General features: G+C 39.3%; 35 protein-coding genes (1 of these 35 running past the window's edge). 16 read left to right on the top strand and 19 right to left on the bottom strand.

The annotated features are described in order from the left end of the window. From LXL81_RS21225 to aspS, 14 genes are all read right to left on the bottom strand, one after another. Window positions 1–471 carry the 5' end (the start) of a glycosyltransferase gene (locus tag LXL81_RS21225; protein ID WP_234648772.1) on the bottom strand. 663 nt of this gene lie to the left of the window's left edge, so only the first 471 of its 1,134 coding nucleotides appear in the window; the start codon lies at window positions 469–471; its stop codon lies off the left edge, out of view. Between the two features lie 54 nt (window positions 472–525). Further along, on the bottom strand, window positions 526–1,701 hold the full coding sequence (locus tag LXL81_RS21220; protein WP_234648771.1) for a glycosyltransferase: 1,176 nt from the start codon (window positions 1,699–1,701) through the stop codon (window positions 526–528). Window positions 1,702–1,743: 42 nt separating this feature from the next. Continuing rightward, window positions 1,744–4,233 (bottom strand): FN3 associated domain-containing protein, encoded by a 2,490-nt coding sequence (locus LXL81_RS21215; protein ID WP_234648770.1) that lies wholly within the window; start codon window positions 4,231–4,233, stop codon window positions 1,744–1,746. A 65-nt stretch (window positions 4,234–4,298) separates the two neighbouring features. Continuing rightward, complete coding sequence (locus LXL81_RS21210; protein WP_234648769.1) at window positions 4,299–5,612, bottom strand: hypothetical protein; 1,314 nt, start codon at window positions 5,610–5,612, stop codon at window positions 4,299–4,301. Then, window positions 5,609–6,343: a glycosyltransferase family 2 protein gene (locus LXL81_RS21205; RefSeq protein ID WP_234648768.1), complete on the bottom strand. Its 735-nt coding sequence runs from the start codon at window positions 6,341–6,343 to the stop codon at window positions 5,609–5,611. The genes LXL81_RS21210 and LXL81_RS21205 overlap by 4 nt, the downstream gene beginning before the upstream one ends. A 1-nt stretch (window position 6,344) precedes the next feature. Next, on the bottom strand, window positions 6,345–7,304 hold the full coding sequence (locus tag LXL81_RS21200) for a GDP-mannose 4,6-dehydratase (RefSeq protein ID WP_234648767.1): 960 nt from the start codon (window positions 7,302–7,304) through the stop codon (window positions 6,345–6,347). Beyond that, window positions 7,301–8,410 (bottom strand): glycosyltransferase family 1 protein, encoded by a 1,110-nt coding sequence (locus LXL81_RS21195; protein WP_234648766.1) that lies wholly within the window; start codon window positions 8,408–8,410, stop codon window positions 7,301–7,303. Before LXL81_RS21195 ends, LXL81_RS21200 begins: the two co-directional genes overlap by 4 nt. After that, complete coding sequence (locus LXL81_RS21190) at window positions 8,407–9,219, bottom strand: class I SAM-dependent methyltransferase (RefSeq protein ID WP_234648765.1); 813 nt, start codon at window positions 9,217–9,219, stop codon at window positions 8,407–8,409. The genes LXL81_RS21195 and LXL81_RS21190 overlap by 4 nt, the downstream gene beginning before the upstream one ends. A gap of 30 nt (window positions 9,220–9,249) precedes the next feature. Next, on the bottom strand, window positions 9,250–10,158 hold the full coding sequence (locus tag LXL81_RS21185) for a nucleotide-diphospho-sugar transferase (RefSeq protein WP_234648764.1): 909 nt from the start codon (window positions 10,156–10,158) through the stop codon (window positions 9,250–9,252). Between the two features lie 77 nt (window positions 10,159–10,235). Further along, window positions 10,236–11,180 carry a hypothetical protein gene (locus LXL81_RS21180; protein WP_234648763.1) on the bottom strand — a complete coding sequence of 315 codons (945 nt, stop codon included), beginning with the start codon at window positions 11,178–11,180 and terminating at the stop codon, window positions 10,236–10,238. 268 nt (window positions 11,181–11,448) lie between these two features. Beyond that, window positions 11,449–12,750 carry a flippase gene (locus tag LXL81_RS21175; RefSeq protein ID WP_234648762.1) on the bottom strand — a complete coding sequence of 434 codons (1,302 nt, stop codon included), beginning with the start codon at window positions 12,748–12,750 and terminating at the stop codon, window positions 11,449–11,451. A gap of 203 nt (window positions 12,751–12,953) precedes the next feature. Next, the gene (locus tag LXL81_RS21170) at window positions 12,954–14,060 is read right to left on the bottom strand and encodes a lipopolysaccharide biosynthesis protein (RefSeq protein WP_234648761.1); all 1,107 of its coding nucleotides are present in this window, start codon (window positions 14,058–14,060) and stop codon (window positions 12,954–12,956) included. A gap of 3 nt (window positions 14,061–14,063) precedes the next feature. After that, window positions 14,064–16,502: an SLBB domain-containing protein gene (locus LXL81_RS21165; RefSeq protein ID WP_234648760.1), complete on the bottom strand. Its 2,439-nt coding sequence runs from the start codon at window positions 16,500–16,502 to the stop codon at window positions 14,064–14,066. Between the two features lie 153 nt (window positions 16,503–16,655). Continuing rightward, window positions 16,656–18,413, bottom strand: coding sequence for an aspartate--tRNA ligase (gene aspS, locus LXL81_RS21160; protein WP_234648759.1), 1,758 nt, complete (start codon window positions 18,411–18,413; stop codon window positions 16,656–16,658). 92 nt (window positions 18,414–18,505) lie between these two features. On the opposite strand from aspS, the gene LXL81_RS21155 reads away from it, so the two are divergent. Beyond that, entirely contained in the window at window positions 18,506–19,426 is a 921-nt protein-coding gene (locus LXL81_RS21155; protein WP_234648758.1) for a PE-PGRS family protein, read from the top strand. A gap of 15 nt (window positions 19,427–19,441) precedes the next feature. Then, entirely contained in the window at window positions 19,442–21,331 is a 1,890-nt protein-coding gene (locus LXL81_RS21150; protein WP_234648757.1) for a CocE/NonD family hydrolase, read from the top strand. A 4-nt stretch (window positions 21,332–21,335) separates the two neighbouring features. Here the strand turns inward: LXL81_RS21150 and LXL81_RS21145 are convergent, their stop codons facing one another. Next, window positions 21,336–23,747 carry an ATP-binding protein gene (locus tag LXL81_RS21145; RefSeq protein ID WP_234648756.1) on the bottom strand — a complete coding sequence of 804 codons (2,412 nt, stop codon included), beginning with the start codon at window positions 23,745–23,747 and terminating at the stop codon, window positions 21,336–21,338. Window positions 23,748–23,985: 238 nt separating this feature from the next. Between LXL81_RS21145 and LXL81_RS21140 the strand changes: the two genes are divergently transcribed. From LXL81_RS21140 to LXL81_RS21125, 4 genes are all read left to right on the top strand, one after another. Then, window positions 23,986–26,097 carry a prolyl oligopeptidase family serine peptidase gene (locus LXL81_RS21140; protein WP_409013938.1) on the top strand — a complete coding sequence of 704 codons (2,112 nt, stop codon included), beginning with the start codon at window positions 23,986–23,988 and terminating at the stop codon, window positions 26,095–26,097. A gap of 225 nt (window positions 26,098–26,322) precedes the next feature. Continuing rightward, window positions 26,323–27,936, top strand: coding sequence for a T9SS type A sorting domain-containing protein (locus tag LXL81_RS21135; RefSeq protein WP_234648755.1), 1,614 nt, complete (start codon window positions 26,323–26,325; stop codon window positions 27,934–27,936). Between the two features lie 234 nt (window positions 27,937–28,170). After that, on the top strand, window positions 28,171–30,294 hold the full coding sequence (locus LXL81_RS21130; protein ID WP_234648754.1) for a bifunctional aldolase/short-chain dehydrogenase: 2,124 nt from the start codon (window positions 28,171–28,173) through the stop codon (window positions 30,292–30,294). 126 nt (window positions 30,295–30,420) lie between these two features. Further along, window positions 30,421–31,704, top strand: coding sequence for a TIM barrel protein (locus LXL81_RS21125; RefSeq protein WP_234648753.1), 1,284 nt, complete (start codon window positions 30,421–30,423; stop codon window positions 31,702–31,704). Between the two features lie 62 nt (window positions 31,705–31,766). Here LXL81_RS21125 and LXL81_RS21120 read toward each other — a convergent pair whose 3' ends face one another. Together LXL81_RS21120 and LXL81_RS29120 are read right to left on the bottom strand one after the other, a co-directional pair. Further along, window positions 31,767–32,786, bottom strand: coding sequence for a GntR family transcriptional regulator (locus tag LXL81_RS21120; protein ID WP_234648752.1), 1,020 nt, complete (start codon window positions 32,784–32,786; stop codon window positions 31,767–31,769). Window positions 32,787–32,957: 171 nt separating this feature from the next. After that, window positions 32,958–34,295 (bottom strand): DUF6600 domain-containing protein, encoded by a 1,338-nt coding sequence (locus tag LXL81_RS29120; protein WP_304488680.1) that lies wholly within the window; start codon window positions 34,293–34,295, stop codon window positions 32,958–32,960. A gap of 303 nt (window positions 34,296–34,598) precedes the next feature. On the opposite strand from LXL81_RS29120, the gene arfB reads away from it, so the two are divergent. Beyond that, entirely contained in the window at window positions 34,599–35,006 is a 408-nt protein-coding gene (gene arfB / locus LXL81_RS21110; RefSeq protein ID WP_234648987.1) for an alternative ribosome rescue aminoacyl-tRNA hydrolase ArfB, read from the top strand. A gap of 63 nt (window positions 35,007–35,069) precedes the next feature. Next, window positions 35,070–36,314, top strand: a complete 1,245-nt coding sequence (locus tag LXL81_RS21105; RefSeq protein ID WP_234648751.1) for an MFS transporter — start codon at window positions 35,070–35,072, stop codon at window positions 36,312–36,314. 2 nt (window positions 36,315–36,316) lie between these two features. On the opposite strand, the gene LXL81_RS21100 is transcribed toward LXL81_RS21105, so the two are convergent. Next, window positions 36,317–39,301, bottom strand: a complete 2,985-nt coding sequence (locus tag LXL81_RS21100) for an FAD-binding and (Fe-S)-binding domain-containing protein (RefSeq protein ID WP_234648750.1) — start codon at window positions 39,299–39,301, stop codon at window positions 36,317–36,319. A gap of 539 nt (window positions 39,302–39,840) precedes the next feature. Between LXL81_RS21100 and LXL81_RS21095 the strand changes: the two genes are divergently transcribed. From LXL81_RS21095 to LXL81_RS21060, 8 genes are all read left to right on the top strand, one after another. Beyond that, entirely contained in the window at window positions 39,841–42,810 is a 2,970-nt protein-coding gene (locus tag LXL81_RS21095; RefSeq protein WP_234648749.1) for a SusC/RagA family TonB-linked outer membrane protein, read from the top strand. Window positions 42,811–42,891: 81 nt separating this feature from the next. Next, on the top strand, window positions 42,892–44,361 hold the full coding sequence (locus LXL81_RS21090; protein ID WP_234648748.1) for a RagB/SusD family nutrient uptake outer membrane protein: 1,470 nt from the start codon (window positions 42,892–42,894) through the stop codon (window positions 44,359–44,361). Window positions 44,362–44,490: 129 nt separating this feature from the next. Continuing rightward, window positions 44,491–47,826, top strand: a complete 3,336-nt coding sequence (locus tag LXL81_RS21085; protein ID WP_234648747.1) for a VCBS repeat-containing protein — start codon at window positions 44,491–44,493, stop codon at window positions 47,824–47,826. A gap of 70 nt (window positions 47,827–47,896) precedes the next feature. After that, on the top strand, window positions 47,897–51,247 hold the full coding sequence (locus LXL81_RS21080) for a VCBS repeat-containing protein (protein WP_234648746.1): 3,351 nt from the start codon (window positions 47,897–47,899) through the stop codon (window positions 51,245–51,247). An 88-nt stretch (window positions 51,248–51,335) separates the two neighbouring features. Continuing rightward, window positions 51,336–52,670, top strand: a complete 1,335-nt coding sequence (locus tag LXL81_RS21075) for a hypothetical protein (protein WP_234648745.1) — start codon at window positions 51,336–51,338, stop codon at window positions 52,668–52,670. 4 nt (window positions 52,671–52,674) lie between these two features. After that, window positions 52,675–53,700, top strand: a complete 1,026-nt coding sequence (locus LXL81_RS21070; protein WP_234648744.1) for a DUF4249 domain-containing protein — start codon at window positions 52,675–52,677, stop codon at window positions 53,698–53,700. 29 nt (window positions 53,701–53,729) lie between these two features. After that, window positions 53,730–56,087: a carboxypeptidase-like regulatory domain-containing protein gene (locus tag LXL81_RS21065; RefSeq protein ID WP_234648743.1), complete on the top strand. Its 2,358-nt coding sequence runs from the start codon at window positions 53,730–53,732 to the stop codon at window positions 56,085–56,087. A 93-nt stretch (window positions 56,088–56,180) separates the two neighbouring features. Continuing rightward, window positions 56,181–56,657, top strand: coding sequence for a hypothetical protein (locus LXL81_RS21060; RefSeq protein WP_234648742.1), 477 nt, complete (start codon window positions 56,181–56,183; stop codon window positions 56,655–56,657). 51 nt (window positions 56,658–56,708) lie between these two features. Here the strand turns inward: LXL81_RS21060 and LXL81_RS21055 are convergent, their stop codons facing one another. Beyond that, window positions 56,709–57,497 carry an SDR family oxidoreductase gene (locus tag LXL81_RS21055; protein WP_234648741.1) on the bottom strand — a complete coding sequence of 263 codons (789 nt, stop codon included), beginning with the start codon at window positions 57,495–57,497 and terminating at the stop codon, window positions 56,709–56,711. Window positions 57,498–57,671 lie beyond the last annotated feature (174 nt).

The following is a 57,671-nucleotide window of genomic DNA, read 5'->3' as shown; positions in this document are numbered from 1 at the left end:
GACATCACTTGTTTCTGATACGTAGTTCTTCCCATTTCTTTCCAGAAAAAACAGATGTATGATTTTCAAAACACTTATTTTTATTTTTTGTGAAGTTGAAAGAATGTTGAACAATGGGGAGTCGGGGTATACATAGTGGGGGTAGGCATACCCCTGCAAGTGAGGGACACCGGGTGTCCACCATGACGGGCCAAAGATACTAAACACTTTATCGGGTTTAATTTCTTTTTCAAGTCGTCTTAATTTTGCTCTTGTTTGTAATCCTGATAATCCATATAATGGATGATTGGAAAATGAATAAAATTTAAAATTTTCAGGGAATAATTTTAGATCTAACTGGCTCTTGATAGTTTTGCTCAAAAATATGTGATATTCATGTTCCGGGAAATGAATACATTCATTGATGAACGATACTGAGACCTGTGTTACACCTGAAGCACTTAATGCTGACGTGTTAATTAATAATTTCATTCTAATGATTTTCCAATTTTGGACATTTAAATTTCTGGGTTTGATCAATTAGAATCATTGTAATAGATTTTCTAATCCATGAATGGAACGAAGAGGATCAAAAATTTTCTTTTGATTCTGTAGGTGGCTAAGTACTTGTTCTTGTAAACGTTTGTCGTTTAGTAAATTATAAATGGCCTCGGCCATAGCCTCTTTGTCACCTACGGGGACCAGCAGTTTTTCATGATTTAATATTTCTGCGGGACCTGTGTAACAGTCTGATGAAATAACCAGCTTATCAAGCAATAACGCTTCCAGCAAAACAATTCCAAAGCCTTCAAACCTGGTGCTCAATACAAACAAAGAGCTGTTGGCAATGTAGGGATATGGGTTTTGTTTAATACCCAGGAAAAATACAGATTGCTGCAATCCAAGATCCAGAACAAGCTTTTCAAGGCTTTCGCGATCACGACCATCACCCAGAATTACCAGATTGTAAGCAACTGCATATTTTTTCTTAATCAGTGCCAAGGCATTTATCAGGCTGGTAAAATCTTTTTGATTTTCATCAAGACGAGCAACTGAAATAATGTAGTCATTTTCCTTAATTCCGGGAGGTAGCGTATAGGCTTGATCTGCCTGAAGTTTTATCTGCTTCTCAAAAAAAGGATTATAGAATAAATGCAAATTTTTCGTGAGTCCCAGTTCAGCCATTTGTTCGTAAACTCCTCTGGAAACCGCGATTACCTGATCGTAGTTTTGCAGTTTTTTTAACCAGTTTTTTATCCGGTAAGCTTTGAAAAAATGACTAAAAATATGGTCAATAGAAAAGTGTATGAAAATAATCTTCGTTATATTGCTGTACTTCTGAAAATAATCAGGCATTACGCTATCCCCCTGAATAATTGTTGTAGGACGATACCTGTCCATTACTTCATCAAATTTTTTACTAAAGAGTATATTATATTTAAGACGATAAGCTGCATATTTTATTTTCCCCCAATAGCCATTTGAGAAACCAGATAACATTTCGATTAAACGATTACCGATGATATCATTTGAAAAATAAATAATGTTCACCGTCTTCTCAATACTGTATTCCAAAGTATTCTTACTTGTTATGTAAAACATAACGCATAAAATAATTTCATATTTACCCGTTGCAGCAAGTTCATTAACATAAGCTACTGTGGCTTTCTCTGTTCCCCCAGTAGAAAGTGAGGTAAGGAAAAATAGTACCTTTTTTTTCATAATCAATTTTATCAATCTGATTGATGTTTAGGAATAATACTGCTATCGAAACACTTTAAATTCCGATACGCCCATTCCTCCTCCTTTTTGCCCTGGACCGTCAGGTTTAAGAGCACGCAGTTTGAAATAGCGGGCAGATATAGGACTAAACTTTAAATCTACTTGAAGGTCGGCGTTATTCTCTTTGTGCGTCAGTATTTTCCAGGTAATGTTGTCGGTTGAAGAAAATAATTGAAAGTCGGTAGCGAAAGCAGCCGGAGCAAAGTCGACGCTGGCCTGCTTCAGGCCTTCAACGGTTTCTCCCATATCCAATTTAAGTGTCCATGCATATTTTCCTCCCGCTTGTGCTTTGGTTGCGATTTTGCCGTCTACTGCGTTTTCAGGGTCGTAAATCCCCATAAATGGAGTTACGGTGTACTGGTCGTCGTTGTCAAGCAATTCTGCGAATGCTCCAAGCGCGTAATTTTTTGGGGTAGCGTTTTTTCCTAAATGAAACTTTAAACTTAAAACAGAGCCAATTGAATCGCGAACTATGGGGTCACGATCTCCGGAAGGAGTAAGCATTGCATCCCCGACAATTCTGACGGCCGGAGATGTTTCTATTTTCGTTTTAAAACGATTTGAAACAAACTTGTCGGAGTTATCTTCCTTGGAAAGAATGATATAGGATTGTCCCGGTTCCAGTACAACGTTAGTTATGTTGAGGTATTGAAATCCATCGGACTGTACTTTCGAAGTATCAGAATGCAGGTCAGCGAAAAAAACAGGATAATCGTCAACAAAACGCTTGATTACGATATTGTGTATATTTTTATTTCCTTGCACAAATTGGCGACCTATCTGATCAATGATTACCGGGTCTGGTCCAATAATGACCTTCATTCCACGATAATAGTTTTTTACATCAATTATTTCTTTTGCACCTGAAATATTTTTCAATGGCAATCGAATTTCTGTCCTGGCCAATTTGAGTAATTTGGGACGAAAGTTATAATTTTCATCAAAAATTTTGCTGATCACTTTTCCGTTTTCTATAGATATTGCCTTGATCCGGGTTTTACCATAGATCAAAAATGGTTGGGAATAAGCTTTGCTCTTCGTTGTAGGATTGCTACCGTCCGTAGTGTAAAATATTCTGGCGTTATTATTGGCACTGAGCTGAATTCGCTGGGGACCGTCGTACAAGATATTGGAGTTCAGTGATGATATGGGAGCCGTACTTATGTTTTGATTCTCTTTAACAAACTGACCAATTTTTGCCAAAACTGGTGCATAATCAGGGTTCGACACCTGGCCGTCAGGCGATATTGGAATATCCAGCATGTAGGTGGCACCCATAGCCCAGTTTGCTTTTATATTCTTAATGATCATTTCTGCGGACTTTGGCTTCCTGAATTGTCTATCTGGTATCCATGCCCAGGTTGTATCTAACAAATTATCGACTTCAATGGCCATCTTTTTTTTTGCGATAACCGGCTTAGCCACCAGGAGAGCATTTTCTTTTGTGCCTGGTAAACCTTCGTACACAAGGATATCGGTATCTGGCCACCTCAGGGCAATTCCTCCATTTCCCCAACCAGGGTTATTGGCAAAAATTACATGGGGATTTTCCGTGCGTACCGCAGGTAAAATCTCATCCCATGGAAACCATTTTGGGTCAACATATTTGTATATTTCGGGAGTTCCACCCATATCTACCCAAAAGCCGTCAATACCCATCTTAACCAATTCGAGAATCAATCCTTTGTTTAAGGTTCCCAGCGTGCCGTCTGGTGCGGTGTCAATAACCTTTTTGTTCCAGCTATGATCGGGAGCAAAATAACCTACAAACTTAATTCCCCTTTTATGGCAAGCCGTGATCAATTCCTGAACAATATTTCGGGATGTTTTTAACTCATAACGACTTGGTGTAGTTGATGGCCACATCCTTATTCCATCACCACCTTTTACCGAGCAGTTTAATATTTTTCCACCCAGGGCAATGACCGAACTTACTGCCTTATCGGCGTCAAAGTTTTTTATTCTGTTTTCATATGTTATAATATCTTCTTTAGAAGATAGGGCAGGTTCCAGAGAGGGACCAAACGGATACCAGACTCCAAATCTGGCATCAGCGAACCATTTGGCGCGATAAGATTCAGCAATAAAGTCTAATTGTTTTTGAGCCGTTCTGCCTTGTGAATCAATTACTTTAACTGTAAATATAAAAGTACCTTCTTTAATCGGCGTCCCTTGAAGTTTTCCATCCTTTGTCAATAGTATTCCATCAGGCAAAGAACCTTTATCGAGGGTCCAGTTGTAAGGATTTTGTCCACCAGAGGCAACCAACTGATAAAACGGTTTTTTGCCTGTCTGGGTCCAGGATTCATAGGGCATATTATCAACAAATGCCGGATATATGGAGGTCTGTGGTGATTGAGAATAAATGCTCGAAGAGGTAGTAGTTATTTTAGGTGTGCTATCTTGTGCTTGTGATATAGTAGTCAACAAGATAAATATAATCAGTAAAATAGAAATGCTATTCTTGGTCATTGCGTCTATTTGTAATGTATGGTGTGTGTAATTGATTAACTGAAAAGATTTATATCATCGTATGGTTAAGTGGATGACACGGTTGCAACTCTATATCTTATAATTAAAAAGACAGTTTTCGTAAGTATATAGCAAATAACCAGAAAGAAGAGGCGCCAGAAAATATAATTTGCAAATACAATACTGTCATCAATTAACAAGTTGGATAAGTAAGCAATGAGGGTTAGGAAGAGATAGCCGAAGTAATTAATTCGGGAAACATCCAGATTTCGGAAAGTATTTCTCACTACACCAATGGCAGTTCCAATAAAACCAGAATAAATAATGGCTCCCCAAAAACCTAGGAAATGAAGTGCCACATAATTATATCGGCTATTAGGCCCGCCGTCTGTTTTACCATAGTGGAAATTTTGGATATCAGTTCCAATCACATCAGGCGGGGAAATATTAAAGCCAAGATTTTTGAGGATCGTTCCCCATCCGGGGTAGAACAAGTACTTCAAAAATGACTTTTCCTTAATTGAGTTCATGACGGCGTCATTGTAGCCGAGGAGAAAAACGTCGCCACTGGCAAGGAGCCGGATGAAAACACCTGTTACCGCATCCACAGCATCTCCTCCACGGGTGATGGAAACAACTAGAACCGGAAATGACGCCAGGCCCAGAATTAATGGCCAGGAAATTTTTATAGGTTTTGCCTTCCCCTGGTAAATCAGCGGCAATTGAATCATGAAATATTGGAATACAAAGACAAGTATGGCACCTTTGGATCCTGTGGTCAATATTCCAATGGCGACAAAAAACCAGCAGACTATGTCGAAATAATTGTATTTTTGCTTCCTGACTAGTATTTTGTAGAAAAGCACCAATGGGCATAACAACCTAAATGATGTAATGAATGCCATGAGAATGCCGTGATTTTCAAAGGCGGACAAATGGGTTACATCCTCCTCGAATAACACAATCCCGATTGTCATGATGCTGACGATTTCGCATAGAATATAGGCTATGCCGATAATCCAGGTGAAAATATCAAATTCTGTAATTTCATTTTCATGATATTCTAACGGCTCCGATTGGAATATCGCTCCAAATTTAATAACAGGGATATATCTGGAAAGGTATAAACCAAGGAATAGTGCTATTTCCGTTGTCAAAAAGGACCATTTGTAAAGAGGCGCCAATTGATCCTGGAAATATAAAAAGCAAACACAGAATGCCCCACCCGCCATACTGGTAACCGTCCAGATCATTGGATCGAAAATGCCCCAGTAAATTTTTCGATAGAGAACCAGGTAACCCAAAAGTAAAGCAAGATACAGGATCAGATAAAAATTTAAATTATCCAATACAGTAACAGCCAGTTGTGCGTGATTCATTTTTTATAGTCCCTCTGTAAACTGTAAATTTTTCTTCTGATCCAGACATAAAGGCCCACAAGCACTCCGAAGTGCTGTGTAATTATTTTTACAAGATTTTCATCGTACTTCTCATCTTTTGCATAAGAACTTACGCCGTGACCATCAAAGATCGAGATCAGCTTGGGAATATACACAAATTTTGAGGTATGGCTTTTAAAAAGCTCTATATTGTAAATATGGTCGGCGAAAATTTTGAAAGACTGGTCATAATCTTTGTTCTTATATACCGATTTTGGATAAAAGATAGCCTGATGCGAAACACTCCCCAGGGTCATAGACCATTTGTTTAGCTTTCCGTTGTATAGGCGGTTCGATGTTTTTATGTAAGCGTTTCCATAGTAAATTTCGTCCCGGTTTTTAAAATACGGGACTACTTCTTCAATAATGGTAGGGCTTAAAAGCAGATCATCTGCACCTAAAAATATGAGCCAATCACCTTGGGCAAATTTTTGTCCCTTGTTCATGGCATCAAAAATGCCATTATCTGATTCGCTGACAACGCGGGCAATGAATTCTTTGTATTTATCCAGCAAATCCAGGGTTCCGTCCGTAGAGCCGCCATCAATAATAATATACTCAATATTGGGGTATGACTGATTTATTACGCTTTTTAAGGTATTATCCAAAGTGGCTATGGCGTTGTAAACGACTGTCACAATGGATACTAGTGGTGTTGATGTATCAGACATTTTAATTTTTATAATTTCCTAACTCTTCTTCTATGAGCATATCCAGAACCTGGTAAAACGTCAGATCATAATCCCATCCCAAATCCTGAATGGCACGTGTGTTGTCACCATAAATATCTTCGATATCCGTGGGTCTCAACAGTGTTTTATCAATGATAACTCTCCCCATGTCCAGATTTAACTTGTCGAAAATGTAAACGACAATTTCCTCCAGCGTAATACTTTTCCCAGAGCATATGATATAATCGTCTGCCTTATCTTTCTGCAACATAAGCCACATGGCTTCCACATACTTAGGAGAATACCCGAAATCTCTCTTGACTTTTAAATTTCCAAGTTTCAATATTGCGGTGTCATCTGACGTCATTTTTATTGCTTCCCCGATCACCTTCTTAACAAAAAAGTTGCCGGATCGCAGATATGATTCATGGTTAAATAATACACCACTGCAACAATGAAGTCCATATGCCTCCCGGTAATTTATTACAGTCCAGAACGCTGAGGCCTTGCTTATTGCATACGGACTTAATGGGTGCATGGGAGAATTTACCTGTATAGGTAATTTATGTACAATTCCGTACATTTCACTGCTTGAAGCCTGGTAAAACTTGGTTTTTGAATTATGAAGTCTGATCGCCTCAAGAAAATTTAAAACCGATACAAAGTTGAATTTTATGGTTTCGATAGGATATTCAAACGAAAGACCAACGGAGCTTTGAGCCGCCAGGTTATAAATTTCGTCAGGATTATATTTGCCAAGTAATCTTAAAATGGACGCTTGTTCCCATAGATCGCATAATTCCAGCGTTACATCCTGAAAAATTCCCAAATATTCCAGCCCGTGAAATTTTTGATTAAGATTCCTTACAATGCCTACTACTTTATACCCTTTCGACAACAGAAGCTTAGCTAAATAAGCACCATCCTGACCAGATATTCCCGTGATTACCGCAACTTTCATAATATAGATTTATAGATATCAAGTGTTTGGGCAGACATCAGATCCCAGGAAAATTTCTTGGCCTGTTCTAAACCTTTGATTTTGTATTCTTCCCGCAATCCGGGGCTGTAAATAAACTTTTCTACTTGTTCCAATATATTTTCCTTATTTTCCGGATCAAAATAAAGAGCAGCATCTTCACCTATTTCAGGCAACGAACTTACTTTACTTAAGATTGTCGGACAACCATTACTAAATGCTTCCAGAACAGGAATGCCAAATCCTTCATATAAACTGGGAAATGCAAACAGTAGAGCATTTGTATATAAAGATGCGAGGCTGTTATCATTAATTGGCACCTGGGATACCTGATTTTGGATATTCAATGAAGATAACAAACTGATTTCATTTTGTTGAAAGGCACCTCCGCCGGCACAAATGACTTTGATATTTCTTTCTTTTATCAATAATGGTTGAATGGCTTCGATAAAGGTATTGAAATTTTTATATGCGCCCCTGTTTCCTACAAACAGGATATAATCCCCCAATTTATTAGCAGACGCAACTTCAGAGTCTGCGGCATTAACAGAGTTAGCTAGATAAGTAACATGTATTCTATTCTCATCGATTCCGTAGTACTCAATAATATCTCTTTTTGTGCTGTTTGAAATAGCAATTATTGCAGATGCTTCTTTCAGCAGTTTTTTTCTGTTGGCCAGTACCTGATCAAAGCCCGTCAGGATATCTGGATATCTATGTGAGAATTTTTCGTGGATGAGGTCATAAAATGTTACAACAAACGGACGCTTTCCGAGTATTCCATCCAGAAAATAGGTATCATAATATGTAGGGTGAAAAATGTCGTATTTTCCTTTTTTAATAATATTTTCCGAAACTTTTTGGTTTAAATATTTTTTAATAGATCCCTTTCCTCTAAACTCAAATGGAATGAACTTTCTTGAATTGTACAAAGACTTTTCTGTTGTGAATTCGTTTTCTGACAAAAAGATAGTGTTTTGACAATCATTATCCAGTCGAAGAAGGCCTTTGGAAAGTTCATAAAAATAACGTGAGATTCCCCCGTAATTTTGATAGTGGTAAATTTGGTGATCAAATAGAATTCTCATAATGTCGTTCCTTGTGTGTGGTTAGCTATTCCGCGAATAAATTTAAAGTCATCATCCAACAAAGATTTATTGGTAAACATCTTTGAGACAATATTGGCTATTTTTCCTCTTATACATAGGCTAAACAGCAATGGGTTAATATTACGGCGGGTTATCAGGTGTAAAGTTTTACCGTTTGTGTAAAAATTGCAATTAAGTTGATTTGCAAGGTTCTGAAGTGATTTTTCGGAGTATAACGCAATATGCTGTCCGGTTTCCGGTGTAAAATACCACCAATCGTCCGACGTGCTGATTTTATAATGAGGTACAAGTTCTGTGGAGAAAAATATTGAATCACTTAATTCAAGCATTTTTCTTGTCTCGGCCACAGGGTCCAATAAATGTTCAAATACTTCAAAAGCAGTTACAAGTTCAAATTTTTTTGTTGTTGCATCTTCAATGTCAAAGTGAACGGAAAATAAATTCTCACAATGCTTGTCAAATCTGTAAAAGTCATATCCCCGGTCACGCATAATTCTGACCAACATGCCATAACCGCCGCCATAGTCCAAAAATGAACCTTTCGTATTGAAACAAGTGACAATTAGAGAGGACAAAAGCGTTGAAATACGAATATTTCTACTGACAAGACCTATATCCAAGGAAGTTATAGCAGAGTCATATGCTTCATTCAACCAAAATGGCTCATCCGTTTGTATAAAATTACATTGAGTACAGCGATGATAGTCAATGGAATACTTATTAAGAATGTTAGTTTTGGTATTGAATAATATTTCTGTACTACTATTACAGATTTTGCAGTTCATCATGCTAGATTTTTTTTAGATTCCGTTTAATATTTACAGAAATTTGGCAACCACGCGTTTGAGCTTTTTTCTGACCCTCATGGCAAGGTTGATTTCTTCCATTTCAAAAATTGAATAATCTGCATCTATTATTGGCACAAAAAACTTAGGATGAGTTATTTCATCAAATGATTCTAATGGTAAATTAGCAAGCTTATGATCCACCTCATTCGTGTGTGTTCCCCTTTCATTAAACCCGATGTTAGTTATCATATTGTAGTTTGGACAAACTGACAACCCATTGTTCCAAAAATTCAGAAACGCGTATTGGTAATCCCAGGTATTGATATAATTGTTCCTTGTCTGTATGAAGGCATTTGTCAGATACTTTCTGACAGTATCTTTTTGGTACACATATTTCAGAAGATCCAGTTTTATAAATTCATCCAGTTTGTCCAGATTTTCGTCATAATTCACCCATACTCTTCTCCATGAGGCCCAACCCCACACATTAGTAAACTTGGAAAAGTAGTAAGTGTCGGTACCGAATTTTTTACTAAGCAGATTGGTTCCCCCTATATGCATGATTCTGGTGTCAAAGCGGTACTTTTCCAATAACGAATCGCAAAATCGAAAAAAGTCTTCATTGGGTAAACAATCGTCCTCCAATACAATACCTTCTTCTTCATTCTCAAAGAACCATTTGATTCCACCACTAACTGCTAATTTGCATCCGAGATTATTTTCACGGAATAAAGTTTTAACCTCGCAGTCCCAATCAATATTTAGAAGTTCCCGGGTTTGCTGGCACAATTCCTTCTCTCCATCTTTATTATCCCGCGCACCGTCAGCAGCAATATATAATTTATCAGGCTTTCCTTTTCTTATTTGCTCAAATACCAATTGTGTAGTATCAGGCCTGTTGAAAACCAAAAGGAGAACAGGTGACTTAATTTGATACATTGGAGGGTTAAATTTAATATTGTTAATGAAGTATGAATAAAAGTTCTTTGTATCCTTTATGGTGAAAAAGAACAAAGCTAGTGTGTTAATGATCTAAGTTCATATAATAGCCTTCTCCAGATTTTGGTTGCCAGACTCCTGTTTGCAGGATCGACATCTCTGTATAATTTTTGTAATGCTAACGTCAGCTGTTTATTTTCCTGGATTATAGTCGGATAAGAGTTTATAGAATAATCTAATTTAAAGTTAAAGGTTTCAAATGGATTTCTCCCCTTGGTATGGGTGGCGTCTTTTCCAAATCCTATATTTCTGACCAAACTCAGATCAGGAAACAAGGAGATACCTTCGTTCTTGAAAACGGTCCACCTCCACCGAATTGCCCAGGAATTTATTGTCTGTTCTTCCATCTGTTGTATAAGCATATCAGAATAGGGATAAGTACCTCCAAGATCAAACTTATAAGTAAGATCCTTATTCTGCTTTAGCTGTTCATACCCAACCGAGGATGGATCGAAAAGTTTCCACGCTCGTTTCCAGGTTCCCCATCCCCAAGAAGCTATGATTGGAATAAAAGAGGCTTTACCTAATGCTGGTACGTCAATAGGGAATTGATAACCTGACACATGCATTACTTTATCTTCTGCGGCATATTTATTAAGCGCTTCATTCATAAATTGCAAAAAACTTCTTGAGGTAATAAGGTCATCTTCCAGAACGATTACTCTTTCATGTTCATTTACAATTTTTGTTACTCCGTCAATTATTGAATTAGCAAGGCCCTTATTTTTATCACTTTCAATAATATGTACTTTTTTACACCATTGGCGTGCTTTAATTAACTCTCTGACACGTTTTATATTATTGACGTCCTCTTTATTCATATTCACCTTGGGTCCATCGGCAAAAATATAAAGTACTGATTCATTTGCGAGGTGATTATCTGCCAAGGCTTCTAATGTTTTTTTTGTGTGTAAAGGACGATTAAAAACAAAAAGAAGGACTGGAGCTAATTTGTTATTCATAGTATGTGGATAAAATTATTTAATAGAATTTAACTTTTCAGTTTATTTATCTCAAAGAGTTAATCTTATATTAAATAAGTTCTTGTCCTTATTCATCTTATAATAATTAATCGTTGAGTTTTTTAGCTATAAATAAAACTACTTTACCTTTCGGATTTGTAGATGAAAAAGAATTTATAACTTTTTAATTGATTATAAAGTGCTCTTCTCACTCCGTAATAAATTTTGCAGAAAGCGACAATTTATATGTGACGGTCTATGATATTGTTTAGCGAAAGTTAAATAGCATGGTAATGCTTTTTAACTGCATATTAAATAATATTCTGGTTTGATTGAATAAAGCCATGCTAAAAACTGACGCTATAAGTTGAGAAATAGTTGTCGCAAGTGCAGCGCCAAAAGCTGCATATCTCGGGATAAGGTATAAATTTAATAAAACATTAAATATCAAACCTATAAGTGTCCGGTATAAACTAAACTTTTGTAAATTTTCGATTACTAAATAATGACTTGTTGCAACACCTAAAAATATGGGTATCAACGACCAGATATGAATTACCAGAATGCCGGAGGCAGGCATATATTCGGTTCCAAACAATTGCTGAATGATTAAATCCGAAAAGATAGTCACCAATATTGCAAACACCACAGAAATTCGCATCATCCAATTAATAAAGAACTGATTCTTTCTGATGAATAATTCCCAACCTGTTTTCTTTGCTTCTATTAATGTAGGCAGGTAACTGCTTGAAACAGCCATGGGTAGGAAAAGAAAAACGTCTGAAATTTTTATAGCAGAACTGAAATATCCTAATTGTGTCTCATCAACCATTGAGCCAAGCATAACCTGATCAAGCCGCATGTAAAGTATGACTGCAAGGCTTGCCAAAGTAAAAGGCCAGCCTGTTTTTAAAATTTTCCTGGCCAATTCGGAATTAAATGTCCATTGAAATATATTATTATTTCTTTGATAGAGAATGGTTAGGAGAATGTACGATAGGGCTGCTTCAAAGCCCATTGCGGCTGCAAACCACAAAAGGGATTTGTTGCTAATAAGCAAATAGACTCTGAACAAAGCTCCTAAAACGTAAGCTATATTTTTGGCTACAACAGTAAGCTTGGATTGCAGTCGTGACTGGAAATCCAGATCAATAAGATCAAAAGGAGTAATAAATAAATTGAATGACAAAAATGCCAGTAACCAGTAATAATCAGAATTAAGATCAAGTATTTTAAAGTAGATTAATACCGATCCAAACAAAACCGGAATGATGACCAGTCTCATCAAGAATGAGGTACCCAAGATTTCATTCTTTTGCAATGGATCTTCTAAAATTTCTTTTACTAGAAAGCCATCCATACCAAGCTTGGCTACGGTTGCTGTAATGGTTACAAAAGCGAGGACGTAGTTAAGCTCTCCCCATTGATTTGGCCCAAGATATCGAGCTACCCAGATACCTACTATGAGTCCGACCGCAAGTTTGAATACTTTGTCTAAGGATAACCATAGTATATTCATAACTACCGGAGTAGCTAATCTGGATTTTATGATTTTTATTTTAGCAATCACTCTCCTGGTAACAAATTAATTGAACGTGTTTAGCTATTCCCTATGCACAAAAGAATTTCGATTAACTTATATTAAAAGCGTAGTGGATAAGTATGTATAATATTGCTGAATATACCCACCTGTTAATATGGCCATCTGTTAATACGGCCATGAATAATTTCGATAATACTTATTCGCAGATAAGTACTATCCTTTAAATCTATCTACGAATTTACTATCAATCCTGACTTGAAGGGAGAACGAATAATTGGCTTTGAAATGTTCTTCTTAAATAAAAGGATGTAAGCCAAACACAACACACCTCCCAAAAATGCTGAGATAAAAAAGAAGCGTAACCGTTTAGGGTTACTTTTGGCTAATGGAACTGTTACCGGTTCAAGAACCTTAAAAACAGGCTTTTCTTCTTTCACTTTATTCAATGCTTGTTCGTAACGACGAACTAAATCCTCATGCAAGGACTGTGCAAGTAGGTAATCGGATTGTAATCTTTGCTCTTCAATCTGGGCTACATTTAGGAATGCATTCCGATTTCGATCTCTATAACTCTGAAGTGTATATTCTGCCTTTCTGAATCTAACATTAGAAGATGCCATTTGATCTTTAAGCAGGTTTACCTGCTGTAAAGCCTTAGCTGTTCTATATTCTTCAACATAATTTATAAGATAATTTTTTGAAGCTTCAACCAGGATGGCGGAAACTACCGGATCCTCAGTTTCTGCTGATATCGTTATAACACCTGCTTTTGAGTCTATGGAAGAAGATATCAGACCCATTGCCATCCTGATATTTCCAGCTTCAGGTGCCGAAAGAAGAAGGATATTGGGATCTGAAAGTTTAACGGACTTCTCAGTTTTTGTTGGTGAACTTGGGAGTAAACTGGTAAGAGAACTCTGCGTAGAATCCCGTTTTAGAAACAATTCAAACGATTTGTACGTATGACCATATTGATCTGTAACCGGTTGCTTTAAAAGATATATTCCAAAAGGAGAGCTGGCTAATATAACCGGATAAAGATCAGGAAGTAACTTTTCTGCTCCCTCTGAATTATTTCCACCAGCAAGCATGGCAAGAGAACTTTTCTTGGCACCACCATATTCTGGCAGCATCGTAATATTAGACTGATAGGTTTTAGGGAAAGAATAGCTAAACCCAAATCCCGCAACCCCGGCGATAAATGCAAAAACAATCAATGAAAACAAATGTTTCCCGAAGAAAGCTATTATATCTTCAAACCTTATATCCAAGTTTGAACCTGATTTTTTAATTGTTTCAACTTGGGCATCAGGCATATTAATCTTAGGATGATCCATTGGTTATTTATTATTCAGACTAATAAAGAGGAGTGTTAATGTGCTTACGGATGAGAGAAGGAAAGAATATAAGGCAACCCGCTCACCAGGTGTTTTTTCATGTTGATTTATTGCCTTTTGAGGTATTATAATCGTAGATCCCGGCTCTACGGTTGGATACGATTTAAAGAAAAGAAATCTTTTCATTCTGTGTGTCCGTCCATTCGGATAAGATACGTATATACGGTTTTTCCAGGCCTGTTCAGCATAACCACCAGCTTGAGAAATGTATTCTTCAAATGAAAATTCAGAGTCAAAGTTAACCAGAGATGGGTTTTGTACCGCTCCCTGGATGCGGACTGTTTCAGATTGCCGGGGTATCATCAGCGTGTCTCCATTAAGCAATAGAAGATTAGCTGGAAGCGTAGGCTTGCGGGTAATTGCGTCTAAATCGACTGCAACCAGTTCTTGATTTCTGTAAAACTTGGCCCCTCTCAAATAAGCCTCTGGTTTTAATCCACCTGCTTTCGGAAATAAGTCAGTGATCCGTTCAAAGTTTGAAACTATCGTATACTTCCCTGGATATTTAACTTCTCCCAGAATTGTCACAAGTTTTTGGCTTTCATACCTGGGAGACTTACGGACTGTGATAATGTCATATGGAAACAGTTTGAACTTCTGATCCTCAGAATTCAGCGCCAGCTTATCGGTTACTTCCATTGTGAAAATACGAACATTCTGGGTCGAAGGTAGATCCAATGTATCATTTTTTATACGGCGGGAAACCTCGATACGATACGGTACCCCTCCTTCGGTATATCCCCCTGCCTGAAAAATCAAATCAGCAATGGTTATATCTTTATAATAGTAATAATTACCGGGATTTATAACAGAACCTGATATGGATAAATAAGTAAATTCTTTTAAATCTTCAATTGACTTTATGGTTAATATATCTCCTGGTTGTAAAGGAATATCGTTAATTTCTTTATTAATAAGTTTTCTCAGATCAATGGCAATAATACCCGTTTGTGTATCTCCGCTTACCCTTTCAAGGATGGCCCTGTTTAAAAAAGCTCTCTGGCTTAATCCTTGCGCCAGGCTTATAAGTTTTAACACAGTGTTACAACGTTCTTCAAGTGCATAATTACCAGGAATAGTAACAGCACCGCGTACTTCAACCTGATTGCTAACTGCATCTAAAATCTTTCTCACAGTAAAAATGTCACCATTACGAGGAGTAAAGGTTAGCATCTGAGTTGAATCAATACTGCCAATAATGTAATTTGTTCCTGTATTTCTTTGATATGTAAAAAGCGAGGTATACGCTTCCGGCGTAAAACCACCGGCATATCTGACCAGGTCCATAAATTTTTCACCGGATTTGGCTTCGAATATACCCTGCCGCTTAAATTCACCTTTTAATTCTATACGTGAGTCGTAAGGACGTATCAGGATAATGTCCTGATCTTGTAACGCAATATTGTCCTTCAGATCTGCATCCACAAGAAAATGGTACAAATCAATTTTTTTCAGAATTTTATTATTCCTTATAATCTCAATGTTTCTATATGATCCGTTTTCATTAGGTCCTCCTGAAACTGAAAGCGCATTGAAAGCAGTCGCCAGTGAAGAAACAGTATAGGTACCAGGGCGTGCTGCTTCACCAGTGATCAGCACACTGATACTTCGTACGTTTCCTAATGTAAGTGACAAATATGTTCCTGAACCCGGCCGATTTAAGGAGGAGTAGGCTTGTCTTAGTCTGCTTACAATCCGTTCTGTTGCCTGTTCAATTGTCATTCCGTTTACATAGACAGGTGCAAGGTTTAACATTTTAACAGTTCCCTCCGGACTGATTTTCATTTTAAAATTATCAACATAGTTCCCGTAAATGTCGACAACCAGTTCATCCTCAGGTCCTAGAATGTAATTTCTTGGCGTAGCAATTCTTAAATTGGGTTCGAAACTATTCGCAGACGTTGAAAAAAAAGATGCGCCAAAAGTCCTGTTTTCTTTTCTAACAGTGGCTTTTTGAGAATTGGTAGAATCCTTTTCATTATTAGATTCTGTATCTCTTTCATTTTGCTCGCGGGTTTCATCAAGTGCTTCTCTGTTAGGATTTTTTACTTCCTTAGCATTTTTGTCCGGGTTTAGCAAACGCTTCCGCATGGCAGAAATTTGGTCAAGGGTATATCCCTTTTGCAATGCAGCCCTTTCAATATCCATATCGGACATGCCTGAGGTTTTTGCCTGTTTGTAAAAGTCAACGGCCTGTTGATTTGAAATCTGCGCTGGATCTACTTTTTGAGCAGGTGCTGTTTGTGCTGGCTGTGTAGTAGCTGCTGGCTGTGTTTGTGTAGATTGTGGTGCCGTATTTTGAGCAAACGAATTAAAGCTGAGTAAAATAATGAAAGTTGACAAAATACTTCTTCGCAACTTCGCTGATAATAAATAATGCATGTAGTGTATTTTATGACAATTTAATATATATCAATTATTCACAACTATTGAACCATCTTCTCTTCGGTGCCTGACAAAACTACAAAATCTAATTATATTATAAGCTGTAATTTTTTGAAGGAAGATTAAGCTGTCAGGGTTATCGCTTTCAAACTATTTTACCTGAATAGACAACTCTTTTAATTGCTTATCGTCAATAGTAGACGGTGAATCAATCATTACGTCACGTCCTGAATTATTTTTTGGGAAAGCTATGAAGTCTCTGATAGAATCTACACCTCCGAAAAGCGAGCAAAGACGGTCAAATCCAAAGGCTATCCCCGCATGTGGTGGTGCACCAAATTCAAAGGCATTCATCAGGAAGCCAAATTGATTTTGCGCTTCTTCCGGGCTGAAACCCAGTACTTCAAACATTTGCTGCTGCAAATCACGTTCAAAGATACGGACTGAGCCACCACCAACTTCAACGCCGTTGATAACCATATCATAAGCATTAGCGCGCACAGCTCCAAGATCGGTTGCCAGCAAAGAAATATCTTCAGGTTTCGGACTTGTGAAAGGATGGTGCATTGCAAACCAGCGGTTCTCTGCTTCTCCATATTCTAAAAGTGGGAAGTCAAGAACCCATAACACGCGGTAATCATCAGGATTACGGAAACCAAGACGTGATCCCATTTCCAGTCTCACTTCATTAAGCTGCTTGCGGGCTTTGTCAGCTTGTCCGGATATTAACAGGATCAAATCACCAGGTTTAGCGTCAAATGCAGCAACCCATTTTCTTAGATCTTCTTCGGAATAAAATTTATCAACAGAAGATTTAACCGTTCCGTCTTCATTATAACGAACATATATCAATCCTTTCGCACCGATCTGAGGACGTTTCACCCAGTCGGTCAGCTCATCCATTTGTTTACGTGTATATACAGCGCAACCCGGAGCACAAACGCCAACTACCAGTTCTGCGTCATCAAAAACGCCAAAACTTTTTCCGGAAGTAAGATCCTGATCAGCCCCTTTTAGTTCCACAAACTTCATATCAAAACGGATATCAGGTTTGTCCGATCCGTACAAACGCATCGCATCGGCATAGGTCATACGCGGAACTTCAGGAAGCTCAATACCCTTCACTTTACTGAACAAATTACGGATCAAACCTTCAAAAGTATTCAGGATATCTTCTTGTGTCACAAATGACATTTCGCAGTCAATTTGTGTGAATTCAGGCTGACGGTCAGCACGCAGATCTTCATCGCGAAAACATTTTACAATCTGATAGTAACGGTCAAAACCGGCAACCATCAAAAGTTGTTTGAACGTTTGCGGTGATTGTGGCAACGCATAAAATTCACCCGGATTCATACGGCTTGGTACGACAAAATCACGCGCACCTTCCGGAGTGGATTTTATCAGAACCGGCGTTTCAACCTCGATAAAATTAAGATTGTCCAGATATGAACGGGTATGACGTGCAACCTGGTGGCGTAATTCAAGATTTTTACGAACAGCATTACGACGCAAATCCAGATAGCGGTATTTCATACGGATATCATCACCGCCATCAGTTTCATCTTCAATCAAAAACGGAGGTAATTTTGCAGGATTTAATACCGTAAGTTCCGAAACACGGATTTCAATAGAACCTGTTGCGATTTTATCATTTTTGGAAAGACGCTCGATTACTTCGCCTTTTGTAGAGATCACAAATTCACGACCCAATGAGCGGGCGGTTTCCAATACCTCAGGTGGTGTTTTACCTTCTTCAAAAAGAAGTTGTGTCAAACCATAACGGTCACGTAAATCCAGCCATACCATTCCCCCCTTATCACGGATTCTCTGAACCCACCCACACAATATAACATCTTGATTTACATGCTCTAAGCTTAACTCACCACAGGTATGTGTACGTAACATATAATTATTTTAATACTGATATAAAGATACTGCCTGATAATAAATGGCGCAAAAGTACGTATTTTTAGCAAATCTAACATGAAGTGTTTTTTATGAAATTATATAAAGTGAAAATTAAACTCGTAAATATTTTATTTTTAATCACTATTGCCGGTTTTTCAATTAGCTGTGGTGATTCTGAGGTTGATCCGGTGACAGGGCGTTCTTCTGATTTCGAAACGGTTCCCCAGAAGTTTCCAATCACGCCGGGAATTATTAATGAAGCATCAGGATTGGCGGGCAGTGCTACCATGAACGGTTATATCTGGACATTACTGGACTCAGGAAATCCCAATTCGTTGTATCTTTTAAGTACAGATGGGAAAACGATAAAAGAGTTTAATGTGCCGGGTTCAGTCAACCATGATTGGGAAGCGATGGCGAGTGGGCCGGGACCAGCTGATGGTACAAACTATCTTTATATTGGTGAAATAGGAAATAATAATTCGCCGATGACCACTAGCAATATCATTTATCGCATTCCCGAAATCAGCGATATGTCAGGATCATTTAGTCAGGATAAGCTTGAAAAAATAACATTTAGCTATCCGGATGGTCCAAGGGACGCAGAAACTTTGCTGCTGGATCCGGTTACAAAAGATCTTTTTATCATTTCAAAGGAACTGGACAAAGCCAATATTTACCGGCTTGCTTATCCACAGTCTACATCTGCAACAATTACCGCCGAGAAAATCGGTAGTATTCCTTCGGTTATCTTCACAACGGACGGAAGTATTTCCTACGATGGAAATGAAATACTGATCAGGAATTATACCTCTGTTTTTTACTGGCAAAGAAAATCCGGCGAAACCGTTGGGCAGACACTTTCACAGACACCTAAAAAAACACTGATTACTGCTGCGGAACCTCAGGCAGAGGGTATAACCTTTGACCGTGAAGCCAAAGGTTTTTATACTTTGGGCGAAATAGGACAGGCCGCAAGTGTTTCGTTAAGTTATTATCTCAGAAAATAAATATCACTCCTTTTTATGTTCAAAAACTTTCTAACTATTGCTTTTTTATGGGCTGGATTTTTAGCCCGGGCACAAACATCTGTTGCTCCTGATAATTTTGTTAAAGAAAATTATTCCAAAAAGGAGTATGACATTCCGATGCGGGACGGAATTAAACTGCATACGATTGTATATGCTCCAAAAGATGCAGCGGCGGCCAATAAATATCCTTTTTTGATGCAGCGGACGTGTTATAGCGTGGCACCTTATGGTGAGGAAGTATATCCTGCACGGTTAGGGCCAAGTACCATGCTGATGCGAGAGAAATATATTTTTGTTTATCAGGATGTTCGCGGACGTTATAAAAGTGAAGGTGTCTGGACAAACATGACACCTCATATTGATACCAAGAAAAACAAAACAGATGTCGACGAGGCATCTGACACTTATGATACGATTGACTGGCTTTTGAAAAACATCGCCAATAATAACGGTAGAGTGGGGCAATGGGGAATTTCTTATCCCGGATTTTATACCACGGCAAGCGCTTTGTGTGATCATCCGGCCTTGAAAGCATCTTCACCGCAGGCACCGATTTCGGATTTTTTCTATGACGATTTTCACCACAATGGTGTTTTTACACAAGGTTATTATCTGACTTTTCCTGTTTTTGGTATCAAACCATCTGAGCCGACAGCAGCTTCCTGGTTTGAGAATGATTTTATCAAACCAACACCAGACGGTTATACCTTCAACCTGAATATGGGACCGTTGAAAAATTTTGATAAGTATTATTCGAAAAACTTTTTCTGGCAGGAAACGGTCGACCATCCTAATAAAGATGAATTCTGGCAAAAAAGGGATATCCTTCCGCATTTGAAAGGTTTAAAACATGCGTTTATGACCGTTGGAGGCTGGTTTGATGCAGAAGATTTGTACGGCCCGCTGAATACTTACAAAACCATTGAAAAGAATAATCCGGGGATTTATAACACATTGGTTGTTGGGCCATTCGGGCACGGAAGATGGAGCCGGGAAACGGGACATACTTTCCATAATGATATTTATTTTGGAGATAGTATCGCAACTTTTTATCAAAATACAATTGAAGGTAAATTCTTCAACCATTTTCTAAAAGGTGCCGGTGACGGAAAAACCGGGTTGCCGGAAGCTTATCTTTTTGATACGGGGAAAAAGAAATGGGAGACTTACGACAAATGGCCGGTGGCTAATGTGCAGAAAAAGAAATTGTTTTTCCAGGCTGATGGAAAGTTAAGTTTTGAAAAACCAGCTGCTGCAAAGTCGTTTAGTGAATATGTAAGTGATCCGATGAAGCCGGTTCCATATACTGAAAATTACAAACAGATGTCAGGTTTTACCCCTTTTGAATACATGTCGGAAGATCAGCGTTTTGCTTCAACAAGACCGGATGTGCTTGTATTCAAAACGGATGTATTAACCGAAGACATGACTTTGGGAGGTGAAATCCTGGCTCAGCTTAAAATCAGTACCACAGGAACAGACGCTGACTTTTTTGTCAAACTGATTGATGTTTATCCGGATGATGAAAAAAATAATGAATTTCAGCCTAACCCAAAAGTTGTGATGGCAGGTTATCAGCAGATGGTACGCAGTGAAATTGTAAGATCTCGTTTCCGAAACAGTATGGAAAAACCGGAACCATTAGTGGCGGGAAAATTAACCGACGTTAATTTCCGTTTGCAGGATGTTTTACACACTTTCAAAAAAGGACACCGGGTAATGGTTCAGGTTCAAAGTACGGTTTTTCCTTTGTTTGACCGTAATCCGCAGAAATATGTAGCCAATATTTATAAGGCAGAACCATCCGATTTTATCAAAGCAACGCAAAGAATCTATCATCAGACAGGTGCAGAAAGCGGCCTGACAGTTGATGTCATAAAATAAAAACCTAATAATTACCGGACGAGTGGGAATCTTTCTCATCCGTCTTTTTTATTTTAGTTTGTTCGATAATGACACCCAGCAACTTTTCCGGATCAATCGGTTTTGAAATAATATCACTCATACCAATCTCAAACATTTTTGATTTTGAGTCTTGTGCAAGGCTTGCGGTAACTGCTACAATCGGAAGCGTCTCGCCCCGCTCTCTAAGTTGTTTTGTTGCTTCATAACCATCCAGAACTGGCATGTGCAGATCCATCAATACGATTTGGTGACGGGTCGCGTCCAGTTTTTCCAATGCTTCCAGCCCATTAACGGCAATATCCGAAATTGCCCCCCAACGTTTCAGGAAACTTTTGATAACCAACACATTCATCCGGTTATCCTCAACAATTAGTACGCACAAATCTTGCAGAGGCTTTTCTTCCGGCTCGTTTGTCTGTTTGGGCTTCACTATTTCAGGTTCATCCGGAATAGGGAAAGTCTGGATGAAATAAAAAGTTGAACCTTTTCCTTCCTCGCTTTCCAGCAAAAGTTCCGATCCTTGCAGTGCGAGCATATGCTTACTTACGGAAAGTCCAAGTCCGGTACCGCCAAAAACCCTGGATGTTGAAGAATCAATTTGTGTGAAGCGCTCAAATATTATTTTTTGCTTGTCAGGTGGGATACCAATGCCGGTATCTTCTACGGCTATTTTCAGCGTAATTTCTTTTTCAGTTTTACTGACAACGTCAATCTTTATTTTGACCCAACCTGATTTTGTGAATTTTATAGCATTCTGAACAAGATTTCCGACAACCTGAGTGATTCTTGTCGGGTCGCCAATTATCGTTTTTGGCAAAGCCTTATCAAGTTCGGCAAACAAATCAATATTTAACTCTTTTGCGGAGACATTATGTACCGAAACAATTTTATGTACAAGATCCTGAATGTCAATTGGAATACTCAGGAACTGCATCTTACCTTCTTCAATAGTACTGAAGTCAAGGATATCATTGACAATCGTAAGCAGATTTTTTGCCGAGAAAAGCATCACATCAAGATGTGATTTTTGATCTGGCCTGGGGTCTTCCTTCATCATCAGATGCGTCATCCCGATAACAGCATTAAGAGGCGTACGGATTTCATGGCTCATCGTGCTTAAAAATTCGCTTTTCACTTTCAATCCAACCTCTGCATCTTCTTTTGCTTTTTTAAGTGTAAAGGCAAACCGAAACGATAAGATCAACGACTGGCAGAAGAAGAATACAAGATATCCTGCAAATAAAAGCAGCTCCTGAGGGTATGCGATGTCATAGTAAGCCAGTATTAAAGTAATGATTATGATAAATATCGCTATCGTACTAAGCAAAGCATATTTGGCTCCGATCCTGTTATTCCGGTAGGCAGTCCAGTAAATGTAAATCGCAAAAAAGATATAGGGAATTAGCAGAGCAATGAATGGATTCATCAGCTGCGTAAAAAGAATTGGTGGTGATAGTGTTGTAATCAATGCAAAAGCAAAACAGACACCAATCATCCCAAACAGGATTTTTGTAGGCGTATCTTTTGGGTATAGATAAAGCGTGTAAAGTGCGAACATGGCTACAGCCATAAACAAGGAAATATATTCCAGATGAATAGCAAGTTGCCAGCCCATGTAGGGAAATATAGTATGGAGCGTATAATCACCGGCGCCCACAATGCGGTAACTGTAAAAGAAGCAGAAAAGAGAAAAATAAAGGGTGGATTTATCATGGCGGCCAAGCAGATACAAGCCCAGGAAATACAGTCCTCCCATGAGCATACAACCCGTTAAAAGAAAGTCAAAAGCATGATCCAGATTGGTGTTATCCTGTAATTCGTTGAACAAGCCAAGTTGAATCGGTTTGCTGATACCACCTTTGGAATGATGAAAATTGGAGATGAATAGTTTTAGGTTTAGCGTATCCTTTGCCAGAAATGGTTTAACCTGCGTCGACCAATACGGCGTTGTGGTTTCTTTGGATGTGCCGGGTGTGCCGTTTCTGGCAATCAGTTTTCCATTGATATACAACGCATAGGCACTATACATATCCGGAATTTTGAAAGCTAGCTGATCTCTTTCTTTAGGTAGAAGGATTTTGACTTCGTAGGTTGCAAACCCTTGGGAAGATATGGGTTTTCCCTTCCAAAGAACATTGCTCCACAGTTCAGGAAAGTTTTCATATTCGTGATAAATATCTGAGCGTGAAGTCTTTTTTAGCTGTTTCCAGTAAAAAGTCCATTCTCCGTTAAGATTAATTGGGGTATTATTAAATTTTGTTGTTCGCAGGTCAAGGATGCCTTTGACTGCTTTTGGTGCATAAATGGGTTGCGACGCAGAAGATGGAAATGAGAACATGACCATCATTGCGACAAAAATCATTAACCTCAAACCAGATACACAATTCCGTGTCATTTTTTTCTAATAATGTTTGACATACAGAATTTATGTAACTGATGTCTGAAATCCCTGTCGGATTATTGTTATAATGCTGAATATTAAACTAAATCCTGAAAGTTATCCAGGCAATCAAAATATTAAAAATGGGGTTTTTTACTGAGCAAAAAAACAAAACGGCATGAAAAAATAAATAAATTTATCCTGTGGTAATGAAGAGATGTCACTTTATGTTGAATACAAACATTATAATTCTATGACTTTTAAATTTTTTGGAATGACTGTAATCACCGCCACCTTATTTGCTGCAAATGGCTCGGCTCAAAAAATAAATTATCCGAAGACAAATCAGGTCGACCATATTGATGAATATCATGGGACAAAAGTTTCGGACCCATATCATTGGCTTGAAGATGACCGCTCTGCCGAAACCGCCGCCTGGGTGAAGGCTGAAAATGAAGTTACTTTTGAATATCTTGACAAAATTCCATTTAAGGGAAAGATATTCACCGACCTTGAAAAGGCTTATAACTATCCAAAATATTCAGCCCCAACTAAAAAAGGAGATTATTTTTATTTCTATAAAAACGATGGGTTGCAAAATCAGGCCGTATTATACAGGCAAAAAGGTTTAAACGGAGCACCCGAAGAAGTTTTGGATCCAAATAAACTTTCATCAGACGGAACAACCAGACTGACGGTTTTTAGTTTATCAAAAAACGGAAATCACGCCATCCTTGGCTTTTCCAAAGGTGGCTCAGACTGGCAGGAATATCAGGTTATGGATATGAAAACCCTGAAAATGCTTTCCGATAAAGTAGAATGGGTGAAAATTTCTGGTGCTGCATGGCAGGGCGATGGCTTTTATTACAGCCGTTATCCAAAACCGGAAGGCAGCGCACTGGCTGCTAAAAATGAAAATCACCAGGTATTTTATCACAAAGTTGGTACAGAACAAGCAACCGATAAGTTAATTTTTGAAGATGCAGCAAACGGACAGCGTTTCCATACTGTGGGTACGACGGAAGACGAGCAATATGCTGTTCTATCGGTTAGTGACCGTGGAAAAGGAAAGGATGGAAACGGATTGTGGGTGATGAAAAAAGGGGAAACAAAGTTCACTGCCATCAAAGAAGAAATTACCGATTTTAGTTTTGGTATTATTGAAAATGTTGAAGGAGGATTTTTGGTGGAAACCAATGAAAATGCACCTAACAGCAAAATATTATTTTATGAATCAAAAACGAAAAGCTGGAAGCCGTTTTTACCGGAAAAATCGGAACCGCTTCAAGGCGCCGGATCTGCGGGTGGAAAATTATTTGCTTCATATTCCAAAGATGTGACATCGAGGGTATACGTTTATGATCTGAAAGGAAAATTGGAAAACGAAGTTCAACTTCCTGGTCTGGGAACAGTTGGTGGTTTTGGGGGAGAAAAGGAAGATACCTTTGTTTTCTACACCTACACTTCCTTCAATTATCCGCCGACCATTTTCAGGTATGATATCGCTTCAAAGAAAAGTGATGTTTTTCGCGAACCGGAAGTCTCCTTCAAACCAAATGATTATGAAACCAAACAGGTCTTCTATCCAAGCAAGGATGGTACGAAAATTCCGGCATTTATCACGTATAAAAAAGGGTTGAAACTGGATGGGTCCAATCCGACAATTCTTTACGGGTATGGCGGTTTCAATATCAGTCTGACACCTGCGTTTAGTCCTACACGTATTCCGTTTTTAGATCAGGGTGGTGTGTATGTGCAGGCTAATTTACGTGGAGGAAGTGAATATGGTGAAAAATGGCATGAACAAGGTATGAAACTAAAAAAACAAAATGTTTTTGATGATTTCATCGCTGCCGCTGAATTTCTGATCAAAGAGAAATATACTTCGCCGGCCCATCTGGCTATTCAGGGTGGATCAAACGGAGGTTTGCTGGTTGGTGCGGTTATGAACCAGCGCCCGGAATTATTCAAAGTAGCTTTCCCTGCGGTAGGCGTTATGGATATGCTTCGTTTCCATAAGTTTACAATTGGCTGGAACTGGATTGCAGATTATGGAAGCAGTGATAATGCCGACGAATTTAAAGTGATTTATGCTTATTCTCCATTGCACAATATCAAAACTGGTGTCAATTATCCTGCAACGATGATCACCACAGCCGATCATGACGACCGGGTTGTTCCTGCGCATTCATTTAAATACGCAGCTGAATTACAGGAAAAAGCAGGAACATCATCTACGAACCCACTTTTAATCAGGATTGATACCAATTCCGGACATGGGGCCAGTAATACGAAAAAGGCTTTGGAAACACAGGCGGATATATATGCGTTTTTATTTTATAATATGGGGTTAAGCTGGAAGTAACTCTAGTTTTACGTCTAATATAAGTAACCGTTTATCAAATTATTAAGCAAATAATTTGATAAACGGTTTTTTTGTTTAAAATTTGATTAGGCATAAGAACACGTAACAGCCGATGACTTCAACGTTTTTGAATAACTTCTCTTAAAGATCCTGCGAGAATGACAATGTTTCATTCTACTTGATTTGCGTTGTCTTGCATTTTAATTTCACACTTATAAAAACACTATGAAACATTATTGCTTTATTTTGGCCTTCCTTTTTTCGGTTACAGTTAGTTCTGGGCAGACATTGGAAGACGACAGGCTCGCTTTACTTTCTCTTTATAACAGCACAAATGGAGCAGGATGGATAAATAAGACAGGATGGAATCCAGGAGGCCCTACCGGAGATAGCCCATGCGGGTGGTTTGGAGTAACGTGCAAGGATAACAGAGTGACAGAGTTGAACCTTGAGAACAATAGCTTAACAGGGTCATTGCCTGCTGATATTGGGAATTTGTCTGCGCTAGTTTCACTTAATTTAAAAGGAAATGACCCCTTATGGCTACAAGGTGCCTATCTTACGATAAGTGGAACAATACCTGCACAAATAGGCAATTTGTCAAATCTGGAATATCTTGACCTGGGAGGGAATAAATTTTCCGGATCTATTCCTTCTAGTATCGGTAACCTAATTAAATTAACTTATTTAAATATTAACTACGTACCGGTTGATGTTGGTTTTGATCCAATTGGTACCCTCGAAGGAAGTTTCCCGTCAAGTCTGGGTAACCTGGTAAATTTAAAATATCTGGATCTATCACTTCAAAATTTGAATGGTAGTATTCCTGATGTATTTTACAATTTAACAAGTCTTGAATACTTAAATTTAGCAGGGAATTTATTAAGTGGATCAATTCCTCCCAGTTTTAGTCAGTTGTCTAACATTACTTTATTGGATTTAAGTTATGTTACTGATTTTGAAAGAGGTTATGATTCAAAAGGTTTACTTGGAGGTACTATTCCCGATCTATCGGCAATACCCATTTCAGCTTCTGTTTATATCAGAGACAATTCATTTACTTTTGACGGCATTGAAGCTAATATAAGCCGTTTAGACTCCTATTATGGTCAAAAGAATATACCAATTACAGAAACAAGCGGTGTTCTTTCCGTGAATGCTGGTGGTACTGTTACCAACAACACATATAAGTGGTATAAGGACAATCAACTTGTTGCCACAAATATTGGCAATGAAAGTTACACTGTTACAGGCGCAGGTACTTACAAAGTAATTGTAACGAACAGTGTTGCTGCTAATTTGACATTAACCAGTAAAAATTATGAAATTCCTTTGCCTGTTACCATGGTTGCTTTTGAAGGGAAAAATAAATCCACAATAACTTTCCTTACCTGGCAAACAACCTCCGAAACCACTAACAAAGGCTTCGAAATACAACGCAGCAAAGACGCAATAATCTTCGAAAATATCGGTTTCATCGATGGGAGCGGCGATAGCAAAGTAACAAACGATTACAGTTTTCTAGACAAAAATCCTCTTCCACTTACATACTACCGTTTAAAGCAAATCGACTACGACGGGAAGTTTGAATACTCCAGAATCATTTTTGTAAAGAAGGACAATGACAGACTAAGTGTCTATCCCAATCCTGTGAAAGAACAATTATTTGTTTCAGGGTTGGAAAAAGAAGAAAGTATCATCATGCATAATATGGAAGGACGGGTGGTATTGGAACAGAAATTGAGACCATTACAGCCAATTAATACCAGCAATTTTTCTAATGGTTTATACATCATAAAAGTAGGTGAAGAAACCAGAAAGATTGTAATTCAGAACTAGACTTTGACAAAACTGATCAGTACAAGAGCCGCAGCAAATATTTGTTGCGGCTCTTGTAATTAGAATTGTTACCAGAAAGTCTTATATAATTCCTGTGTGCAGGATACCACAGGACGGTACGAACACCTAAGTTTTCTAATCTTGTATTGTAAATTAGAAGTAAAATAGCTGACATAGCAAAAGCTTACTCATTCCAAAATTCTAACTTAAAAGCGATCTTTAAAACAAAATAATATGAGCAGTTCAACAGCAGAGCAGTACAAATATGTGAGCTATTTATGGGATGAAGCGAAAGCAGCTTCTCTTGGCGACGACCAGGTGGAACTGCTTTTATATCGTTCCAATTTGTTGGGAGCGGACCTTCGTCTTACTAACTATGCAGGTGGAAATACCAGTTGCAAAACAATTGAAAAAGATCCATTGACAGGTAACCCTGTTGAAGTAATGTGGATTAAAGGCTCTGGCGGAGATATTGGTACATTGAAAAGAAGCGGCCTTGCCGGTCTTTATCAAAACCGTCTGCATGCATTGAAAAATATATATCGCGGTCTTGAATTTGAAGATGAAATGGTTGAGCTTTTCAATCATTGTATTTATGATCTCAAATCAAAAGCACCGTCTATTGATACGCCCCTACACGGACTGCTCCCTTTCAAACATATTGATCATTTACACCCTGACGCACTAATTGCCATCGCAGCTTCCAAAGAAGGCGAAGCAATTACGAAGGAATTATTTAAAGGAGAACTGGCGTGGGTGCCCTGGCAGCGTCCAGGTTTTGACCTTGGGTTGAAACTGGAAAAAGCGCTGGCTGACAATCCGGGAATTCGCGGAATCGTTTTAGGCGGTCACGGATTATTTACCTGGGGTGATACTGCTTACGAATCTTATATCAATACGCTTGATGTAATCGAGAAAGCTTCGGAATATCTTGAAGCAAATTATGGCAAAAACCGTCCTGTGTTTGGCGGAGCAAAACAGGAAAGTTTGGATGCAGCTCGTCGTCTGGAAGTAGCCGGACAGCTTGCTCCTTATTTGAGAGGTTTGGCTTCTGACCGCCAGACGATGGTTGGACATTTCACAGATGATGCCCGTGTGCTGGAATTTATCAACAGCAATGATCTTGACAAACTGGCTCCCCTTGGAACAAGTTGCCCTGATCACTTTCTACGCACTAAAATCCGTCCCTTGGTTCTGGATCTTCCTGCGGAAACTCTGGCGCTAGATGCAACAGCAATTTTAGATCATATCCGTCCACAATTTGAAGCATATCGTGCCGATTATCAGGCATATTATGATCGTTGTAAACATGATAACAGTCCGGCCGTGCGTGATCCGAACCCGGTTATTATTTTGTATCCAGGCGTTGGTATGTTCTCTTTTGCAAAAGACAAACAAACGGCGCGCGTTGCTGCTGAATTTTATACCAATGCAATCAATGTTATGAAAGGTGCGGAAGCGGTTTCTTCTTATGTTTCTCTACCGGAACAGGAAGCTTTCGATATTGAATACTGGTTGCTTGAAGAAGCGAAATTACAGCGTATGCCGAAAGAAAAATCACTTTCCCGTAAAGTGGCAATTGTTACCGGCGGATCAGGTGGAATCGGAAAAGCAATTGCACAGAAATTTCTGGAAGAAGGTGCTTGCGTAGTAATTTCAGATATTGATGACAAAGCACTTGCTGAAACAAAAAGTGAATTTGATAGTAAATTCGGTAAAGATTTTTCAGCTACTGCCAATGCAAACGTTCTGGAAGTAGATCAGATCAATGCAGCTTTCCATGTTACAAAACTGAAATTCGGTGGCGTGGATATCGTGGTAAACTGCGCAGGACTTTCGATTTCAAAACCGCTTGCCGAAACGACCATCAAGGACTGGGATATTTTGCAGGATGTTTTGGTAAAAGGTCAGTTCCTGGTTTCTCAGGAAGCCGTGGCTATCATGCGTCAGCAAGGCTTGGGCGGTGATATTATCAACATTGCAAGTAAAAACGGTTTGGTTTCAGGACCTAACAACGTAGCTTACGGAACTGCAAAAGCGGCGCAGCAACACATGTCTCGTCTATTGGCAGCAGAATTAGGGGGTGACAAAATCCGTGTTAATATTGTTAACCCTGATGCCGTAATTTCCGGAAGTAAAATCTGGGAAAGCGGATGGGCAGCCGGACGCGCAAAAGCTTATGGTATCAAAATTGAAGAGTTGCCAGCTTATTATGCAAAACGTACCGTTTTGAATGCTGAAATTCATACCGAAGATATTGCAAACGGAGTTTTTGTATTCGTTGGCGGATTGTTAGGAAAAAGTACCGGTAATGTTCTGAATATTGACGGTGGTGTTCCTGCGGCATTTGTTCGCTAGCCTTTGAAATAAAAAGCTGTGTCAAAAGTAAATCCTGCTTTTGGCACAGCTTTCGTTTTAAAATGATATTCCAATTTTCAAGGCCATTGTTATCAGGCTTATTTTTAAATCTTTAATGTCAAAAAGATGAAAATAGAACAATACCGGATTGATCAGCATAATGAATCTGTGCTGGGAAAACATAATAACCAGTTTATTTTTCTCAAAGAACAACTGGGTGAACAGGGTATCGATGCCAATGCGATCGTAAAAACATTACAGGCATTTCAGGTGGCAATTCCAAGCTGGGCTTTGGGGACTGGTGGAACACGATTCGGTCGTTTTTCAGGAGCTGGTGAGCCGGGTTCTCTTGAAGAAAAAATTGAAGATGTTGGAATTTTACACGCATTGAACCGTTCAAGCGGATCTATTTCTTTACATATTCCGTGGGATATACCAAAGGATGCGGATGCGATGATCCAGCTGGCTTCTTCACTTGATCTGAAATTTGATGCAGTAAATTCCAATACTTTTCAGGATCAGAAAAATCAGGAATTATCTTACAAATATGGGTCACTTTCACATGTTGACCCAAAGGTGCGCAAGCAGGCTGTTGATCATAATATTGAAGTAATCAAATACGGAAAGGAATTAGGCTCAAAGGCTTTATCAATCTGGCTTTCAGATGGATCTTGTTTTCCGGGACAATCTAATTTTGTAAAATCATTTCAAAATACACTGGAATCGTTGCAGGAAATTTATGCAGCATTGCCTGATGACTGGAAAGTATTTGTAGAATACAAAGCCTACGAACCGAATTTTTATTCAACCGTTATCCAGGATTGGGGAAGCTCGTTATTATTTTGTCAAAAACTGGGGCCAAAAGCTGATGTACTGGTAGATTTAGGCCATCATTTACCTAATGCAAACATCGAACAAATTGTAGCAACATTGATGATGGAAGGCCGTTTGGCTGGTTTCCATTTTAATGATTCCAAATATGGAGATGATGATTTGACGGTAGGTAGTATCAGGCCGTATATGCTTTTCCTGATTTTTGTCGAATTGGTGGAAGGAATGAAACGGGCCGGAAAAGGCAGCGATGGTTTTGCATGGATGATCGATGCCAGTCATAATGTAAAAGATCCGTTGGAAGATTTACTTCAATCCGTGGAAGCTATTTTATTATCTTATGCTCAGGCGCTGATTTTGGATAGTAAAAAACTCGAAATCGCACGAGGTGAAAATGACGTAGTTTTGGCCCAGCAATTGTTACAGAACGCGTTCAGAACCGATGTGCGTCCATTGGTGCGGGAAGCGATGTTACACAGCGGAGGCTCACTGGACCCAATCGGACTTTTCAGAGATTTGAAGGTAAGAAACGGACTGATTTCAGAGCGAGGCCTAGTAACCGTAGCGACTGGTCTTTAATTAACTACAAAAATATTTTGTCATTCAAGAGCGTCTGCGGATTCCCTGGAATGACATTTTTTTTATAGCGATTTTCTTCTGATCAGCGTAAATGGATTTTTGATAACCTCTGTTTTGTTTTCCATAACAAGCCTCGCCGCTGTTTTTCCCATTTGCTCATGATCCGTTGAAATGGTCGTTATGCCATCCAAAAGAATCTCTTTTAATGGCGTTTCGTTGTAAGAAATAATTCCTACATCCTTTCCGACCACCAAATGTTGTTCACGGCATTTTTTAATCAGATTCACAAGGTCTGTTTCTTCAATCACAACATAAGCCGCATCTTTGACAACCATGGTATTTTCCTCGGTTTCAAACATAATATCGAATTCAAACTGCTGCTGTATGCAGAACAGCCTGAAACCTTTGATAATTTCCTTTGGATAGGGGATCAGCGTCGGGAAAACGAGTATGAGTTTTTTATAATCTTTAAGAAGATCGTTAGCTTCATTCAGCGCACAAAGAATATCCTTTTCAAAGTTTTGGTGGACTGCTGAGTGTTTTCTGTTATCGATTTCAACATCCTTATCAAGGAGTATTAGTTTTTCCGCCGGGATCAGTTTTAATATTTTTGCCGCTTCTTCTTCATTGTCATAAAAGTGCGGCATGATCACATAGTAATCATATTCTCCCAAACTGTTTTTTATCAGGTTGGAAAAAATGTTAATATTGGAGTGATGAATGTGCAGATCAACGATCATGTTTCGACCTACATTTTCAACAAAAGCATTATAAATCTGTTTTTTATAATTGCTTATCTTGTTGAAAACCAAAAGTATTCTGGAAGTCGTTTCAATATCAACACGATTAATAAAATATCCTTTTCCACGCACTGAAACCAAAACGCCGTCTTTGATTAAATGACGGTAGGCTTTTTCAACTGTATCTCTTGAAAGTAAGTACTCCTCACTCAACTGATTGATTGATGGTATTTTATCACCTCTTTTCAGTTTTCCCTTGCCAATAGCAAGTAGCAGCGATTTGATAATCTGCATATACTTTGGCGCACTTTCCTTAAACTCAATATCAAACTGGATTTCCATCAAAAAGGTATGCTTAGGTTTGGAACTATGTTAAAATTAATACAATTCCTTCAAATTTGAACATTAAATAAAAGTTAAAATGATACCCGGATATACTTATTAAATACCAAAAATGCTCCCCGAAAGACCATAAAATCTTGCGGGGAGCATTTTTATATTTCAAATTCAAAATTATCTCGGAGACCGTCCGCCTCTATCTGATCTGCCGCCTCCCTGGCCTTCACTGGATCTTGCTCCACCTCTTGATTCGCCGCCGTTACTTCTTTCAGATGGATTAGATCTCATCGAAGCGCCATTATCAGATGATCTTTGCTGACCCTGATTCGGTCCGCCATAATTTTCTGAACGTCCGGAATTGCCTGGCTGATCGTAAGAGCGCGAACGGTTTTGTTCAGGAGCCGGTGCCTGACGCTGCGCTTCACCACCACGGTTTCCATAAGCAACAGACGGATCCTGCGGTCTTTGATTCCCATATTCCTGAGCATTTCTTTGCGGCGCTGAATAACCACGATCTGGTGTTGAGCGTTCGTTGGCACGGCCTGGCTGATTTTGGTTATAAGGATTTTGTCCGTTACCATTTCTGTTATCAGGCATGTTTCTGTTTTCAGGAACGCGGTTGTCAGGCGTCCGGTTATCATTTCCTGAATAAGATCTGTTGCTTAATCCACCATTATTACCATTTCTGTTACCGGAATTGTAATCGCTGCCTCCTCTGCCATTGTTGTTGTAGCCGTTGTTTCCTCTGTTATCAGATCCATAAGAACGTGGTCTGTCATTACCGCCTCCGTTATTTCCATAACCTCTGCTGTTCGCACGATCTCCACCCATTACAATTCCTCTGCGGTCACGGTCAATCTGACGGATTTCAACGGGACGTCTGGTTACACGTTCAATTTCATCACGTCTCGGACCATACACATACGACCGGTTGTTGCTGCGATAATAGTTGTTGATGATCGTTGTGCGTCCGTAGATGTTATTATATCCGCCACGGGGAACCCAGTAATTGTGCCAGCTGCGGCTTGAAATATATTGCTGCGGAACAAAAACCCACCAGAACGACGGAATATTTATGGATACATTGATATTCACACCAGGTCCCATCGGTGCCCAGCCATAATAACCTCCACCCGAACGCCAGTTTACCCAGGCAGGTCCCCATTCATATCCGGGAATCCAGAACCAGCCGTTATAATCATCATATGACCAGCGGCCGTAGTGAAAAGGAGCCCAACCCCATTCGTAATCAGACACCCAGGTATTTCCATAATCTGTTACCTGCCAGTATCCGTTTGTTGCGTAAGGTTGAAATCCTGCATCCACGTATGGAGTCCATACAGAACCATATTGAGGCGTATTGATCCAGCGCCCGTAAGGTGCCAGTTCATTATAAAAAGTTTGATAGGAAATAGCAACTCCGGGCTGGGCTTGTAACTTTTCCCCGGATGAAATACCTGCAATAAGTAAAAGCGACAAGCCCAGTATCCGGAATTTATGCATGGTGTTCATGGCCGTATGGATTAATTGTTTTCGTGTTTAAAATCGGTTGTTTGACATGAAAATATTTAACAGGTTTAATCAGGTTTAAAGTATGGAAATCTAGTGAAATCTGCTTTTTAAATGATGTGTGCATTATATTTCATAAAGAATTCTTGTTCAATATAATTTAAATATTTGATTTTCAGTCATTTAATGATGGGCTATTTACTCCTGATATATATTAATCCGGAACTATATTTGATTTGAAAGCGTAAAAACTGGTTATATTGGTATAGACATTAACACGTGTTAACACATTTTTAAATTTGAATGATGATAAACACTGACAAACTTCATACTGAACTCGTTTTTCAAACTGCCAGAAGCGGCGGGAGTGGAGGGCAAAATGTAAATAAAGTAGAAACAAAAGTAGAGCTGCGGTTTGATATTCCAAATTCGGCATTGCTAACTGATGATGAAAAACTGATACTTATTGAAAAGCTTAGTACCAAACTAACGAATGAAAATATATTGGTCATGTATCATCAAACGGAGCGCTCCCAGCTGGCAAATAAGGATAAGGTGGTTGAGAAATTCAATAAACTAATTCAGCAGGCATTTTTCGTTCAGAAAAAAAGAAGAGCAACCCGTCCGACACTGGCTTCTAAATTGGAAAGGTTGGCAGGGAAACAAAGAAAATCGACGGTGAAATCCATGCGAAGAAAACCGGTAGATGATTAAGTGAATTTGTTTTAATATACTATCAACTCCTTTTACTTACGTTAAGATTTTTGATCAATAAATATGGCTTCAATTTCTGCTTCAAACAATACTTCTGCACTACGAACTGTACTTTCCCTGCCAGTCATCGTGGCTTCGCTGGGTTATTTTGTTGATGTTTATGATCTGCTGTTATTCAACATCGTCAGAGTCCCAAGTTTGCGGGAACTGGGGTTGTCGGAAGCAGAAATTTCTGCCATTGGAGCAAAAATTTATAACTGGCAACAAGCCGGATTGTTGATCGGTGGTTTTTTCTGGGGAATCTGGGGAGATAAAATGGGAAGACGTTCCGTACTTTTCGGCTCGATTCTGATGTATTCTCTGGCCAATATTGTCTGCGGTTTTACCAATAATGTGGAAGTATATTCAATGTTACGTTTCATAGCCGGCCTCGGACTTGCGGGGGAACTTGGTGCCGGTATCACTTTGATTGCAGAAATTCTTCCAAAACATTTACGTGGTTATGGCGCGTCAGTTGTTGCCAGCGTCGGACTGGCCGGAGCCATTGCGGCATTTTTTGCAGTAAAACTTACGGATTGGCGCACGGCTTATTTTATCGGCGGAGGTATGGGACTTGTGCTTTTAGTGTTACGTTTTAATGTTCTGGAATCTTTTCTTTTTGAAAAAGCAATTGAAAGCAAAGTGAAAGCAGTACACTGGTGGACTATTTTTACTAAACGTGAAAAATTGATCCGCTATCTGCGCTGCATGGGAATAGCTCTTCCAACCTATCTGGTCATTGGGATCTACGCGACATTTGGGAATGAATTTGCAAAAGCTCTGGGTGTTCCGGGAGATATCCAGGCGGGCAGCTGTGTCCTGTATACCTATATAGGAATTGTGACCGGCGATTTTTTCAGCGGTTTTCTAAGTCAGTGGCTGCGATCAAGACGAAGCGCCATTTTGATCATGTTGTTGATGACGTTGGCCGGCGTTGTGGTGCTTTTATATGGAGGAATCAATTCGGCAACAACTTTATATATCTGCTATGGCTGGCTTGGTTTTTCCATTGGCTACATTGCCATGTTCCTCACTACCACAGCCGAACAATTTGGCACCAATCTTCGTGCAACCGTAACGACTTCCGTAGCTAACAATGTCCGGGCTACAACACTTTTGACATTACCGGTTTTCCAATTCCTGAAACCTGACTGGGGAGTTCTCCAGGCAGGTGCGAGTGTTGGCATTGTATGTTTTATTCTGGCCTTACTTTCGCTATGGAAAATGGAAGAAACTTATGGGAAAGATCTGGATTATGTAGAGCAGTAATCCTAAACCAACGCTTCAAATAATATTTCCGCCGGATGTTTCGCCTCGCGTCCGGTCCCATCATGAATCTGGTGGCGACAGCTTGTTCCGGGAGCTGCAATAATTACATCATCTGCCTGTTTCCGAACGGTTGGAAAAAGTACCAGTTCTCCGATTTGCATGGAAATATCATAGTGCTCTTTTTCGTATCCGAAAGATCCGGCCATTCCGCAGCATCCTGAAGGAATAAGCTGAACCGAATAATTTTCCGGTAACGAAAGCATTTTTTTCGTAGGTATCATACTGGAAATTGCCTTTTGTTGACAATGTCCATGTAATTTTATAACGCGCTTTTCTTTACTGAATGAATCTTTTGATATATGTTTCAGCTCAATTTCCCTCGAAACAAATTCATCAAACTGCAAAGCGTTAAGCGCAAGTTTTTTGGCATCTTCCACCATATCTTCCCGAACAAGATCAGGATATTCATCTCGGAAAGTTAAAATCGCAGAGGGCTCGATGCCGATCAAGGGCGTGTCATGAGAGATGATATCCTTTAACAAACGGATATTTTCTTCGGCAATTTTCTTAGCATCTTTCAATAATCCCTTCGAAAGCTGAGGTCTGCCGGATGTGCTGTGGTTAGGAATGATTACTTCATAACCCAGTTTTTCCAAAACCATAATCGCTTTTATTCCAATTTCAACATCATTAAAATTGGTAAACTCATCACAGAAAAGATAAACCTGACGCGCAGACGGACTTGCTGGTTTTTTCGTTTTTGCTCTTTTATCATACCAGGCACGAAGTGTTGTATTTTTTAATAGCGGCATCGTACGTTCCGGGTGAAAACCAACAATGGTGTTTGCGATCTTCCGGAGCGGTGCATTTTTATAAATCAAATTATAAGCCCAGGGAACATAACTGGCCAAACCATTCAGTTTCGAAAAATTCCCAACCAGCCATGAACGCAACGGAACACCGTGCTCATCATGATAATGCTGAAGAAATTCCATTTTCAATTTGGCAACGTCAACATTGGAAGGACACTCCCCTTTGCAACCTTTGCAGGCCAGACAGAGATCATAAACTTCCTTGATTTCCTTGTTATCAAACCGGTTTTCCTTGGGAGAATTTGTAAGCATCTCCCGTAGAATATTGGCTCTTGCGCGCGTTGTATCCTTTTCATTTCGGGTCGCCATGAAACTTGGACACATGGTACCGCCGCTCATTTCCGTTTTGCGGCAGTCGCCCGAGCCGTTACATTGTTCAGCATGCTGCAAAACTGTTTGATCATTGAAACGGAAATAAGTTTTAAATTCTGGTACAATATGATCCGCTTCGTATCGCAAAAAGCTATCCATTGGCGGCGTATCAACGATTTTTCCCGGATTCAGAATATTATTAGGATCCCAGGTCCGTTTTATTTCCTTGAACAACTCATAGTTATGCTGGCCAACCATCTGCGGTATAAATTCGCCGCGTAGACGTCCGTCGCCATGTTCACCCGAAAGTGAGCCCTGGAATTTTTTAACCAGCGTGGCGATTTCTTCTGCAATGGTTCTGAATTGCTGATGACCTTCTTTTGTCTTTAAATTAATAATCGGGCGCAAGTGCAATTCTCCTGAACCGGCATGTGCATAATGCACCGCTGACATGCCATGTTTTTTAAGAATGTCATTAAATTCAATAATATACTGAGGCTGATCATAAACATCCACTGCCGTATCTTCAATCACAGCGACCGCTTTTTCGTCACCCGGAAGATTACTCAGCAAACCTAATCCTGCTTTTCTAAGTGTCCATATTTTTTTGGTATCATCCCCAAATAAAAGGGGATAATGATAACCCATACCAGCTTCTGTAAAATCGGCTCTCAAAGCTTCGGCCAGTGCTTCCACTTCTTCTTTAGTTTCTCTGGAAAGGTCTACAACCAGAATTGCCGGATATTCGCCCGCGTCTGTATTTTGAACAAAAAATGCATTCGCCTTTTGCTCCTTATTCATGGCCGCGCATTCCAGCACATAATTATCGATTAATTCGACAGCCTGCGGTTTATATTTCAATGCAAGAATGGTCGCTCTCAAAGCTTCATCAATCGAAGTAAAATGAGCGCATAACAATCCTTGTGTAGTCGGAGGAAGCGGAATAATGTTTAATTTGATTTCAGTCAAAAAACAAAGCGTCCCTTCTGATCCGGCTATCAGTTTGCACATATTAAAAGGAACCGCCTTTTCATCATTTTCCGGGAATGGCTTAAAAGGTTCGGTTTCCAAAAGCATATCGAGCGCATAACCCGTATTCCGTCTTTCTACACTGCGTTTTGGAAATTCCTTTCTGATCACATCCTGGTTTGCACGATTCGATAAAATTTCAAAAGTTTTAGAATAAATTTTATCCGCGAGCGAAAGCTGCCCTTTATTATTTGTCAGTTTATTTTTAAAATCAGCTACACTTTCATTAGCAAAAGTCACCTCACTACCGTCTGAAAGAATTGCTTTCACTTCCAGCAAATGTTCCCTCGTACTTCCGTATACGACGGAGTTTGATCCGCAGGAATTATTTCCAACCATTCCACCGATCATAGCGCGGTTGGCAGTAGACGTTTCCGGCCCAAAATAAAGTCCATATGATTTTAGCGCCATATTCAATTCATCACGTACAACGCCCGGTTCCACCCGCACGTAACGCTCTTCCGCATTAATTTCAAGAATTTTGGTGAAATGCTTTGAAGTATCAACAATAATTCCGCTACCTACAACCTGTCCCGCAAGCGAAGTACCAGCGGTCCGGGGAACCAGTGAAATCTTATGACTGGTTGCATAAGCAATCAGTTTTTTAATATCATCCAGTGTTTTCGGAATAGCCACGGCCAAAGGCATTTCCCGGTAAGCCGAAGCATCCGTTGCATACAAAGTACGCATGGTATTGTCATCAAATAAATCACCGGTAAGCTGTGAGGCTAATAATTGCAGATCTGAACTTTCAACGGAAGAATGCGGTGCCATAAACTAAAAAGGGTACTGAAAATAACTGCTCCAAAGTTACGAACAACCACTGATGTAATCATGAAATTTTTATAGAAAGGTTTGAGGAGTAATATTTTAAATATAAAATTATTTCTGGTGAAAGCTGGACTTTTGTTGCAAGACAGACGCCCATTGTGATGACTTTCAGGCACTAACCATAAAGTAACTTTTGGTATATTTAGTAACCGTTTTAAATTAAATTACAATTAATAGAAAAATCTGTTGATTATATATTTGTAATATCTCAACTATTTATATTAATTTCGATAACTGTTTGTCTAATATTCCTATTTGTTCTAAAATTAGGTACAAATATGTCGATTTGGAGCATATTTCATTATTTTAAGTAAAATTAATATTATGACAGGTAGTGTGAATTTTGGCGAAAACAATAATTAATTAACCTATCTATGATGAAATTTTCCTATTGTGATCAGATCTTATCTGGTCGTTTTAAAGCATTTTATTCGCAGGGGGCAATATTGTCTCATAAGTGCTGTCAAATAAGCTTACTTATTATGTTACTGGCTTTTGTCGGTACTACACATGCGCAAGAGGTACCTGTCACTGGAAAAGTAACAGATTTGAAGGGTGCCGGTTTACCTGGTGTATCCATTACCGTAAAGGGAACAACCAAGGGAGCAAATTCGGATATGGATGGTAATTATACCATTTCGGCAGATAAAAATGGTACCCTGGTATTTAGTTTTATTGGTTTTACCAGCAAGGAAGTTGTCATTGGAAATCAGTCTAAAATTGACGTGGTGTTGAGTGATGACGTAAAAGCACTTGAAGAAGTGGTTGTTGTAGGTTATGGTACTGCGAAAAGAAAAGATGTAACAGGGTCAGTTCAGTCTGTGACTTCAAAAGACTTCAACTCAGGGATCAATCCTAACCCTCTTCAGGCTATTCAGGGTCGTGTTGCCGGTTTGACAATTACACAACCAAATGGTGATCCAAATACAAGTCCGACAGTTCGGTTAAGAGGTTACACATCTTTGGCTGGTGGTAGCGATCCGTTATACGTAGTTGATGGTATTATTGGTGTGCCGATAGCTACAATCTCTCCAACGGACATCGAATCAATGGATGTTTTGAAAGATGCTTCTGCTTCTGCTATTTATGGCTCCCGTGCTGCAAACGGTGTTATTATTATTACCACAAAACGTGGTAAATCAGGTAGAGCTACGGTGACATTCAATAACTATGTAGGTGTGGATGTAATTTCGAATAACCTGAAATTACTTGACGGACCAGGTTATATTGCCGAAGTAACACGGATAAAAGGAGAGTCATCACTTGCTGATTCGCAACGTTTCCCAAAAGATGCTCAGGGAAATAATTACAATACAGATTGGTGGGATCAGATTTCAAGAAAAGGAGTTACGAACAGCCACGACCTTGCTATCTCTGGTGGATCTCCAACATTCTCTTATCGCGGATCTATCAACTATACCAACCGTAATGGTATAATTAAAAATACAGGCTTCGACCGTATGACAGGAAGAATTAACCTGGATCAGAAAGCTATGGATAACCGTTTAAATATCCAATACAGCCTTTCTTATACCAATACTAATTCTGATTTGACTGATGGTGGGATTCTTGCCAATGCTACCTTGTTCCTTCCAACATTGCCTGTGAAAAATGCAGATGGAACAAACTACGAAATCCCTGGTGCTTTCGATTTGAATAATCCGGTGGCGATGCAGGAAAATGAAATTTTCAAACGCGAGAAAAATGTGTTGGTTGGTGGTGTAAACATGAAATATGAATTGTTCAGTGGTTTCACAGTAGGCGTAAACGGAGCAATCAAAAACGATCAGGAAGTGAACAGTCAGTCGAGAGACAGATCGGTTAAAGCTTTCCAGATTAATAACGGTTTGGCTTCAAGAGCACTTGCGACGGTGAATGATAAATTACTTGAACTTACTGCTAACTACGTAAAAGGATTTGGTGATAAAGGAAGTAATTTTTCATTGTTGGCAGGTTATTCGTACCAGAATATTATCAATGATGGTTTTGGTGCAAACAATACTCAGTTTGTTGCTTCTGGTCTTGGATATAATAACCTGGGACTTGGTGCAGGATCGTTGATTTTGCCTAGTACTTCTTACGTTAGCTCTTACAAAAATAAAACAACGCTTGCTTCATTCTTCGGACGCGGTACTTTAAATGTTAATGAGAAATATAATCTTACAGGTACATTGCGTTACGATGGTAGTTCTAAATTCGGTGCAAACAACAAATGGGGTCTATTCCCTTCGGTTGCCGGTGGATGGACAATTTCTGATGAATCATTTTTTCCAAAATCAAATGCATTTAATTATTTGAAATTACGTGCGAGCTGGGGTAAAACTGGTAATTCAGAAGGTTTGGTACCTTATCAGTCTTTACAGCTTTATGGCCCGACTACTTCCTACTATGACGGTAGTATCAATAACTTCCTTCCAGGTTATGCTATTACTCAGAATACAAACCCTAACCTGAAATGGGAAGTAGTTCAGCAGGTAAACCTTGGTTTGGATTTCCAATTCGTAAAAGGACGTTTTACCGGATCTATTGACGTGTTTAACAAGAAAACACAGGACATGCTTTACAAATACTCCGTACCTGCGGATGGTGTTAAGTATTTCACAAACTTTATCTGGGCAAACGTTGGTTCAATGCGTAATAAAGGTATTGAGCTATCTTTTGGAGGAGCAGTAATTGAAAAAGATAATTTTAACTGGACCAGCCGTCTTGTTGGGTCATACATCAAAAACTCAATTATCAGTCTTAAAAGTAATGACTTCGATTCTGGTATCGTTCGTTTTAATGCATTTGGTGGACGTGGACTTTCAAACGTTTATGCATCTATCTTAACTCCTGGCTTGCCACTTGGTTCTTTCAATAACGTAGGTCATTTTGTTGGATTTGACGATAAAGGGCAAATGTTACTTCAGGGAAAAGATGGCGGAGCTCCTGTAACAAACCCGGCCGATGCGCAAGTTGGATTTAAGGACAATCCTCAGCCATACATGACCGGCGCCTGGGTAAACAGTTTCCGTTTCCATAAGTTTGACATGAGTTTTCAGTTAAGAGGTGTTTTTGGTAATAAAATCCTAAACAACTTACGATCAAACCTTTCAATCCCAGGTTCGATTCTTGAAACAAACATGTTGAAAAGTGTGAGTGAGTTGCCAGCTAATTTCAGTACAAATGCTTTATCAAGCTACTGGTTAGAAAATGGTACTTATGTTCGTTTGGACAACTGGCAGATTGGATACAATATTTCTTTGGAAAATAAGTATCTAACTAACGCTAGAATTTATCTTGGTGGAAATAACTTGTTTATAATCACAAAATATAGAGGTGTTGATCCTGAATTGGAAGTTAAAGGAGATTTGAATAACAGTACTTCTGCACCAAACAGTCTTGGTTTGGATGCAACAGGTATTTATCCAAAAACACGTTCTTTCCAATTGGGTGTTAACCTGACGTTTTAATTAACAAACTTTGAAAAATAAATTGGTTTTGATACAGTTTATCTTATCAAGATTTTTTCTGACCAATAAATACACATTGAAATGAAAATTAACTTTAAGCATATTTTATTTGGCTCTGCGCTATTACTCGCCGGCCAATCTTGTACTGACCTTACAGAGACTACATACGACGTAATTCCAACAGACCAGTTTGGTTCCACTGCTGCACAGCAAGCGGCTTTGCTTGGGCCTCTTTATAGTTCTTTGGGTGATTATTTTGGACGTTATGCTGAATTAAACACGGTTACTGACGAACAGGTAATTCCAACCCGCGGAGGTGACTGGAAAGATGGTGATGCATGGAAACGTCTGAAGGAACACAACTGGACTACTACCGGGGATGATGATAAGTTTAATGGTATGTGGACCTGGTGTTACAATAGTATCACTTCCATTAATCAGCAGTTAGGTAATATCACCGAACCTGCAACATTGGCTGAGTTACGCGTTTTAAGAGCTTACTATCACTATATTCTGCTAGACCATTTCAGAAATATCATTATTGCCGAAAAAGTGGGTGGCGATGCTCAGACGCAAAAAACTGGAGCTGAAACAGCTGCGTGGATCGAGAAAGAGATTAAAGAATCTTATCCCAACCTCAGCGCAACTGCCGGCGGTGCATATTATGGGCGTGTGAACAAATATGTTGCAAACATGATCCTTGCCAAACTTTATCTGAATTCAGAAGTTTATACCGGAACACCAAGATGGGCAGATGCAAAGGTTCAATGTGATACTGTTATTGCATCTGGAAAATACGTATTATCAGCCGATTTTTTCAGCAACTTTTCTACGCAAAATCAATCTTCAAAGGAGAATATTTTTGCAGTTCCATTTGACGCCTCAAAGAGAGGTGGTTTTAACATGAACATGAGGACGTTGCACTATCTGAGTCAGTTGACTTACAATACACCTCAGGCACCCTGGAACGGATACTGTACAGCTACGGAATTTTATAACTCTTTTGCCGAAGCAGATGGAAGAAAGAAAATGTGGATTGTTGGACAGCAGTATTCTTCTGATGGAAAAGCACTTACTGACGACGGGAAACCATTTATTTTCACACCGGAAATACCAGCCTTTGAAATGCCTGCTGGTCCGGTTGCACGTTTAGCAGGAGCAAGAAGCCAGAAATATGAGATCCAACGAAATGGTGCTTCCAATGATCAGGATAACGATTTTGTCCTTTTCCGTCTTGGAGAAACGTATCTGATACGGGCAGAAGCAAATCTTCGTTTGGGAAATACGGCGGCAGCCATTGCAGACGTAAATATCGTGAGAGCACGTGCAAGTGCCCCACCGGTAACAAAACTGACTCTGGACGATATGCTTGCTGAAAGAGGTTGGGAAATGGCCTGGGAATATGTTAGACGTCAGGATTTGATACGTTTTGGGCAGTTTAATAAAGCCTGGCAGTTTAAGCCTGCTTCACCTGCTTTCCGGAATATCTTCCCGATTCCTGCAACGCAGCTTTCTTTAAATCCGAATTTGAAACAAAATCCAGGATACTAATTTTCAGAATCACTTTGATAAAAGTCTGAAAGTAATTAAAACAGGAGCGAGCTTATTAAGCTTGCTCCTGTTTTAATTTAAATTTGTGGTACTTTATGTGCCGAACTCATGAATACAGGATGCCGACTTATGATCAAATACTCTTACAAACAAGTAATCTGGGTTGTATTTGTTTTAATTTCTTTTAGTTGTTCTAAGAAGGAAAACAAAAAGAATTATTTGTTTCAGGAAATGACTGCGCAGGAAACAGGGATTTCTTTTGAGAATACAATTACAAATACGGACGAATTTAACATTTTCAATTACCGCAACTTTTACAATGGAGGCGGTGTGGCAATTGGTGATATTAACAATGATAATCTGCCGGATATATACCTGATCGCTAACCAGGGGACAAATAAGCTTTTCTTAAATAAAGGCAACTTCAAATTTGAGGATATCACAGACAAAGCAGGCGTAGCCGGAACGAAATCATGGAGCACGGGGGCTACTTTTGCTGATGTTAACGGAGATGGATTGCTGGATTTATATGTTTGTAATGCGGGTAGGTCCGAAGAAAGAGGAAACGAATTGTTTATTAATAAAGGAAACGGAACCTTTGTCGAAAAGGCAGAAGAATATGGGCTGAATGACCAGGGCTACTCTACACACGCGGCGTTTTTTGATTTTGACCGGGATGGAGACCTGGATATGTTCTTGCTTAATAACAGTTTTACGCCGGTTGGTCGTTTGGGTTATGCTAATTTACGCAGCCAGCGCGATAAAGAAGGTGGTCACAAATTATTTAGGAATGATGGAGCACACTTTACGGATATCAGCGAAGCGGCCGGGATATATGGCAGCTTGATCGGTTTCGGTTTGGGTATCACCATTGGTGATGTTAATAATGACAATTGGTTGGATATGTACATTTCCAACGATTTTTATGAACACGACTATCTCTACATCAACAACCACGACGGAACATTCACAGAATCTATCAAGTCGGCCATGCAGCACACAAGTTTGTCTTCCATGGGAGCCGACATTGCGGATATAAATAATGACGGGAAGCTGGATATATATGTCACGGATATGTTACCAGCAACGGATAGGAGACTTAAACTGACGTCTACTTTCGAAGGATATGATTTACAGGAATTGAAAGTCTCCAGGGATTTTCATTACCAGTATATGCAAAATACTTTACAACTAAACCAGTCGGGAGCGCCTGATGGAAAAACCTGGTTTAGTGAAATTGCCAGATTTACAGGGACACATGCAACAGACTGGAGTTGGGGGGCACTGATATTTGATATGGATTCTGATGGTGAAAAGGATATATATGTTGCGAATTCTATCAATAAAGATCTCACAAATCAGGATTTCGTATCTTTTCTAGCCGACCCTTCCAATATCGCAGAAGTCAGCAGAACTAGAACATTTGATTATAAAATGTTCCTCGACAAAATGCCGTCAGAACCACTTGCTAATTATGCCTTTAAAAACAATGGGAATTTATCATTTGCCAATAAAGCCGAAGAATGGGGACTTGCAACGCCCTCTTTCTCAAATGGTTCTGCTTATGGTGATTTGGATAACGATGGTGATCTGGACCTGGTGGTCAATAATGTAAACAGCCAGTTGTTTATGTATAAAAATAAATCCAATGAGCGCAAAGATTTTCATTATGTCAAATTTAAGTTAAGGGGCGAACAAGGGAATCTTGATGCCATTGGAGCCAAGGTTTATGTGCACCAAAAAGAAAGAACGCAAATGCTTCAGCAAATGCCGAACAGAGGTTTTGAATCTTCTGTTGATTTACGCCTGGTATTTGGTCTGGGTAAAAATGCTAAAATTGACTCTGTGACGATATTGTGGCCAAATGATAAGGAATCTGTTATGAAAAATATAGCTGCTGATTCCATGTACACGATCAACCAGAAAGACGCAATGATCCCATGGAAACCCGAAAGCGAGAAGGGAAAGGCCAGGATTGTCGAAATTCCTGAAAGTGGAATTGAGTTCACACACAAGGAAGCGGATTATGTTGATTATAATCAAAATCCTCTTATCAAACAGATGTACTCTCGGTTTGGTCCGGCGTTAGCAGTTGGCGACATAAACAAGGATGGTTTAGACGATGTATATATTGGCGGTGCAATTGGTCAGGGTGGAAAACTTTTTATCCAGAAAAAAGACGGAAACTTTACAGAGCAAACCCCTAAGATATTGGAAGAGGAAACGGAATTAGAGGCTACCGATGCTGTATTTTTTGATGCAGACAATGATAAAGATCTGGATTTGCTGGTTGTTTCAGGAAGTAATGAATTCAAAGATGATGATGCGGTATTACTTCCCAAATTATATCTTAATGACGGGAAAGGCGGTTTTACAAAAAGTGTTGGATTACCCTCGCTGAAAATTAATGCATCTTGTATTGCAATTGGTGATTATGATAAGGATGGAGACGAAGATATTTTTATTGGTTCAAGATTAAAATCCGGGCAATACGGAATTGATCCGGCCAGCTATCTGCTCACAAACGACGGAACCGGAAGTTTCAAAAACTACACAAAAAGATATATTCCGCAGGTTGAACAATTGGGTATGGTAACCGATGCATCATGGGCAGATATGGATGGAGATGCTTACCCTGAACTAATAGTGGTTGGTGACTGGATGCCAGTTATGATTTTTAAAAATCAACATAATAAATTGGAACTTCAATCGCCGGATATATTCAAAAATGTAAAAAATGAAGTTGAGAAAACCAATGGATGGTGGAATACTGTTGAGGTTTCTGACATTGACAACGATGGCGACCTGGACATTGTAGCTGGAAATCTTGGGCTCAATTCTCGTTTGAAAGCCAGTCAGAAAACACCAGTTGAAATGTATGTTAAAGATTTTGACCACAACGGGGTTATGAAACAAATCATTACTTGTCCGGATGAAAGTGGAACGCTGTATCCGATGGTTATGAAACCGGACCTTTTACGTGCCATGCCTTCTCTGAAAAAGAAATTTGTAAAGTACGAGCAATATGCTGGTAAAACAATTGAGGAGGTTATTGACAAGAAAGATCTGGATGATGCTATAATAAAAAAGGTCTTTACCGCAGAATCTGCTATTTTAAGAAATGACGGGAAAGGAGCTAAATTCACATTTATCCCGCTTCCCACACAGGCTCAGTTTTCTCCGATCAGCAGTATAGTTTCCACCGACTATGATCATGACGGAATAAAAGATCTGATTGTTTCTGGTAATTATTATGACGTTTTGCCGGAAATTGGAAGATATGACGCCATGAAAGGTTTGATACTTCGTGGTACTAAAAATGGTTTTGAAGTAAAATCACCATCGGAATCAGGATTTTGGGCAGAGGACCAGGTAAGAACGATGAAGCAATTAAAGCAGGGACAGATTGTATTGGGAAAAAATAATAGTAGAGTACAGGTTTTTAAACCTGTATCTAAAAAATAAATTAATAAGTTTAGACAGTATCGGCACTTGCTGATATTGAAATAAATATTAGCAAGTGTATTGAAGTAAAATGAAAAATTTAAATCTGACAGTTCTTCTGCTGGTAATGCTATTTTTTCAGGCATGTAAATCAGAAAATAAAAGTAAGGAAAACGCGCTATTTGAAATTAAAGACTCTACCTTAACCGGCGTTAACTTTGTTAATAAAGTAGTTGATAATGAAAAAGTTAATCTGATGGACTATCTCTATTTTTACAATGGAGGTGGTGTTTCTACGGGTGATATTAACAATGACGGGTTAGCAGATGTCTACTTCGTATCTAATCAGGGAAAGAATAAATTGTATCTCAATAAAGGTAATTTCAAATTTGAAGATATAACGGAAAAGTCTGGCGTTGCAGGTTTTTCGGATTGGCAGACGGGCGTTACTATGGCAGACATTAATGGTGATGGTTTGCTTGATATTTACGTTTCAGCCGTAGGTAACTTTCGCGGAATGGAAGGCGCAAATGAGCTTTATATCAATAACGGTGATCTTACGTTTACTGAAAAAGCAGCAGATTATGGCCTCGATTTTACCGGTTTTTCCACCCAGGCTGTTTTTTTTGACTATGATAAAGATGGCGATCTTGACTGTTATTTGTTAAATCATGCTGTTCATACTTCCAGAAGTTATGATAGGGTTAGTACTCGTCATCTTCGTAATAATGAAGCTGGGGATTATTTGTATGAAAGCCAGATCAGTGATCACAAAGCTGATTCTAAAAAGCCGGTTAAATTTAAAGATGTCAGTGAAAAAGCCGGAATTTACGGTGCGGCTATGGGTTACGGTCTGGGTATCGCCGTTTCTGATTTAAATAATGATGGTTGGGATGATATTTACGTGTCCAACGATTTTCATGAAGATGATTATTGCTACATAAATAATGGGAACGGGACATTTACTAACAAAAGCAGCGAAATGCTACGCTATACCAGCCGTTATTCCATGGGCAATGATATTGCCGATGTTAACAATGACGGCTTCCCGGACATCATGACACTGGATATGTATCCGGAAGATGAAACAATTGAAAAATCATCCATTGGGGAAGATCCACTGGATATTTATCTGTATAAGTTATCATTTGGATACATGCCCCAGCTGAGCCGCAACTGTCTGCAGATCAATATGTCAGGAAAAGGTTTTATGGAAGTTGGGGCAACGGCTGGCGTCGCGGCCACAGATTGGAGCTGGTCGCCGCTTTTAGCGGATTATGACAATGACGGGATTAAAGATCTGTTTATCAGCAATGGTATTGCCCACCGTCCAAATAATCTTGATTATGCAAAATATGCCGCCGACGATTCCTTGCGTTATGCCCCGGAAACTTCAATGGAGCTTGATAAAAAGGCGTTGACCATGATGCCGGAGGGAAAAACGCACAATTATCTTTTCAAAGGAACGAAGGATTTAAAATTTCAAAATAAATCACTTGATTGGGGATTTGAAATACCAAATATTGCTAACGGTGCAGCTTATGCAGATCTGGATAATGATGGAGATCTGGATCTGATAACCAATAATTTGAACGAACCTTCAATCTTTTATCAGAATCAGGCAAACAAGCAGCGGGAGACGGGTTATCTGCGTGTAAAACTGGAAGGTTATCCAGGCAATACGTTTGCCATTGGTGCAAAAGTTGTTGTTAAAACAAAGTCCGGTTTGCAAATGCAGCAATTGTCCAGCACAAGGGGATTTGAATCGTCAAGTGAGCCTTTGATCCACTTTGGTACTGGAAAGGAAAAGGTACTGGATAGTCTTATTGTTGTTTGGCCAAACCAAAAAATGCAGGTTTTAACGCAGGTAAAAACCAATCAACTTCTAAAAATAAAGTATGACGGCTCTGGAAAACTATCAGAACCGGTGGGTCCGTGGATTGTTAGAAAACCAGATAACAAATTGTTCGAAGATGTTACCGGTCAATTCAAAATCCCGTACAAACACGAAGAAAACCGTTACTTTGATTTTTATCGTGAAAGTTTGATGCCGTTTTTAATTTCCTCGGAAGGGCCAAAAATCGCAGTTGCGGATGTCAATGGAGACGGTTTGGAAGATTTTTATGTTGGCGGAGCAAAATGGCAGATAGGCTCACTCTACATTCAAAAAGGGGATGGTAAGTTTCAGCTAAGTCCACAGACAGATTTTAGAGCGGATTCTACTTTCGAAGATATTGAGGCTGTGTTTTTTGATGCAAACAAAGATGGCTTCAATGATTTATACGTGGTTTCCGGTGGAAATGAATTCTATGATAAAATGCCCCAGCAATTTGACCGGCTTTATTTTAACGATGGAAAAGGTAATTTCAAAAGAGATGTAAATGCGTTACCTCCCATGTTTGATAACAAAAGTTGTGTTAAACCTATTGATCTGGATGGCGATGGTGATCTCGATTTGTTCGTTGGCGGACGTGTAGTAGGATTTAAATATGGGATATCACCAAATTCTTACCTTTTAGTCAATGATGGGAAGGGCCATTTTACTGATAAAACGGATAAACTTGCACCTGGTCTGAAAAATGTCGGAATGGTTACCGACGCGGTTTGGACTGATTTAGATGGAGACAAACAAAATGACTTGGTTGTGGTGGGTGACTGGATGCCAGTCACTGTTTTCCTCAATAACAAAGGAACATTGACACAGGATAAAGCGGGAAAATATACAGCTCCTTCTGGTTTTTGGCAATGTGTAAGTGCTGCTGATTTTGATAATGATGGAGATATAGACCTTGTTGTTGGTAATCTGGGAAACAATAATAAATTTCAAAAACGCCCCGATTCTCATTTGAAAATGTGGGTAAAAGATTTCGATACGAACCTGGGACTTGAACAGGTTTTAGCTTACAGTGTTGATAAGTCCTGGTATCCTGTTGCTTTCAAAGACGAACTGGGCAAACGCATACCATCCATTATTAACAAACGATTTACGGATTATAAATCCTACGCCGGCAAAACGGTTGACCAGATTTTTAAACCAGAAGAATTAAAAGACGCCAAACGCATGGAGGTCGATAAATTTGAGTCAGTTTATCTGGAAAACAGGGATGGCGGATTTATTGTGCATGATCTTCCATGGGCAGCGCAGGTTTCAAAATTGTTTACACTCGCAATCTCTGACATTAATGGTGACGGCAAACCCGATATTCTGGGTGGAGGAAATTATTGGGGTGTGAGTTCTTATCAGGGTCGCTACGATTCCAGCTATGGCCTGGTACTGGTCAATCAGGGAAAAGGGAATTTTAAGTCACTTTCACCAGTTGAAACAGGTTTCAGACTTGATGGAGAAATTCGTGATATCAAGTCTTTAAAAACAAAAAATGGACCGATATGGCTGGTAGCCAGGAATAATTCACCGTTGACAATTATTAAACCTATCTTATAAAAACAAGTAACTAGTAAGTGGTTTTCTCTTTGTTAAAAAAAGAAAAAGCAATTCAAATTCTGTGATGCTCAATAATTGAATTTCGCTTATGCGGTTTCTCACAAGTCATATTCCGAGCGTTTTTTTTCACCGGCAATGGTTGTGTGTGTTGATCATTGCGTCTATCATCTCGGGCTGTAAGGAAACTTTTGCACCTGCTGGTGTAACTGAGAAAATAACTGTACCGTTTTCAATTGTTTCAATTTTTCAAGGTACAAGTGCTTCCGATGCCATTATTGAATTAAAATTTCCGGAAGAATTTACTGAGGATTTTAAAATAACACTTACATCCAAAAATGGGTCTTCGATTCTGCTTAGTGCGGGAACAAATGGTATAACAGGAAATTTCAATCTTAGAAATTATGCTGCCAGCCAGTTAACCTCAGGCGAAGATTATACACTTACCCTGAGTTATAAAGACAAACAAAAAACCAATATAAGCATCGCAAGGAATTTTGTAGCAAAACAAACTACGGCTTGGAAAAAGTTAGATCATGCCCCTGTAAACTCAGGTGATTTTACAGGAGCGGCCATGATTTCCCCGCTATTCAATTCTCAGATTGCCGTATATCGATATCAGGACGATACCAATTGGGATATATTAAGATATAACGGAAAATGGTTGAGTTCGGAGAGTAGTCTTCCTCTTCCAAGACATGATGCAGTAGCCTTTCCCTTAGGACAGGAAGGTGGGCGGGAATTAGCTTTTATTGGTTTTGGCTATATAACAGATGAAAATTTGCCTGAAAAACGAGCATATCTTAATGATTTCTGGTGGACGCCGAGCATAACTTATGCTGGCCAAAGTGCAAGTGTTGTATTTCCCCTGTTCACAGGTATTGACAGGCGTGTAAAATTCTTTCTGACTTTTGATCAGGTATTTATGCTGAAAGAAGATTTTACCGGTGCAATGGAATCAATGGAAGTTACCTGGGATAGAAAAGATCGTCAGCCTTTGCCTGAAAAGACCGGGAAATTAGCCGCTTTTACACTCAATGAAATTGGTTATGTCGTAAACCAGGTTCAGGGACTGGTACCTCATTTGTATGCTTATGACCCGGTTGCAGATAAGTGGGAACGAAAATCTGATTTTCCCGGACTTGCAAGGACTGAGGGAACAGGATTTTCTGCTAATAAAAAAGGTTATTTTGGTTTAGGTTCGGATAAAGAAGGGAATGGTTTAAGAGATTTGTGGGAATACGATCCTGCGAAAAATAGCTGGACCTATCATTCCGAATATCCCGGTCAAGGTAACCGTTACCTGATTGCATTATCTGACAAAAACAAAGCCTATATAGGCTGGGGTTATGAAACAAGAACAGTGGAAGGATCGGCTATAAAGCAGCAAGTTGGATGTACTGATTTCTGGGAATTTAATCCGTAAATTGATGATAAGACCCGTTTTACTTATTGTATTTGTTCTTTTTTTATTTTCCTGCGTCGATGAGGTTCAGCTTCCGGCAAGGTCCGTCGAATCCAGGCTCGTGGTGGAGGGCTTGATAACCAATGAGGCGGGACCTTACACAGTCAAACTTTCATATACCGGACAATACAATTCATTGATCTACGGTCAAAATGAAATTCCTGTTGATGGAGCAATAGTAAGTATTACCGAAATCGGCGGACGGACTGTGGTGTTGGAACAAGATGCGGTAACTCCTTTATTTTTTTGGATGCGGGATACTACTTTTCAGGGAAAACCTGGAAAAAGTTATCAGCTGCGCGTGCAACTTGCAGATGGAAAAAGTTATGTTTCAGAACCGGATATGCTAAATGACGTTCCTGCGATAGAGCGGATTTATGCTGAATACCGTAGCCGGGCGGAAGGAGATGTATACAATCCGGATCATTATGATGTTTTACTGGATACCAAAGATCCGGCAACTACGGGTAATTATTACCGTTGGTCAGGTTATGGATACATTCCAAGAGTTTCTACCGGCGAGCCCGTGGGTATGAGTATATGCTGCAAATGGTGCTGGATACCAAGTTATGGTACTGACACAGATGTTTTATCCGATATACTGATCAATGGAAATTCGATCAGCAGACGACCCGTTTTTTCTTCTCCGATTTATTATGTGGGTCGGCATTACATTGAGATCAGTCAATATTCACTTACCAAATCTGCTTATCAGTTTTGGGTGAAATTCGAAGAACAGCGAAAAAGAAATGGATCACTCTTCGATCCACTTCCTGCATCTATTGAGGGGAATGTACATCTTGAAGGTGATCCAGCTACTCTTGCGCTCGGATATTTTGGCTCATCGGCTGTGAGTAAAAAACGACTGATCATTCCTGGCGATACCTTAAATCTGGCCCGTTTGGAAATCAAGTATGATAACGTTTTTATAAAACAAGGGAACTGCCAACGGGTATATAGCCAAGGACAACTCTCACCACCGAGCTGGTAATGGAAAATTGTTTTAAAACATACAACCGAATGATAATATCAGAAATTTTTCTGATTTATACGTTTTTGTTGGTGGTTCCTGTTTATGGCCAGGGAAACTGGATTTTGAAAGGCCGAATTTTGGATAATGTGAGCGGAAAAGGAATTCCTCATGTTTCGGTTGTTTCCAAAGACTCAAAAGCGGCTACAATTACCGATAGTCTGGGGAATTTTAATTTGGGTTTAAAAGCAGGAGAACAACTCGTCACTTTTTCTTCAGTAGGTTACTTCTCCAAAAATCAAAGAATTACGTATCGGGAGATATTGTCGGGATTAGAGATCAATCTTTTTCCGGAAATCCGGCAGTTACAGGAGTTGACAGTAAAAGAAAAAGCACCAGACGAAAATGTACAATCCAGCCAGATGAGTGTTACCAAACTGGATATGAAGAACCTGAAAAATATTCCGGTCGTTTTTGGAGAAGTGGATGTTATCAAAGCTTTGACATTACAGCCCGGCGTCAGCACGGTTGGAGAAGGAACTGCCGGTTTTAATGTCCGGGGGGGAAGGACAGATCAAAATCTGGTTTTACTGGATGGAGCTCCACTTTTTAATACTTCTCATTTATTAGGTTTTCTTAGTAATGTTAATGCGGATGCTATCAGGGATGTTACACTTTACAAGGGTGATATTCCAGCATCATATGGAGGCCGACTATCTTCCTTACTAGCAATTAACACCCGGTCTGGAAATAAAGAACGGATTAATCTGACAACAGGTGTTGGTTTGATGACAGCCAGTCTGATGGCTGATGGACCCATCACAAAAAATAAGAAACTAACTTTTCTGGCCGGCGGCAGAATCGCTTATCCCAATTTTCTGATTAAACGGTTTCCGGCACCCACAAACGAAAACCGGGCGTTTTTCTTTGATATCAATGGCCGGCTTTCTTATGAATTTTCACCTAATAGTATAGTTTCAGCCACTGTTTATAATAGTAAGGATTCGTTTAAATTTCCCGGAGATACAACTTATGGCTGGCGATCAACCACAGCTAGGATTAATTGGAACAAACTATTGACCAGTGCACTTTCCTTTCAAATCGGTGCCATCATGAGCCGCTACAAGTTCTTTCTTGATGGTATCGCGCCCACCAATGAATATGAATTTATATCAGGAATTAATCAGTATGACGGTCACTTAAAACTGTTGTGGTCACCACTGCCAGCTCATAAAATTGAAACCGGTTTGAGTATAACTCGTTATGGACTGTCACCTGGAAATCTCTCTCCGGTTTCCGGGTCAAATGTTACCACCATAAATCTTGAAAAGGAGCAGGCACTGGAAGAAGCGATCTATTTTTCGGACGAATGGAATCCCGTTCGCTGGCTTTCGATGAATGCCGGAATTCGTTATGTAAATTTTAATAATGTAGGTCCGGGAACTGTTTACCAATACCAAACAGGTATTTCGCGCAGCGCAGAATCTATTACTGATACACTTTCTTATAGAAAAGGAAAAAAGATCGCAGGTTTCGGTGGATTTGAGCCAAGGTTATCGCTTCGCATTAATGCAGGTAAAACCAGCTCTTTTAAAATGAGTTACACCAAAACGCGACAGTATATTCATTTAATTTCTAATACAACGGCGATTTCTCCGGTTGATTTCTGGAAACTTGCAGACAACTTTGTTCCTCCCCAGATTTCCACCCAGATCGCAGCTGGGTATTTCAGGAATTTTCAGGATAATATGTTTGAAACTTCGGTTGAAGTATATAGCAAAAAGCTGCAAAATCTTGTAGAATATAAAAACGGAGCGAATTTACTTCTAAACAAAACACTTGAAACAGATCTTCTTTCAACCCGGGGAAAAGCATACGGAGTGGAATTCAGTATTCAGAAAACAAAAGGAATAATAACAGGATTGATTTCCTACACTTACAGCCGCACATTTGTCAGGGTTAATTCTGCTTTCCCAAGCGACCAGATTAATAAAGGCGACTGGTTTCCTTCTACCGTTGACAGACCTAATAACATTTCCATTTCAACGCAATGGAAATGGGGGAGAGGCTGGACTTTCGGCACAAATTTCGTTTATACCACAGGCCGTCCGCTCACTTTTCCTGATGGTACTTATCATCTCAATGATGTGGTTGTTGAAGATTATTCTTTAAGAAATAAGGATAGAATTCCGGATTATCACCGAATGGATATTTCTTTTACAAATGATACCCGTAAAAAAATTGATCAGAAACGTTACGCAATCTGGTCCTTCTCCTTTTATAACGTTTACGCAAGAAAAAATCCGTATTCGGTTTATTTTAAGCAGTCAGGAACACGCCTGGTAAGCTATCGTTTGTCTGTTTTCGGTACAATTATTCCGTCGATTAACTGGAAATATTATTTTTGAATCTGGCGAAAGTTATAATTGAAATATTTATTTCGTTAGTTATAATAAATTGTATTTTAGGTGACAACTAATTAACCGTTTCAAAATCCCGCCATGAAAAATTTAAAACTGATATTTTTACTGCTGGCATTGACTGTATTTCAATCCTGCAAAGAACAGGATCCACCAGTAGATTTAACAACCAGATTTGTTGGTGAGCATGAAATTAAATACGTTATTTTAGACTCCAAGACAAAAGAGTTTTTTGGTTCTGATTCATTAAATCCGGCTAAGTCAATAATAACTTTTACAAAAAAGGATAACAATACATTGAAGGCAGAGGTATATATCTATGATTCAAAAATAAAACTCAATGAAACATTTGAAGTATCTGTTGACAAAGATCCGGATCCTGTGGATTATGTAAATTTACCTTCGTCAGAGGGAGAGCTTGAAGGGAAGTATTTTTTGATTGTCGCTTCTCCGAATTTGCTTTCCAGAGTTGCTGTAAATTTGTATAAAAACAAAAAGATTGTAGGTGGCTTAACCTATTACAACACGATGGGTGATCGATGGCTGACCTTTAAATAATTACCTCCCGGTAATAAAATTCGTAAATTTGATTACCGGGAGGTGAAAATCCTACATACTCTCCGTCTTACCGCCATCCACAGGCAAATTGACCCCGCTTATACTGCCGGCTGCCGGACTGCATAAAAAAGCCACAGCAGCGGCTACTTCCGAGGCTTCGCTGAATCTTCTGATCGGAATTGTAGATTCCATCTGATCTGAAACTTCCTGAACCGATTTTCCCTGGAATTCGCTGCGCATATCCAAAACAGCATTTAAACGGGCAGTTTTAGTAAACCCTGGCAGGACATTATTGGAAGTAATACCAAAAGGTCCAAGTTCCAGCGACATCGTTTTTGACCAGCTGGAAACCGCTCCGCGGATGGTATTTGAAACGCCAAGACCAACAATAGGTTGCTTAACAGAAGTGCTGATAATATTAACAATTCGTCCAAAACCGTTTTTTTTCATACTTGGCACAATTGCCTGCGCCAGGATCTGGAAATTAACCACATGCATCTGAAAAGTTTTTATAAATTGATCTGTTTCTGCATCAATGATCGGTCCGCCGGCGGGGCCACCCGTATTGTTGATAAGAATATGAACATCCGGGCAAAGTCTCAGATATTCGTCAATGGCATGTTTTACGTTTTCATTGTCCGAAAAATCAGCAACTATATAGCGGTGTAGCTGATTTAATGAAGTATCCAAAGTTTCCACTACTTCTCGTAGCGATTCTTCCTTTCTGGCCATCAGTGTGACGTTTGCTCCCATAAGTGCCAGTTCAACCGCTGTAGCATATCCAATTCCCTGCGTGCTTCCGCAAACAATGGCCGTTTTCCCCGTTAAGTCAAGATTCATATTTTTAATGGTTAATTATTAATGGTGAATTGTTAATGTTGAGGAGTTGTGATTGCCTGAAATAGGTTGCCCTGAAACGGACAATTAAACATGAGCAATTCAAAATCTAATTCCAAAAAAAGTACAAAACTGAATATTCGTCCAAGACGAATATTCAGTGAACAGTTCAAACGC

This window comes from Dyadobacter sp. CY356 (genome assembly GCF_021440195.1).
Lineage (GTDB): Bacteria > Bacteroidota > Bacteroidia > Cytophagales > Spirosomataceae > Dyadobacter.
This window is presented reverse-complemented; position numbering and strand designations above follow the sequence as displayed.

Bases quoted from the DNA above. Each gene is read 5' to 3' on its own strand.
- LXL81_RS21090 (WP_234648748.1), top strand. From the start codon at position 42,892: ATGAAAATTAACTTTAAGCATATTTTATTTGGCTCTGCGCTATTACTC.
- LXL81_RS21055 (WP_234648741.1), bottom strand. From the start codon at position 57,497: ATGAATCTTGACTTAACGGGGAAAACGGCCATTGTTTGCGGAAGCACG.
- LXL81_RS21080 (WP_234648746.1), top strand. From the start codon at position 47,897: ATGAAAAATTTAAATCTGACAGTTCTTCTGCTGGTAATGCTATTTTTT.
- LXL81_RS21185 (WP_234648764.1), bottom strand. From the start codon at position 10,158: ATGTATCAAATTAAGTCACCTGTTCTCCTTTTGGTTTTCAACAGGCCT.
- LXL81_RS21095 (WP_234648749.1), top strand. From the start codon at position 39,841: ATGTTACTGGCTTTTGTCGGTACTACACATGCGCAAGAGGTACCTGTC.
- LXL81_RS21215 (WP_234648770.1), bottom strand. From the start codon at position 4,233: ATGACCAAGAATAGCATTTCTATTTTACTGATTATATTTATCTTGTTG.
- LXL81_RS21060 (WP_234648742.1), top strand. From the start codon at position 56,181: ATGAAAAATTTAAAACTGATATTTTTACTGCTGGCATTGACTGTATTT.
- LXL81_RS21065 (WP_234648743.1), top strand. From the start codon at position 53,730: ATGATAATATCAGAAATTTTTCTGATTTATACGTTTTTGTTGGTGGTT.
- LXL81_RS21085 (WP_234648747.1), top strand. From the start codon at position 44,491: ATGATCAAATACTCTTACAAACAAGTAATCTGGGTTGTATTTGTTTTA.
- LXL81_RS21150 (WP_234648757.1), top strand. From the start codon at position 19,442: ATGTTCAAAAACTTTCTAACTATTGCTTTTTTATGGGCTGGATTTTTA.
- LXL81_RS21155 (WP_234648758.1), top strand. From the start codon at position 18,506: ATGAAATTATATAAAGTGAAAATTAAACTCGTAAATATTTTATTTTTA.
- LXL81_RS21070 (WP_234648744.1), top strand. From the start codon at position 52,675: ATGATAAGACCCGTTTTACTTATTGTATTTGTTCTTTTTTTATTTTCC.
- aspS (WP_234648759.1), bottom strand. From the start codon at position 18,413: ATGTTACGTACACATACCTGTGGTGAGTTAAGCTTAGAGCATGTAAAT.
- LXL81_RS21180 (WP_234648763.1), bottom strand. From the start codon at position 11,180: ATGAATAACAAATTAGCTCCAGTCCTTCTTTTTGTTTTTAATCGTCCT.
- LXL81_RS21125 (WP_234648753.1), top strand. From the start codon at position 30,421: ATGAAAATAGAACAATACCGGATTGATCAGCATAATGAATCTGTGCTG.
- LXL81_RS21100 (WP_234648750.1), bottom strand. From the start codon at position 39,301: ATGGCACCGCATTCTTCCGTTGAAAGTTCAGATCTGCAATTATTAGCC.
- LXL81_RS21075 (WP_234648745.1), top strand. From the start codon at position 51,336: ATGCGGTTTCTCACAAGTCATATTCCGAGCGTTTTTTTTCACCGGCAA.
- LXL81_RS21105 (WP_234648751.1), top strand. From the start codon at position 35,070: ATGGCTTCAATTTCTGCTTCAAACAATACTTCTGCACTACGAACTGTA.
- LXL81_RS21220 (WP_234648771.1), bottom strand. From the start codon at position 1,701: ATGAAAAAAAAGGTACTATTTTTCCTTACCTCACTTTCTACTGGGGGA.
- LXL81_RS21165 (WP_234648760.1), bottom strand. From the start codon at position 16,502: ATGCATTATTTATTATCAGCGAAGTTGCGAAGAAGTATTTTGTCAACT.
- LXL81_RS29120 (WP_304488680.1), bottom strand. From the start codon at position 34,295: ATGAACACCATGCATAAATTCCGGATACTGGGCTTGTCGCTTTTACTT.
- LXL81_RS21135 (WP_234648755.1), top strand. From the start codon at position 26,323: ATGAAACATTATTGCTTTATTTTGGCCTTCCTTTTTTCGGTTACAGTT.
- LXL81_RS21170 (WP_234648761.1), bottom strand. From the start codon at position 14,060: ATGGATCATCCTAAGATTAATATGCCTGATGCCCAAGTTGAAACAATT.
- LXL81_RS21140 (WP_409013938.1), top strand. From the start codon at position 23,986: ATGACTTTTAAATTTTTTGGAATGACTGTAATCACCGCCACCTTATTT.
- LXL81_RS21205 (WP_234648768.1), bottom strand. From the start codon at position 6,343: ATGTCTGATACATCAACACCACTAGTATCCATTGTGACAGTCGTTTAC.
- LXL81_RS21130 (WP_234648754.1), top strand. From the start codon at position 28,171: ATGAGCAGTTCAACAGCAGAGCAGTACAAATATGTGAGCTATTTATGG.
- LXL81_RS21190 (WP_234648765.1), bottom strand. From the start codon at position 9,219: ATGATGAACTGCAAAATCTGTAATAGTAGTACAGAAATATTATTCAAT.
- LXL81_RS21145 (WP_234648756.1), bottom strand. From the start codon at position 23,747: ATGACACGGAATTGTGTATCTGGTTTGAGGTTAATGATTTTTGTCGCA.
- LXL81_RS21200 (WP_234648767.1), bottom strand. From the start codon at position 7,304: ATGAAAGTTGCGGTAATCACGGGAATATCTGGTCAGGATGGTGCTTAT.
- LXL81_RS21195 (WP_234648766.1), bottom strand. From the start codon at position 8,410: ATGAGAATTCTATTTGATCACCAAATTTACCACTATCAAAATTACGGG.
- LXL81_RS21120 (WP_234648752.1), bottom strand. From the start codon at position 32,786: ATGGAAATCCAGTTTGATATTGAGTTTAAGGAAAGTGCGCCAAAGTAT.
- LXL81_RS21210 (WP_234648769.1), bottom strand. From the start codon at position 5,612: ATGAATCACGCACAACTGGCTGTTACTGTATTGGATAATTTAAATTTT.
- arfB (WP_234648987.1), top strand. From the start codon at position 34,599: ATGATAAACACTGACAAACTTCATACTGAACTCGTTTTTCAAACTGCC.